The organism is uncultured Tateyamaria sp. (assembly GCF_947488715.1).
Lineage (GTDB): Bacteria > Pseudomonadota > Alphaproteobacteria > Rhodobacterales > Rhodobacteraceae > Tateyamaria.
The window spans coordinates 1-56468 of sequence record NZ_CANLAG010000014.1 but is presented as its reverse complement, the minus strand read 5'-3'; the positions used below and the strand labels follow the sequence as shown (position 1 = coordinate 56468).

Here is a 56468-nt window from a genome sequence, read left to right as displayed (position 1 = left end):
CTGGGCAACGACACCATGGTCGGCGACGCGGGCGACGACGTCATGTTCGGCCAGGGCGGCGCGGATGTGTTCAACGGCGGCGACGGCGAAGACTACATCCACGGCGGCGCGGGCAGCGACACGCTGTCGGGCGCAAATGGCGACGACACGCTGGTCGGTGGCGGCGGGGCGGACACGCTCACCGGCGGCGCGGGCGAGGACGTTTTCATGTTCCAGAGCTTTGCCCAGAGCCGGGCTGTGGGCGGCAATTTCGACACGATTTCGGACTTTGAGCTGGGCACCGACCTGATCGATCTGCGGTCGATCGTCGAGGGCACGATCAACTTTGGCGGCACCGGTGCGGCGTCGGCCAATGGCGAGGCCGAGTTGCTGCTGCGCACGCCGGGTGGCGGGCCGAACACGGTGGTGTTCGTGGATGTGAACGGCGACGGCACCCAGGATTTCCGCCTGGACATCGCAGGCGTCATCGGCCTCTCAGAGACCGATTTCCTGCTGTAACAAGCCCCCCCACCCCCCCCTGATCGGGGGGGTGGAAAACTGCCCTTATATATTGAAAACATTTGCAAATATATTCCGCGGACGCCCCCCCTTGCGATCCGCCCAAAACAATTGAGGGCAAAATGATATGACAACCACGATCATCACATCCGATATCCTGAACGGCACCACCAACATCACCGGCTTCAACGAGGTCGTCGTCGCCCCCGGCGTCCTGATCTTCGAAGACGGTACCCGCGCCTTTGACATGTCCGGCACCGGACGCCCCACGCTGGCCAATTACGGCACGATCATCAGCGGGGCGTCCAGCTCGACCATCAACGTCAATTCCGACAGCGCGATCATCCTCAACCACGGCACGATCAGCAACGTGTCCACGACCAGTTCCGTGACAGCGCTCTTTGATCTGTCGGGGGGCAATTCCCAAAGCGCCACCGCAGACGACCTGATCTTCATCAACCACGGCACGATGGAGGCACTGAATGACTTTTTCCATGACGAAAGCCCCAATGGCGCCTTCAACCTGATCATCGAGAACACCGACCTGATGCAGGCCGACCGCGAATCCGTCTTCACCTCGGATTCCCCGGATCTCAATGACGTGCGGATCAACAATTCCGGCACGATGATCGGCGGGCTCTTTGCCGTGGACGGGAACGGGACGGCCTTTATCGACAATTCCGGCACCATCGAGATGCGGGAAATCGACCTGAATGCTGCACAAGGCGGAATACTGGTCAATTCCGGCACGATCACCCTCAGAAACGCTTTCAACAACTCGGTCGGAGCCATCGAAGGGGGTGACGCGGTCGAAGAGATCACCAATTCCGGCACGCTCAACGGGGGCATGTTTCTGCTTAGCGAGAACGACATAGTCACCAACAGCGGCGATATAACCGGCTTCGTCAATCTTGGCACCGGCGCCGACACTCTGACCAACTCCGGCACGATCGCAAGCAGCGTGCTCAACCCCAACAGCAATGATGGCAATGACACGATTTACAACACCGGCCATATCGGCGGCGATGTCGGGCTTGGGGGTGGCGACGACCTGATCGACACCCGCGGCGGCACCATCGCGGGCGAGGTGAGCGGCGGGTTCGGCAACGACACGTTCTATATCGACGACGCGTCCATCGACCTTGATGACTTCTTCAACGGCGGCACCGACCACGTGTTCAGCGAGGCTGCCACCTATTCGCTGCAGGTGCATTTCGAAAACCTGACCCTGCTGGGCGGCGAGGACATCAACGGGTTCGGCAACAACGGGGCCAATTTCATAGCCGGCAACACCGGCGACAACCTGATCCAGGGATTTTTCGGCGAGGACACGATCAGCGGCAATTTCGGCGATGACACGCTTGGCGGCGGCTTCAGCGATGACAGCCTGGATGGCGGTGGCGGCAATGACTTTGTCCAGGGTGGACAGGGCAACGACACCGTGATTGGCAACCTGGGCGACGACACGCTGCGCGGTGCGGCGGGCAACGACCAGCTTTTGGGCGGCGACGGCGATGACAACATGGCCGGTGGCCTGGGCAACGATGTCCTGCTGGGGCAGGATGGCGACGACATGATGTTCGGCCAGGGCGGCGCGGACGCGTTCAACGGCGGCGAGGGCGAGGATTACATCCACGGCGGCGCAGGCGGCGACACCCTATCAGGTGCCAACGGCGACGACACGCTGGTGGGCGGCGGCGGGGCGGACCAGCTGACCGGGGGCAACGGCGCCGATGTGTTCGAATTCCAGAGCTTTGCCCAGAGCCGCCTGTCCGGCTTTGACACCATCACCGATTTCCAGATCGGGTCGGACCTGATTGACCTCACAGGCCTCGTGCCTGGCCAGATCAATTATCAGGGGTTCGGGGCCGTCTCGGCCAATGGCGCGGCCGAGCTGCTGATCCGCGAACCGGGCGGCGGGCCGAATTCCGTGGTGTTCGTGGACGTGAACGGCGACGGCACCCAGGATTTCCGCATCAACATCACCGGGGTGACGGGCCTCAGCGAGACCGACTTCCTGTTGTGATGTCGGCACCGCGCCTGTCAGGCTGACGCGGGCAATCCCGCCAACCCGCACGTGCATCGGCCCAGGCTTTGGGCGGGAATTCCAGACCAGCGCGGCAAAACACTTGTGTGGTAAAGACGGAGCACAGCATACTCACGCCAGACCGGCGCTTATTTTGCCGGCATGTTTTTTCATCACTAAATTCCAAGGGAGGAATTTCCAATGACATCCGAAACAGTCAACGGTCTGAACACGGCCGGCATCGATCTGATCCTAAACGAGGAACTGCACGTCACCCAGAATGGCGCGATCTCGGTATTGACCGGGGATGCAATCGACATCGGTGGCACCGGCAACCTCAATATCAGCATCTTCAACGAGGGCAGTGTCTTTGGGCTTTTCAATGCCATCGACATCAGCGGCGGTTCGGATGTCACGATTACCAACACCGGCACCCTCAGTGCGTCTGTCGAAGTGATTGATATCAGCACGATCGCGGATGCGAACACAGACGGCATTCACATCATCAATTCCGGCCGCATCCTCGGAGCAAGCCCGGGCGCGGACGGCATTCTGTCCCAAAGCCCCGGCATCACGATCAACAACAGCGGCGAGATCATGACGGTGGGCGACAACGCCATTCAGATCGCCAGCAACGGCGCCGGCACCCAAGACAACCACATCTTCAACAGCGGCCTGATTTCAACTGTCGCCACGAACACCACAGACAACAATGTCATCCTGACATCCATCGAACGCGACTTTGTCACCAACACCGGCACGATCAACGGCACCATTGACCTGGGCAGCAACGACGACGAACTGGTCACAAGCGGCACCATGACCGGGGACATCGACATGGGCGGGGGTGCGGACGATGTGATCAACTCTGGCACCATCACCGGTGATATCGACATGTCGCTGGGCGAGGATTTCGTCGGCAACACAGGTCTGATCGACGGCTCGCTTCTGCTGGGCAATGACAACGACACCTATGATGGGCGCGGCGGCACGATCACCGGGTCGGTGATCGGCGGGGCGGGTGATGATCGTTATGTCATCGACGACGGCAGCATCATCCTGTTCGAGACCATGGGCGCGGGCACCGACACCGTGGAATCCGAAGTCAGCTATACGCTGGCGCAAGAGATCGAAGTGCTCGAACTGCTGGGCGGCGAAGACATCAACGGCGCGGGCAATGGGCTGGCCAACACCATCACCGGCAACGACGGCGCGAACCTGCTGCAGGGCCGCGTGGGCGATGACACCATCACCGGGGGCGGCGGCGACGACACCATCGGCGGCGGAGCCAACCGCGACAGCCTCGAAGGTGGCGAGGGTGACGATTACCTCAACGGCGGCGCGCAGAACGACACCGTGCGCGGTGGCGAGGGCGACGACACCGTGCGCGGCGGTCTGGGCGAGGACATCCTGCGCGGCGATGACGGCAACGACCAGCTTGCGGGCAATGGCGGGGCCGACGACATCGCGGGCCAGAACGGCGACGACATGCTCTTTGGTCAGAGCGGCAATGACACCCTGTCGGGTGGCGACGGCGACGACACGCTGACGGGCGGCGCGGGCGCCGACAGGTTGACCGGCGGCGCAGGCGAAGACGTGTTCGCCTTCCAGAGCTTTGCCCAGAGCCGGGCCGTGGGCGGACAGTTCGACACTGTTACGGACTTTGAGCTGGGCACCGACCTGATTGATCTGCGCGCGATCGTCGAGGGCACGATCAACTTTGGCGGCACCGGGGCGGCGTCGGCCAATGGCGAGGCCGAGCTGCTGTTGCGCACGCCGGGTGGCGGGCCGAACACGGTGGTGTTCGTCGATGTGAACGGCGACGGCACCCAGGATTTCCGCCTGGACATCGCAGGCGTCATCGGCCTCTCAGAGACCGATTTCCTGCTGTAACGGCCCAAGGGGGCGGCCCGCTCTGACAGGCGTGCCGCCCCTGCACCCCATCCATCCGCCAAAGCGGGACATATCCCCCGTTTCGCAAAAATCTTGTATTTTGTTTGCTTAACGATCCGATCTGCGGATGAATAACAGAGCCCTATTTTGGGCAGGCTGCACCACAGCCCAACCGAAACCATAAAAACCACAAGCCATTTCCCCGGCGCTGCCGCGCACCAAAGGACCCGAAAATGGCGGATCAGAACGTCAGGAAGGTTCCCCCCATGACAGTCACGCTCATCACCACCGACGTCGTCGCCCCCACCGGCAACGGCGACGCCTTCGGCAATTCCGGGCTCGAAGAGGTCACCGTCGGTTTCGGCAGTTCGATCTTTGTCGCCGAGGATGTGAACGTCGCGGCCAATGGCAACCTCCTGGACATAAATGACATAGGCGGCTTTGAATTCCACATGAACGGGGACGCCTATGCCGAAAGCAGTGCGTTCCGGATGGTGACACCGACCTCGGGCGCGAGTTTTAACTTCATCCAGTACGAACTCTCTTTCGGGGAAACAGCGGATATCACGTCCGGACAGTCGCTGGGCTTCATCGGCATATTTTCAACTACACCCGATATCATAGCCGGTACGACCCGGCTGCGCTTCCAGAATGACGGGGTGCAAAGCGCGCTCCTGGCCGATGGCTACACCATCCAGAACATCGATGACGTGAATATCATAAACAACGGCACGATGACGGCCAGCGGCTCGCTGTTCGTCTTCAGCGTCGTCGAGGATGCCGACCTCATCAACACCGGCAGCCTGATCAATGGGCGTGCCGATGCGATCCGACCAACGGTCGATTACCGAAACAACACGGACAATGCCTATTTCTTCAATTCCGGCACCGTGACCGGACCGATTCAGGCGCTGCGCAGCGACGTGACCGGGACCGAAGAGATCATCAACGAAGGGGCGATCAGCGGGGATGTCCTGCTGTCCAACACCGTCGGCGGGACCATGACCAACACCGGCAGCATCACCGGCAACGTCGACACCCGCGGCGGCAACGACACGATCCTCAACACCGGGAACATCGTGGGCGAGGTCGACACAGGCGACAACAACGACAGCCTGACCAACATCGGTCTCATCACCGGCAATGTGGATCTGGGCGGGGGCGATGACACCGTGTCGGGCGCTGGCGCCTTCGACGGCAGCATCGACCTTGGCACGGGCAATGACACGTTCGACGGGCGGGGCAACACGTTTTACGGCACTGTGATCGGCGGATCGGGCTCCGACACCTACTTTGTCGACAACACCAGCCTCAGCATCATCGAAAGCACGCTTTCAACCGGCGGCACTGACACTGTCATCAGCTCTGTCAGCTTCACCATTGGTCTGGGCATTGAAAACCTGGCCTTGTTCGGGTCCGAAGACATCAACGGCGCGGGCAATTTTGTCGCCAACATCATCAACGGCAATGACGGCGCCAACCTGATCCAGGGCCGGGGCGACGATGACACCATCACCGGGGGCGGCGGCGATGACACCCTCGGCGGCGGCACGGGCAATGACAGTATTGAGGCCGGGGACAGCAACGACTTTGCCAACGGGGGTGCGGGCAACGACACAGTGCTCGGCGACGAAGGCAACGACACCCTGCGCGGCGGGTCGGGCAACGACCGGATCCTGGGCGGCGAGGACAATGACAACATCGCCGGGGGCCTCGGCAACGACACCCTGCTGGGCGAAGACGGCGACGACATGATGTTCGGTCAGGGCGGCGCGGACGCGTTCAACGGCGGCGAGGGCGAGGATTACATCCACGGCGGCGCAGGCGGCGACACGCTGTCGGGTGCCAATGGCGACGACACGCTGGTGGGCGGCGGCGGATCGGACCAGCTCACGGGCGGCAACGGCGCGGATGTGTTCGAATTCCAGAGCTTTGCCCAGAGCCGCGCGACGGGCGGCCAGTTCGATATCATCACCGACTTCCAGATCGGGTCGGACCTGATTGACCTGACCGCGCTGGTCGAGGGTACGATCAACTTTGGCGGCACGGGGGCGGCGTCGGCCAATGGCGAGGCCGAGCTGCTGTTGCGCACGCCGGGTGGCGGGCCGAACACGGTGGTGTTCGTGGACGTGAACGGCGACGGCACCCAGGATTTCCGCATCAACGTCACCGGGGTCACGGGCCTGAGCGAGACCGACTTCCTGCTCTGACAGACAGGGCCCGCCCTTGGGTGCAGGGGCGGGCCATCTGCTGACGCGGGTGCACCTGACCAAAAGGTCAGGAATTCCTTAATAACACCTGTTTTTCATTGCTTTGCACCGCCTCTTGGCCGCTAATGGCCCTATCCAAGGGGGGATGAGCCGGTCACCCGGTTGCACATTTCATGCCACGGTCAGGCCCTGCCTGCCCGTGTTTCATCCTTTTTCACAGCACCGATTGGCCCCGATGGGGCATCAAATGCAGGCCATCCGCACGCGCCCGCAGCATTTTGAAAGAAGGATAGAACCATGACTTTGATCCCCGTGACCAATGATGTGACCAATATCGCAACCGGTGGCGAAATCGTCGGCAATTCAGGAAACGAAAGCGTCACGGTCAGCACGGGCGACGAAGTTTTTGTGCACGCCGACGCCAGTCTGACCGCCAATGGCGCCATTGTGGATGTCAACGATCTGACGAGTTTTGATTTCGCCATGCAAGGCGACGGCTTTGCCAATGACACTGCGTTTCGCATGGATGTCGATACCAACAGCGGCATAACGAATTTCGGGTATTCGCTGTCCATTGGGAACGATGCAACCGTCACCGCAACCACCGCCCTGGGGTTCTTCGGTATCCTCAGCACGGCAACCGGGCTCTTGAATAGCGGCTCGCACATGGATTTCTTCAATGCCGGCACCATCAACAGCACGGACGGCCGCGGGTTCGAGTTTCAGAGCATTGCCATCGTGAACGCGGTGAACACAGGCATCGTCACCGCGGGCGGGGCGGGCACTTTTCTGTTCGAAAACGTCGCCGAGGCCCGCCTGGCCAACAGCGGCACCATCGTGAACGCCCGCGTGGGCGTCAATTTTTCCCCCGACCCCACCGATGCGGCCGTAGGTTTCAACAGTCAGGTCAGCGACGCCGTGTTTGCGAATTCCGGTAACATCAACAGTTTTGAACTGGCCATCTTCAGTGACGCCCAGGCGGAAGATTTCTCCAATACGGGCACCATCACCGGTGACGTGATCATGTCGCTCAATGCCGCCGGGCTGTTTACAAATGCAGGCGACCTGATCGGGGATCTGGAGACCCGCAACGGCGACGACCGGGTGATCAACACGGGGCTGATCGAAGGCGATGTCGACATGGGCCAGAACTTTGATCTTCTGACCAACTTAGGCACCATTGTCGGGGATATCGACCTCGGCGCGGGCGATGACACGCTGGATGCGCGCGGCGGCACAATCATCGGCAACGTGGACGGCGGGGCGGGTGACGATGTCTATTTTGTGGACGACAGCGACCTGATGATCACCGACAACACCGCGGCGGGGGGCTTTGACCTGGTCAACAGCAGCGTCAGCTTTGTGCTGAGCAACGGGCTGGAGGCCCTAACGCTGACGGGCAGCACAGACATCAATGGCGCAGGCAACAACGATGCCAATTTCCTGATCGGCAACGTGGGTGCAAACCTGCTGCAAGGCCGTGGAGGCAGTGACATCATCTCTGGCGAAGCGGGCGATGACACGATCGGCGGTGGTGTGGGCGACGACAATCTTGAGGCCGGCGAAGGCAACGACTTTGCCCAGGGTGCCTCCGGCAATGACACGCTCAACGGCGGGTCGGGCGACGACACCCTGCGCGGCGGGTCGGGCAACGACCGGATCCTGGGCGGCGAGGACAACGACAACATCGCCGGGGGCCTCGGCAACGACACGCTGCTGGGCGAAGACGGCGACGACATGATGTTCGGCCAGGGCGGCGCGGACGCGTTCAACGGCGGCGAGGGCGAGGATTATATCCACGGCGGCGCAGGCGGCGACACACTGTCGGGTGCCAATGGCGACGACACGCTGGTGGGCGGCGGCGGATCGGACCAGCTGACGGGCGGCAACGGCGCGGATGTGTTCGAGTTCCAGAGCTTTGCCCAGAGCCGCGCCACGGGCGGCCAGTTCGACATCATCACCGATTTCCAGATCGGGTCGGACCTGATTGACCTGACCGCGCTGGTCGAGGGCACGATCAACTTTGGCGGCACGGGGGCTGCGTCTGCCAATGGCGAGGCCGAGCTGCTGTTGCGCACGCCGGGTGGCGGGCCCAACACGGTGGTGTTCGTGGACGTGAACGGCGACGGCACCCAGGATTTCCGCATCAACATCACCGGGGTCACGGGCCTCAGCGAGACAGACTTCCTGCTCTGACAGCCCAAGACATCTCTGACCCATGGCCCGCACCACAGGCCATGATCTACCGACACGCCCATGACAAAGGACCACGCACATGCCATCACAGATCGTCAGCACCATCCTGACCAGCACCGTGTCATCACTCGGCTCCGGCCAGACCCTTGGCATCACGCCAGGGGGCGGGATCGCGGTGACCACCGGGCGCGCCGTGGACGTCGGCGCCTCGAGCCTTGTGCGGATCTCGAATGACGGCACGATATTTTCCGGCACGAATATCGGGATCATCGTGGGCCAGTTGTCCTACATCACCAACAACGGCACGATCACTGCGGCCAATATCCCGGTCGCATTCAGCGGCGCAGACGGCCATCTGATCAACACCGGGGTCATATCCACCCTCAACGCAGGCACCATCGGCGTCAGCTTTGGCGCGGGCGGGGCCACGCTGATCAACAGCGGCCAAATCCTGTCCAACAGCAACGCGGCCGTTGCCGTCGGCTCCCTTTCGGGCAGCACCAATGAGTTCTTCAACAGCGGCACCATCGCCGCCATCGACGCCATTGCGATCAGCACCCTGGGCGACATCGACCGGCTGACAAATGCGGGCACCATCCAGGGCGGCATCGTTCTGGGGGGCGAGGATGACCAGATCACCAACGCAGGCACCATCCAGGGCGACATCAACCTGGGCGACGACAGCGACCGCCTCGTCAATTCCGGCCTCATCCAGGGCGAGATCAACCTGGGCGCAGGCAGCGACAGCTTTGACGGGCGCGGCGGCACAATACTCGGATCTGTCTCTGGCGGCGCAGGCAGCGATTTCTACCTCATCGACAGCAGCGACATCGCACTGATCGAAAACGCGAACGAAGGCACCGACAGCGTCGTGTCCACGGTCAGCCACACGCTGAATTTGAATTTCGAGAACCTGATCCTGTTCGGCGGCGAAGACATCAACGGCGCGGGCAATGGCCTCGCCAACACCATCGTCGGCAACGACGGCGCCAACCTGATCCAGGGCCGCGTCGGCAATGACACCATCACCGGCGGTGGCGGCGACGACACCATCGGCGGCGGCGCCAATCGCGACAGCCTCGAAGGCGGCGACGGCGATGACTTTATCAACGGCGGCGCGCAAAACGACACCGTGCGCGGCGGCGAAGGCGACGACGTCCTGCGCGGCGGGCTCAACAACGACATCGTCGCGGGCGGCGAGGGCAACGACAACATCGCGGGCGGCCTGGGCAACGACACCATGGTCGGCGACGCGGGCGACGACGTCATGTTCGGCCAGGGCGGCGCGGATGTGTTCAACGGCGGCGACGGCGAAGACTACATCCACGGCGGCGCGGGCAGCGACACGCTGTCGGGCGCAAATGGCGACGACACGCTGGTGGGCGGCGGCGGGGCGGACACGCTCACCGGCGGCGCGGGCGAGGACGTGTTCATGTTCCAGAGCTTTGCCCAGAGCCGGGCCGTGGGCGGCAATTTCGACACGATTTCGGACTTTGAGCTGGGCACCGACCTGATCGATCTGCGGTCGATCGTCGAGGGCACGATCAACTTTGGTGGCACCGGTGCGGCGTCGGCCAATGGCGAGGCCGAGCTGCTGTTGCGCACGCCGGGTGGCGGGCCCAACACGGTGGTGTTCGTCGATGTGAACGGCGACGGCACCCAGGATTTCCGCCTAGACATCGCGGGCGTCATCGGCCTCTCAGAGACCGATTTCCTGCTGTAACGGCCAAAGGGGCGTGATAGTCAGATCCCCATGACCGACACGCCCCAACCCCTCAAGCCGTCCAAACAGCTGCGCGCCGTGTCCGGGCGGCTGCGGTTTGCGATGCCGCGCACCATTTCGGCGCTGATCCTGCGCGAGATGAGCGCCTCTTACGGCCGCTCTCCGGGGGGATATCTCTGGGCGCTGGCGGAACCCATTTTGGGCATCGCGCTGTTGTCGGCGATCTTTTCCATCGGCTTTCGGAGCCCACGGCTGGGCGACAACTTCCCGATCTTCTATGCCACGGGGCTGTTGCCGTTTTTCCTCTTTGTCGATGTCAGTTCAAAGACCGCGCAGGCGGTGAACTATTCCAAGCAGTTGCTGGCCTATCCGCGCGTGACCCTGATCGACGCGGTGCTGGCGCGGTTCATCCTGGCGCTGCTGACGCAACTCCTGATCAGTTACGTGCTGCTGACGGGCATCGTGATGGCCTTTGACACCCGCACCACGCTCGAGGTGGACCGCGTGCTGTTGGCCTATACCATGGCCGCCACCCTGGGGTTGGGTGTGGGCACGTTCAACTGTTTCCTGATGTCGATGTTCCCGATCTGGCAACGCGCCTACAGCATCATCACACGGCCGCTGCTGCTCGTGTCGGGGGTGATCTTTATCTACGAATCCGTGCCGCATCCCTATCAGGGCTGGCTATGGTGGAACCCGCTGATGCATGTGACCGGCGAACTGCGCGGCGCCTTCTACAAGAGTTACGACGCGGTCTATGTCTCGCCCACCTACGTCTTTATCTTTGCGGGCGTCTTTGGCGTCGTGGGCCTGCTGTTCCTGTGGCGCTACTACCGCGACATCATGGAACTTTAGCACCCTGTCGCCCCGTTGTGGTCCGGCAGGCCTTGTGAAATATAATCGACCCAGTTTCGATTGACCCAAAGGGCATTTACATGGTGACCAAGCCGCATCTGGACGACGGCCACCCCGATATTTTCGTGACCGACGACCGGATGATGGTCCTGACCGGGGGCGACCATTCGGTGCTGGACTATTGCCAGGGGCGTGCTGCACCCGGCGCCGACGACATCGCCCGGTTTTTCGACGCCATCCGCCAACGCAGCGACTGGTCCACCCGGCGCGGCATCCCCTATGGCTACTGGGTGTTCCCCGACAAGGTGATCGCACTGGGGGCCAAGCTGGCACAGCGGCTGGGACCGGTGCAGTCGCTCTTTGAAACCCATTACCGCCACGCCCCTGCATGGCGCGACACCTGCCCCGTGCACTATCCACTGGATCAGGTGGCCGGACAGGCCGACGCCTTTCCACGCACCGACACGCACTATTCCGACCGTGGGCTGGTCACGCTGACCGCCGAGGTGATCGACAGCGTGGCCCCCGGACAGGGTGCCGCCTTTCGCACTGCCGCCCAAGAAGCGCGCTGGGGCGACAAGAAGATCTCGGGTGATCTGGGCGTCAAGTTCGAGCCCCCCGTGCGCGAGCGTGTGGATGTGCTGCGCCTGCCGATCCAGCCCTCGGTGCTCAACAACGGGCTGTCGCGCAACAACGGGGTCATGTCGCTGGTCGAATGCTCGCAATCCCAGACCGACCGCACGCTGCTGATCTTTGGCGACAGCTTCTTTCGCCAGATGCTGCCGCTGCTGGCCTGGCAGTTCCGCCGCATCGTGTTCTGCCGGACCCAGTTCTTTCACTACGAACTGGTCGAGGCGCTGGCCCCCGACGTGATCCTGCAAGGCACCGCCGAACGCTACCTGGCCAGCTATGCAGGCGACGCGGGCCGGCCGCATTTCCTGAGCTATCCGTTCATCCGCGACAACCCGATGACCCCGCACAAGGGCTTTGGCCCCCGTTTCGCCGCCTGGTTCGACCAGAGCAAGCTGACCCTCGGAGTACCCGCCCCATGACCTCGCCCCGCCTGATCCTGCATGTGGGCGACCGCAAGACCGGGACCACCACGATCCAGCACGTGCTGGACGCCCGCGCGCGCAACCCCGAGGCCTATGGCGGCACCTTTGGCGTCCACTACCCCCTCGCCGGGCGCAACATCGAACAGCGGATCACCCATGTGAACCTCGCCCACGAGCTGCTCGAGGACAAACGGTTCACGCCCGATCTGGGCGGCTGGGCCGACCTGTCGGAGGAACTGCACAGCGCGCAGCCCCCCCTCACCGTGATCTCGAGCGAGGGGTTCGAAAGCGTGGCCCCCGGCGTGGTGGCACAGGCGCTCGACACCTACATCCCCAAGGGCACAGAGATCACGCTGGTGGCCTATATCCGCCCCCATGCGGACCGGATCGTGGCCAGCTATGCGCAGAACGTGAAGACGGGCAAATACGTGCTGCCGCTCGACACCTTTGCCCGCCGGTCGATGCGCGGGCGGCTGGGGGCGCTGCACAAACGGGCGGCGGCATGGAAATCCGTGTTCGGGGACCGCTACCATGTGCGCCCCTATGCGCGTGACCTGCTGATGGACCGCGACGTGGTGGCCGATTTCCTGGTGGGCCAGGTGGGGCTGGACGCGGCCGTGATGCAGAACCTGCCCCCGATCCCCGACGAAAACCCGACCCCCGGTGTGCGGGTGCTCGAGCTGATCCGCCAGCTGACACAGACCATGACCAAGGGCGGGACCGACCTGCCCCCCGGCGCGGACCAGCGGATGCTGGCCCCGCTGCGCGCCACGCTGATGGGCATGTACCCCGATGATCCCAAACTGCGGCTGACCCCGGACCTGGCCACCGCCTGCCGGGACGCCTGCATGGACGATGCCCAGGCGATGGACCGCGATTTCTGCGAGGGCACCGCGATCTTCGAAGGGGCGCTGCACCGGGCCGTGGACAACGCTCCCCTGGCCGCGGACCCCAACGCCCTGCCCCCGCGCGAAGAGGCGCTGCACGACGCCTACGCCACGGCGCTGGCCACCCTGCTCCGTGTGCGGGTCGACCCGACATGACCGCGCATCCCGCCACAGACGCGCTGGCCCGCATGATGGCCGCCCTGCCCGGCCACACCCACCTGTGGCAACGCGACGATGCCGCCGCCGCCACCCTGCCCGGCTATACGGTCGAGGTGCACCTGCGCGACCCCTCCCGCCTTGTCGTCTGTTTCGACAGCCGCGCCGAAAGCTATGACCCCTCACAGACCCGCCCCGCCTGGGCCTATGGGTTCCTCGAGAAACGCGGGCTCAGCGCGGTGCACGTCAAACCCGACCAGTCCTGCTGGTATCGCCAGAGCCAGGTGGCCGACCTGCTGAATGCGGCCCGCGATGCCGGGCTCTTTGCCGCCTTTGACACGGTGATGACCTATGGCGGGTCCATGGGCGGGTTCGGCGCGCTGTCCTTTGCGGCCACGGTGCAGGCCACCACCTGTCTGGCGCTGAACCCGCAGGCCAATCTGGGGCCCGACGTGCGCGACTGGGAAACCCGCTACCGCGAGGCGCTGGATCAGGACTGGACCGGGCCGCTGTGCGATTTGGGGACAACCACCGCGACCACGGCCAATGTGATCTGTGTGCTCGATCCGCGCTATATGCCCGACCGCAGACAGGTCGAGCTGATCAACAACCCGAACATGACGCGCCTGCACATCCCCTTTGTCCGGCACCGCATCCCGGCCCATATCAACGCGCTGCAAATGCTCAAACAGCTCTTTGCCGACAGCCTCGCAGGCCAGGTCGATCCGGTGTGGTTCCGCACGCAGGCCCGGCGGCGGCGCACGCTGCTGCGCTACCGCAACGAGATGCTGCGCCGCACCGAAGACCACCCGACCCGGCGCGCGCGGCTCGAACGCCTGTTGCCCCCCGAAGACGGGCTCTTGGGCGGGCCGTGATGCCCCGCACCTGTCATCTGCATATCGGTACGACCAAGACCGGCAGCACCTCGATCCAGCGGAGCTTTTGCGACTATGACGACGGGCGCACCCGCTATCTGCGCCTGCGCATCCCCAATCACAGCCGGGTGCTGGCGGCCCTCTGCGCACCCGGTGATGCCGAGGCGCTGCGTCAGGCCAAGCTGACGCCCGCCAAGGCCGACCACTGGCGCGCCGCGATGCAGGGTCAGATTGCAGAGTTCCCCGACCACGATCTGATTGTCTCGGGCGAGGGGCTGAGCATGTGGGCCGACCCGGACATGATCGCGCGGCTGGCCGCCGATCTGCGCGCCTTTGAAGCTGTGCGCGTGCTGGCCTATGTGCGCACGCCGGACCGGTGGATCGCCAGTTCGTTTCAGCAGCAGCTGCGCAACGCCGCCCGGCCCTATGACATTGCGGCGCTATTTCCCCTGTTCAGAGACTGGTTTGCCCCATGGGAGGCCGCGTTTGGCCCGGATAAGGTGACGCTGGTCCCGTTTGATCCCGCCGGCTTTCCCACAGGCGATGTGGTGGCCGATTTTGCCGCGCGCTGCGGGCTGGACATGCCCGCCACCCCGGCCCCGCGCGAAAAACCCGCCCTGCCTGCCGAAGCGGTTGCAGTGCTCTATGCCCACCGGGCCGCGCGGGGAGATCCCCCGCTGGCAGACCGCACGGACGCGCTGGTCAACCGGGCGCTGGTCGAGGGGGTGCGGGCCCTGGGCAACACGCCGTTCCGCGTCGATCCCGCGGCCCTCGCGCCTGTCATGGCCCGGCACGCGGACCAGATGGCGTGGCTGGCCGCGCGCGCAGGGGCGTTTCCCCCCGTGTCAGAGCCTGTTTCGCCTGTATTCGGCACCGCCCATGACCTGCTGACCTTTGCCGAGGATCAGCGCGGCGCGCTGGCGGGGTGGTTGCGTGATATTGGCGTGACCGGGGCTTTGCCGGATGATGTGGTGGGGATGGTCGATGCGGCCTATGCCCATCTGCGCGCCACGCTCTGACGCTTAGATGAAATCCAGATCGCCGTTCAGCACGTTCAGGCTGGTGATCCCGTTCAGGGTCAGGCTGTTGCCGCCCCCGAAATCCAGCACCAGATCGCCGTTCACCACCTCGGCAAACTGGCTCAGGGCATTCACGCTCATGCCACCACCGCCCCACAGGGCGCGGTCCAGGACCAGCGTGTCGATGTTGTTCTGGAAATCCGCGATCTCGTCATCGCCACTGTTGAAGATGAACGTATCCGCGCCGATACCGCCGAACAGGTAGTCGTCCGCCCCGCCGCCATCCAGCGTGTCGTGGCCCGCATTGCCTGCCAGCGTGTCGTTGCCGCCGTCCCCCATCAGGCTGTCGGCGCCATTATTACCATTCAGCCGGTCATTGCCCGACCCGCCGATCAGGGTGTCGTGGTTGATGCCGCCGTTCAGCGTGTCGTTGTTGTGACCCCCGTTCAGGATGTCGGCGCCCGCATTGCCGTCCAACTGGTCATTGCCCGCATTGCCGCGCAGATCATCGCTGCCTGCGCTGCCGGACAGCACGTCATTGCCGTTGCCCCCCGCCAGCGTGTCCGCGTTCAGCCCGCCGTTCAGCGTGTCGTTGCCATTGTCACCATAGAGCAGGTCAGCACCGTTGTTGCCCACCAGCAGGTCGTTGCCGTCACCACCACCGGCCACGTCGAACCCGTCGCCGCCCCAGATGCTGTCGTCTCCGGCCAAACCGTTGATCGTGTCGAACCCGGTGCCACCCCAGATGCTGTCGTCACCGTCACCGCCGGTGATCAGGTCGCCGCCCGCATTGCCGCGCAGCACGTCGTCGCCTGCACCGCCATCCAGCGTGTCATCACCGCCCATGCCCGACAGCTCGTCGTTCTGGTTCAACCCGGTCAGCGTGTCGTTGCCGGTGTCCCCCACCAGCGTGTCAGCGGCATTGGTGCCCATCAGGTTCTGCGAGGGCGCAGGGCCGGGCACGGGATCAGGATCAGGCGTCGGATCAGGATCGGGGTCCGGATCGGGCGTTGGATCGGGATCAGGGTCAGGCGTTGGATCGGGGTCCGGGTCAGGCGTTGGATCGGGGTCCGGGTCCGGCACGGGATCAGGGTCCGGATCCGGTGTGGGATCAGGATCAGGGTCAGGCGTCGGATCGGGATCAGGGTCCGGTGTGTCGTCATAGGGCAACTGCCAGTCCGGCAGAAACCGCGACTGCCCGATCAGGTCGAGGGCCAGAATGTCCTGCGCGCTCAGCGGCTGGCCATTGGCGGTGCGGATCACCAGCTCTTCGTCACCGAACCGAATGGTGATGCCGTCGCTGCGGGTGGAAAAAGTCAACTGGCTGGCATAGCGCAACAGCGGCCAGTCCGACAGATCGAGCGTGTCGCGGGTGATGTCAAAGTCGTTGATCACATCCCGCGCGCCATCCCCGGACAGCACAAACACATCCGCCCCGGCCCCGCCCCACAGCGTGTCGCTGCCTGCGCCATCAATCAGCACATCGTCGCCGCCCTCGCCGCGCAGCAGGTCATTGCCCGCGCCGCCATCAATCAGGTCATCGCCCGCCCCACCGGTCAGGGTCTGGGCATTCGCACCCCCGGTGATCGGGCTGGCCATGGCACCAATATCGACACTGAATATGGTCAAACCGGCCTCGCTGGCCGAACTCACCGCCACATGCAGCGCCCCGTTCACCACTGTCAGGCTCAGCGCGGACACCGCGTCCAGCGTGGTGTTCACCGCATCCTCGACCGTACCCATATGGCGCAACCGGCCATCAGGCATCATCTCGTAGAGGGTGATCCCGTCATCACTGCCCGCCGCCGCCACATAGGCGCGGCCCCCATGGGTCACGGTCGCAATGTCATGCACCCCGGCAAAGCGGGTGTGCAGCGTGTCCATCACGTGATCCGTCAGGGTCAGCGTGCCATTGTCCGCAATCGCCGCCACACTCAGGGTGCCACTGCCCGCAGCCCCCAGAATGGCATAGACTTGGCCCGCAACCGTGACGGTCTCGACCACGCTGGCCCCGCCGATGCCGACTTCGTCCTCGTTGGAAATCCGGTCCACCTCGATCGCCACACCGGCATTGTTCAGCCGGTAGGTGATCAGCGCATTGTCCGCCCCAGAGGCGGCCACAAGATAGGTGGTGTTGCCAACCGCGGCCTGTTCCAGCGATGTCAGGCCCACGACCCCCGCATTGCCGTTGCCGCCGTCGCGCACCATCGACACCGACCCGTTGCCGTTCACCGACCAGATGCCGATCTCGTCGCTGCCACGGTCGATGGAATAGATGTAGGTCGTGCCGTTCACCACCACTGCCGTGCTGTCCAGCAGGGTCGCGGGCATCGCCGCCCCCGTGATCGGCGCAGGCGCCGACATGCCGCCCGCCGCACTCAGTTCGACCCGGTACAGGCCGGTGTTGTTCACCCCCGTCACCAACAGGTCCTGGCCCCCTGCCCCGTCATCCACCAGCGCAAGGCTGTTGATGGCCCCGGCCTGGGCACCGCCGGGCAATGTCTGGGTGTCGATCTGGGTCAGCGATCCGTTGGCATTGATCCGGTAGGCAACAAGGTCGCCTCCGCCAAAGCGGGCCACGGTATATAGAACCGGCCCCTGCGACGTCTCCGCAACAATCATATCCGTGACGCCCGTCAGGAACATATTGTTCCCATCCTGCACCGTCGCCACGTGGTTGAACGCAACCTGCGTCATGTAAACTCACCATCACTCTACCCACGGACAGTCATGGCAGGCAGGTGTTAACGCGCGGCGTGGGCATTATGGCCATAGTAAGGAAATCCCTGAAAAATCTATAGGTTGTGGGCACATCGACCTAAAATAAAGCATTGAAAAATAACGATTTTTTCACAGGCATTGCGGGTTTCAGGGGGGAAGGACTGCGTCAAACGCCCCTGTGCATCAGCCCCCCGGATGCGTTAAGGTTTGGGCATGATGACACGACGTACCGTTCTCACACGGGCCATGGGCCTGCTTTCAATTGGCCCGCTCTGGGCGGCGACACCCAGCCTGGGCATGGGGGCCGGCACCGCCAGCCCCGTCACGGTGACATGCGAGGGGGCGGGGGATGCGGCCCTGCACGCCGCACTTTGCGACAGGCTGCACACGGCCCTGCGCCAACGCCACCCCGATCAGCAGTTTACCCTGTCCCCTGCCCCGGACGGCGCCCGGCGGCTGACCCTGCGCCTGTCACGGGTCACCGGCACAGCCCTGACCGGGGCGCTGGTCTGGACGCAAAATCTGGGGGGCGGGACACGCACGGACACGGGCACAAACACGGTCACCGGACCGTCTGTGACTGCCGGGACACGCGACAAAAAGATCGGGGGCCGCGAGCAGGATATGCTGCTAAAGGCCCTTTTGAAGACCACGGACTTGCCGCTATAAGTTGCATCACGCCCCCAAGAATGGATTTTTGTTATGTGTACTATTTGTTCCGCCACTCGCACCTTTGACCCTGCGCGACACCTGACGGACGCCAAAAATCCCACCCTGACAGACCTGGTCGAGGCCGGGGCGCCAACAGACGACGCCTCTGCGATCAACGCCACCATCACCGAAAGCATCGACGCCCCCGGCGATCTGAGCACCCCCTACATCATCAACGTGGGCGACACATTCCTGGGCAACCTGAACGGCGACTTTGACTTTGTCGGGCTGAACGTCGTGGCTGGCACCACCTACGAAGTGGCCCTGACAGGCAACGGCCCCAACGCAATCAACGACCCCTTCACGGGCCTGCTGGACAGCAACAACTCCGTCCTGCTGACCGATGATGACAGCGGTCCGGGCCTGTCGTCGCTGTTTGTGTGGACGGCCACCTATACCGGCGTGGCCTATGTGGTCGCGGACACGTACTCGGGCAACGAAACCGGTGGCTATGCGATCACCGTGTCGGCTGGCACCGCACCGCCCCCGCCCCCCGTCGGCACCTATGACGAGATGGCCGACTACCTGACCGACGGCCACTGGAACGAAGACGGCGAAAGCCGCCACGTGTTCTTCAACGCCGCCGTATCGGCCAGCAACGTGATCACCGTCAACATCACCAGCCTGACCGCCGAAGGCCAGCAGCTGGCCCGCTGGGCGTTCGAAGCCTGGGAAATGGTCGCCAATATCGAGTTTGTCGAAGTGACCTTTGGCGAGGATCTGGAATTCATCGACAGCGACAGCGGTGCCTATTCCAGCTACACCGCCTCGGGTGGCATCACCACCAGCTCGCTGGTGAACGTCTCGACCGCATGGCTGACCCAATACGGCACCACGCTCGACAGCTACAGCTTCTCCACCTACATCCACGAAATCGGCCACGCGCTGGGGCTCGGCCACCAGGGCGACTACAACGGCTCGGCGAATTACGCGAACGACGCCACCTTTGCCAATGACAGCCTGCAGCTGTCGATCATGTCCTATTTCCAGAACAGTGAGAACCCGACCACGGATGCCAGCGACGCAGAGAACCTGACCGCCCAGATGGTCGATATCCTCGCGGTCCAGAACCTCTATGGCGCGGCCGAGGGCGGGGCCACGGCGGGTGACACGACCTATGGCGCAAACAGCAACCTGGGCAACTACATGGACGAGGTGTTCGCCACCGCCGTCAGCGGCACGCCTTCGAGCGTCTACACCGGCAACCCCGGCGCCTTCACCATCTACGACGAGGGCGGCACTGACCTGCTCGACCTCAGCTATGACACCAACAACCAGGTGATCGACCTCAACCCCGGCACCTTCTCGAATGTGGGTGGCCTGATCAGCAACGTGGCCATCGCGCTCGGCGCCGAGATCGAGAACCTGATCACCGGCAGCGGCAATGACGCAGTCACCACCAACGCGGCCGACAACGACGTGCAGACTGGCGGCGGCAACGACACCGTGAACGCCTCCGAAGGCAACGACACGCTCAACGGCGGCGCAGGCAGCGACAACCTGGTCTTCGACTTCAACTTCAACCAGATCACCTCCGGGTCGGTCGTGGGCACCCTGGCCACGCTCACCGGTGCCTTTGGCACCGTGCTGGCCAGCGCCTTCGAAATCTTCACCTTCGCGGATCAGAGCTTCAGCCTGACGCAACTGGCCGCAAACGTGCCCACAGCACCGCCCACACCCGGCGACGTGATCGACGGCACCCCCGAGGATGACGGCACCCTGACCGGCACCGCCGGGGATGACACGATCTCGGGCTTTGGTGGCAGCGACGACATCGCAGCAGGCGGCGGCAATGACACCGTGCTGGGCGGCATCGGGTTCGACACCGTGGACGGCGGCGACGGCAACGACAGCATCACAGGCGCGGACGGGTTCGACGAACTGTCGGGCGGCGCTGGCAACGACACCCTGAACGGCAACAACGGCTTTGACCTGCTCAATGGCGGCGACAACGACGACCTGCTGAACGGTGGCCTGGGCCTCGACACGCTCAACGGCGACGCGGGCAATGACACGCTCAACGGCCAGTCGGGCTTTGACACGCTGGACGGCGGCACCGGCAACGACCTGCTGAACGGCAACGCGGGCGCCGACAACATGCTGGGCGGCGCGGGCAACGACACGCTCAACGGTGGGATCAACAACGACACCCTGGATGGCGGCAGCAACAACGACCAGCTCAACGGCGGCAATGGCCGCGACAGCCTCGAGGGCGGCAGCGGCGCGGACGTGCTGCGCGGCAATGCCGGCAACGACACGCTGCATGGCGGCAGCGGCAACGACATCCTGAACGGTGGGATCGGGGCTGATACGTTTGTCTATACCGGCGGCAACGACATCATCCAGGACTTCCAGAACAACGTCGATGCGCTGATCGTCGATCAGGCCCTGCTGCAGGGCAACGACCCCAACGATGTCGACCTGCTGGACTTTGTGACCGTGGTGAACGGGAACCTCGTGGTGACACTCGACGCCGGCACCAGCCTGCAGATCAATGGCTACACAGACGGCGAGCAACTGCTGGACGACCTCACCTTCACCTTCCTCTAAGCGGGTCCAAAGACATATGGCGTGCCCCCCTCTTGCCGGGGGGCATCCCGCCTCCGGGCGCGCTCAGTCGTAGCGCCCACCGCCGTCCAAAGTCCCCACCACATCGCCGGGAAAGTAATTGGCCCCGCCGCCATTGGTGGTGATGACCGCATTGTCCGACGCCAGATACCGCCGCCCCGTGGCCGTGCCCACAAAGGTCAGCGACGACATCTGCGCCACGCTGCACCGCGCACAGATGATAAAGGACGACGCAAAATGCGGGGTCCCCGTCAGGGTCACGGTCTGCAACCGCATCCGGGCGGACCCGCCCTCGGTCACCTTGACGAAATACTTGGCGTTGCCCGACAGCGTACAGGGCCCCTCCAGCACCAGCGATCCGTTCTCGACCGCGCTCAGATGGCCACCCGCCACACCGAAATCCACCGTATCCAGCACCACACTGCCCCGGTCCGACGCCGCCACCGTGGGCCGCCCGCCGCTGGTGTTCTGCAACCGCATACCGCGCAGGGCAACCACACCGCGCGTCACCTCGAACACCTCGTCATCCCCGGCCATGACCACCTGATCGGGGTTGGCCATGTTGCCCTGGATCACCAGGCGCGGCGCGCCCACCACCGCCGCATCCAGCACCAGAGGCGTGCCAAAGCTATAGGTGCCGTCCGCAAGCTGGATCGTCACCGCATGACCGCCTGCATCCACTGTCTGCGCCTGCGCAACCGCATGGGCGAGGCTGGCAAAGGCCCCGGCCCCCGCCGACAGCCCGTCACCGGCGTCACTGCCTTGTGCGGGGTCCACGTAATAGGTGCGGGGGCCGGACAGCATCTCGCGCCAGGCCGATTGGGGCAGGGTGACCGTGCCGCTGGCCGCATCGATGCGCAGCGCCTCGGTCCAGCCGCTGCCATTGGCGCTGACCTTGATGGAAAAATCGTCATTCCCCGAGATCCCCATTTCCGCCCGGCCTGAAAACCCGGTCTGGAACAGCAGGCTGCCGGTGTCCGTGGCGGCGGCCTTGTTGATCTTGAGCTGGTGATTGCCGCCCGCATGGTTCAGCAGGACAGCATCCGATGACACAGACAGGCGGTTGAACAGGTCCGAACTGGCATTGATGCCCAGGCTGTCGACCGCCGTCACATCGCGCGCCAACCAGTTGGTGCCGTCATAGACCACCTGCGCGCCATCGGCGGTGACATAGGCGCTCCAGCCTTCCTGCGGGGTCACGAATGTCCAGGTGGTGCCATCATAGACGGCGATCTCATTGTCATGGCCCGCCCATGCGCCCTGTCCCGGTGACGCCACCAGGAACCGTTCGGCCGCCTCCACGCCCGCCGGGGGCAGGGACAGGTCACGTGCCGCAACGACCAGCTGCACCAGCGCGTCCAGCACCCGCAGGGCCTCGTTGTGGGTCACATGCTTTTGGGCCTGCGACGGCTGGATATAGGGCAGGCCAAGGATGAGCGAGGATTGGGTCATGGAACGGGCTCCGACAGGGCAAAAGGCAAGCCGGGACGCTAGGTCAAACCGGTTACCGATGCCTTAGGCGGGCGGGCGCTCCGTTAGGGGTTTGTTCACAAACCTTTCGCACGCGAAAGGTCTTTCTTGCGAACTCAGCATAGGTCTAAATGGGGGTCATTCCCCCCGGCGCAGCGTCGCCTCCAGCCGTTTGATAAAGGTCTCGGTCACCCCGGCCCCTTCCAGCACCACACGCCCGTTGCGCGACGACATCCGGATGTCCCAGGCCACGTCCGTGACCACGGGGGCAGGGGGCGCATCGTCCTTTTTAGGCTCTGCTTTTGACAGTTTGATCGCCTGCTCGATCAGGTCCGCCTCTTCTGTGGCGGTGGTGGGCACCGATTGCGCCAGCACATCGCGCAACTGTCCTTCCAGCTGCGGAAAGTCCGCTAGCGCCTTGGCCAGCGCCAGACCCTGACGCTCGCTCAGCTGTGCGGGGAACCGCAGCACCGCATCCAGGGGCGGGACCAGCGCCATGAACGTCTTGATCTTGGACCGCTTCGAGAAACTGACCCCTGCAAACAGACCCTGCAAAGCCGCTTTGGGACTGTCAAAGGCGCCGGCCTCCACCGCTTTGAACGCAATCCGCGCGCGCTCGTAATAGGACAGGTCGGCCCGGATCTCGTTTTCCTCGATCATGGCGATATAGGTGTCGGCCCGGTCCGCAGGCGACCGGATCAGAGCCTGTACAAGGCCAAAACGCGCCTCACCCGTCTCGATCTGCAATTGCTCCAGCGCCTTCAGACGCCGCGCGCCCGAGATCAGCCCGTAGTGACCGCCGCCCAGATCCACCACCTCGATCGGGGTTTGCTGGCCGCGCCGCGCCAGGCTGTGCTTGAGGCTTTCCATGTCGTCAGGGGCCATCTCGATCCGGTCGCGGATCAGATAGGCGGGGTCAATCGCCTCCAGCGGCAGCTGCATGACCAACCGGCCCGACTGCTGCGCGTCCTCCAATTCGCCGCGCACCGCATCAAAGGCCGCCGCCGTCGCCGCATCCCCGGCAATGCGAGCAATCGGGGGGCGGGCGCCCGTGTCGGCCGCGCCGGATGGTTCCGCACCCAGACCCACCGCAGGGCTCAATCTCTTGCGCTTTGCCATGTCATTCCCCCTTGTTTGTCTCTATTTCTTCGCGCCGCCAGACCCCCACCAGCAGCCGCTTGAACGCGGCATAGGTCTGGTCGAACGTGTCACGCCCCCGCACATAGGTCTCGCGGTTGAAATCGCGGTAATCGGCCTCGTAGATGCCATTCACCTGCTCACCGGCCTGCCCGATCAGCGCGGTAAAATCCTGCCGGTGCGGCGACAGCGCGTCGCCCAGATAGGCCTGCATCAACGCACCCAGTTCCGCCTGCTGGCTGGCGTCATAGCGGGTCAGCACCGCCCGCACCGCGTCCCACTCAAACGACACGCCCGCCCGTCCCAGCGCCCGCGCGGCCATGTTCTCTGCCTCTTCGATGCTGGCAAATGTCGAATGCAGCATATCGAAAAACCGCCCCGTAGAGTCGAATTCCAGGAACGACGCCCCCAAAGGCACCAGCAGAATATCCGCCGCCGACAGCCCGTTGATCGTCAGATACCCCAGCGCCGGCGGCGTATCGAGGAACACCAGATCATAGTCCTCCAGCACCCCATCCGCCGCCAGCGTCTCCGACAGCGCATCCCACAGCTTCCACGACCGCCCCTGCATCCGCCAGACGGGGATCTGAAACTCGGCCCAATAGAGGTTCAGCTGCGCGCCCAGCAGGTCAATGTTGGGCCAATGCGTCTTTTGCACCAGATCCTGCGCCCGCAGCCCCATCGCCTCGCTCAGCGTATCGTCCAGCGGCACAGGGTCCTCGCCGCGGGCCTGCCGTGCCTGGTTCTCGGCCTGCATATGCGTCCCGTAGTGCCGCGCCAGCAGCGGGAACACCGTCTGCCATTCATCCGCAACCTGCCCGCCAAAGATCGACGTCATCGACCCCTGACTGTCCAGATCAATCACCAGCACCTTGTAGCCATCCAGTGCCGCCGACATCGCCAGATGCGCCGCCGTGCTGGTCTTGCCCACACCACCTTTGAAATTCGCCACCGCCACCATCTTGGCCGCCAGCCCCTCGGGCCGGTAGGGGCGGTACTCCTTGGCCTTGGACCCCGCATCGCTGAAATGCGCCCGCAGCCGCAGCACCTCATCCAGGGTGAACCACTTGGCCCCCCCGGCGGTCTCTGACGTCCCCTGGGGCAGGTCGGGGTTCTGACGCAGCACACGGCGGAAATGCGCAGGCGCCACTGGGATCAGATAGCGGGTGATCTCCCACGTGGAAAACAGGCGCAGGGTCCGGTCGCCCCCTTCGTTCAATCCCCGGCTCGCCAGATCGGTGCGCCCACGTCCGCAGGCCTCGGCCAGGGCCGCAAACCCACCCACATCCGTGGCAGGCCCCAGAGCGGCCAAGGCCTGATCTGGGTCGATGTTGAAATAAGGGGGCAGGGGGGGCGCTTCACTGCTCATGCCGGATATGCCTTCATGTGACGCTTTTTCGGCATCATACCTAAAAACATGTGACATGGAATGATTTTGAGGAGATCGCCCCGGATTTTCCCCCATATTCTCAGGAAATCCTTGGGCTCTGACGCTGTAGCCTGCCAGTGAGGCGGCCTTTTATCCAGTTAATTGGTGTTATTATACGTTAAGGTATCCGGGCGCGTCCTGAAAATCGCGGCTTTGCAAAGGCTTGCGCGGTTTTTCACGAGGGGAGGCGACTCTGAAACCACGTGCAGGCGACTCTGCTCCCCCGAAAGACCGACTCTGAACCCCCGATGGGGCGCGCCACCGTGATGGACGCAGCCTGTGGATAACTTTAGGGTGGGCGTCAACGAAACCACGAACCCGATTCTTCGACAAACCACCGGCGCCAAGACCGGGGTGAATGGATCACGAGGGCAGGCACATGGCAGTGACATCTGGGGCAGGCGGGCTTTTGCCCGATCACCATCCCACTGGGGATTTCTTTCTGTGCGACGTGTTCGACGCGCCGCCCAAGGATGATCTGGGCAGCATGGAACACCCGATGTTCTCGCTGTCGACCCGGCCCGACCGGCGCATCCTGACCTATGACCACAATGGCACCCATGTCACCGTGACCCCAAGCGTGCGGGGCCGCGCCACGATCCATGACAAGGACATCCTGATCTATTGCATCAGCCAGTTGATGGTGGCGGTGAACGCCGGGCGCGACGTGGCCCGTGTGCTGCACCTGCGCGCCCATGACCTGATGGTGGCGACCAACCGCGAGACCTCGGGCGATGGCTATGCCCGCCTGCGAGAGGCGTTCGAGCGGCTGGCGGGCACCCGCATCACCACCAATCTCGAGACCGGGGGCGAAGAGGTCACAACCGGTTTTGGCCTGATCGACAGTTGGCAGATCGTGCGCCGGTCCAAGGGGGGGCGGATGATGTCGGTGCGGGTGACGCTGTCGGACTGGCTTTATCGGGCGGTGCTGTCGAAATCGGTTTTGACCCTGAACAGAGACTACTTTCGCCTGCGCAAACCGCTGGAACGGCGGGTCTATGAACTGGCGCGCAAACATTGCGGGCGTCAGGCGACCTGGCGGGTCAGTGTCGACACGCTGCTCAAGAAATCCGGCTCGGCCAGCCCGCGCCGGGTGTTCCGCAAGATGCTGCGCGACATGATCGCGGCGGATCATCTGCCTGACTATCACATGTCCGAAGACCCCGGCGACATGATCCGCTTCACCCTGCGGGCCGGGGCCATGGCCAGCGCGCCGCCGCCCGTTCTGGCGCCCGACACGCTCGAGGCTGCCCGCGCATTGGTGCCCGGCGCGGATGTCTATGCGCTGCAGGCCGATTGGCACGCCATGTGGCGCGCCTCCGGCAGCCCGCGCCTGACCGCGCCTGACCGTGCGTTCCTGGGCTGGCTGCGCAAACGCGGATGATCGGGCCTGGGGTGCGCGTGATTTGAGCATCGGCTTGCCTGCGACCGTGCGGCACCCGGCCCCGTGGTGGACAGGGCAGGGGCCGCTTGTTAAGCACCGCGTGATTTCAGACGTGTGATTAAGGACGACATTCATGCAGATCGAACAGACGCCGCTGCCCGGTGTGGTGATCATCACCCCGGCCCGTTTCGGTGATGCGCGCGGGTTCTTCTCCGAAAGCTACAGCGCCAAGGGCCTGGCAGGCCACGGCATCGACATCCCCTTTGTGCAGGACAACCATTCGCTGTCCAGCGCCGTGGGCACAATCCGGGGTCTGCATTTTCAGGCCCCGCCCCACGCCCAGGACAAGCTGGTGCGCTGCGGCAAGGGTGCGCTCTTTGATGTGGCCGTCGACATCCGCCGCGGCTCGCCCACCTATGGGCAGTGGTTCGGGGCGGAACTCAGCTTTGAGAATGGCAAGCAGCTCTTGGTGCCTGCGGGCTTTGCCCATGGGTTTGTGACCCGTGCGCCCGATACCGAAATCATTTATAAATGTTCCGACTATTACGCCCGCGAGACCGAGGGCGCGATCCGCTGGGACGATCCGCAGATCGGCATCGACTGGGGCGGGGTCAGCGACCCCATCCTGTCCGAAAAGGACGCGGTGGCCCCGCTTCTGGCCGATCTCGACACGCCATTCACATACGAAGGATAAGCCATGAAACTTCTGGTCACAGGGGGCGCGGGCTTTATCGGCTCCGCCGTGGTGCGGCAGGCCGTGGAGCAGGGGCACGAGGTCATCAACGTGGATGCCCTCACCTATGCCGCGTGTCTCGACAACGTGGCGTCGGTGGCGTCCTCGAACCTTTATTCGTTTGAACATGCCGATATCTGCGACTGGGATGCAATGGTGCGCATCTTTGACACGCATCAGCCCGACGCGGTCATGCACCTCGCAGCCGAGAGCCACGTGGACCGGTCCATCGACGGCCCCGGCGCGTTTGTGCAGACCAACGTGACCGGCACCTATACCCTGCTCGAGGCCGCGCGCCGCTATTGGCAGGGCCGCGACCAGTTCGAGGCGTTCCGCTTCCATCACATCTCGACCGACGAGGTGTTCGGATCTTTGGGGGCTGAGGGGCAGTTCACCGAATCCACGCCCTACGATCCGCGCAGCCCCTATTCGGCGTCCAAGGCGGCCAGCGACCACCTGGTGCGCGCCTGGGGCGAGACCTACGGCCTGCCCATCGTGCTGACCAACTGTTCGAACAACTACGGTCCCTTTCACTTCCCGGAAAAGCTGGTGCCGGTGATCATCCTGAACGCGCTGGCGGGCAAGGACCTGCCGATCTATGGCGACGGGTCGAACGTGCGTGACTGGCTTTATGTCGAGGACCACGCCAACGCCCTGCTGACCGTGCTGCAAAAAGGCGAGCTGGGCCGGTCCTACAACATCGGTGGCGAGAACGAGCGCACCAATCTGGAACTGGTGCAGACGCTTTGCGCGATCCTCGATGACAAGCGCCCGCGCGCCGATGGCAAATCCTACGCCGATCAGATCACATTTGTGACCGACCGTCCGGGTCATGACGCGCGTTATGCGATTGATCCCACGCGGATGCAGACCGAACTCAACTGGCGGCCTTCGGTCACGGTCGAGGAAGGGCTGGCGCTGACGGTGGAATGGTATCTGAACAACGAAGCCTGGTGGCGCGCCCTGCAGGACCGCGACGGGGTTGGCACGCGTTTGGGCACAGGCTGAGTTCCCGGCGCAAACCTTTCGCATGCGAAAGGTTTCGGGACAGAGGGGCGAAAGGACGATGATGGATATTCTGGTTTTCGGACATAACGGACAGGTCGCGACCGAGCTGCGCGCGCGCAGTGGTATCGGGGCGGGGCGGGGGGTGCAGATCACTGCGCTGGACCGGGCCGCCGCCGACCTGACCGACCCCGCCGCCTGCGCGCAGGCCATCGCGGGTCACAAGCCCGATGCGGTCATCAACGCCGCCGCCTACACCGCCGTCGACAAGGCCGAGGACGACGAGGCCACCGCCCACGCGATCAACGCCGATGCCCCTGCCGCCATGGCGCGGGCCTGTGCCGATTTGGGTGTGCCATTCGTCTCTATTTCGACGGATTACGTGTTTTCGGGCGACGGCACGACCCCTTGGCAACCCACCGATCCGACCGATCCCAAAGGCGCTTATGGGCGCACCAAGCTGGCCGGTGAACAGGCGATCATGGCTGCAGGCGGCACGGCGGCGATCCTGCGCACGTCCTGGGTCGTGTCGGCCCATGGCAACAATTTCGTCAAGACGATGCTGCGCCTTGGCGCGGAACGGGACGCGCTGACCATCGTGGCGGACCAGATCGGCGGACCCACCGGTGCCGCCGAGATTGCAGAGGCCTGCCTGACCATCGCGCAGACCCTCAAAACAGAGCCTAACAAGGCGGGTGTCTACCATTTTGCCGGTGGCCCCGACACCAGTTGGGCCGATTTTGCCCGCGCCATTTTCGAGCAGGCGGGCCTGAGCTGTGCGGTGACGGACATCCCGTCGTCAGACTATCCGACACCCGCAACACGGCCTCTGAACTCGCGCATGGATTGCAGCGCGACCACAACCACATTCGGCATCGCGCGCCCCGACTGGCAGGCGAGCCTCAAGGATATTTTGAAGGATTTGAACACATGACACAGCGCAAGGGCATTATCCTCGCGGGCGGCTCTGGCACGCGGCTTTATCCGATCACGGTTTCGGTCTCGAAGCAGCTTCTGCCGGTCTATGACAAGCCGATGATCTACTACCCGCTCAGCGTTCTGATGCTGGCCGGGATCCGCGAGATCGCGATGATCACCACGCCGCAGGATCAGGACCAGTTCAAACGCGCCCTGGGCGATGGCAGCCAGTGGGGCGTGTCGCTGACCTATATCGTCCAGCCCAGCCCCGACGGGCTGGCGCAGGCCTATCTGTTGGCCGAGGAGTTCCTGGATGGTGCGCCGTCGGCCATGGTGCTGGGCGACAACATCTTCTTTGGGCACGGGTTGCCTGACCTGCTGGCCGAGGCGGATGCGCAGGAGACGGGCGGCACGGTCTTTGGCTACCGGGTGGCGGATCCCGAACGCTATGGCGTGGTGGATTTCGACGCCGAGGGCAATGCCCGCCAGATTATCGAAAAGCCCGCTGTGCCGCCGTCGAACTATGCGGTGACGGGGCTTTATTTCCTCGATGGGGATGCGCCCGAACGCGCGCGCAAGGTCACGCCGTCCGACCGGGGCGAGCTGGAGATCACCACCCTGCTCGAAGGGTATCTGCACGAAGGCATGTTGAAGGTGAAGCAGATGGGCCGCGGCTATGCCTGGCTGGACACCGGCACCCATGCCAGCCTGCTGGATGCGGGCAATTTCGTGCGCACCCTGCAATCGCGTCAGGGTCTGCAGACCGGCAGCCCGGACGAGATCGCCTATGACCAGGGATGGATCGACCGCGCGGGCCTCGAAGAGCGCGGCAAGCTCTTTGCCAAGAACGATTACGGTGCCTACCTGTTGAGCCTGCTGAAATAGGCGGTTTTTGCATCGCAGACATGAAAACGGGGCGCAGTGATCTGCGCCCCGTTTTGGTTTTGGTGTCTGCTGTCCGGTGGGATCAGAAGGGAAGATCGCCGATCAGCACAACGTCATCCAGCAGCAGGCTGGCATCGGTGATGTTGTTGATGCGGATCGAGTTGTTTTCGTCCAGCACCGCCACCAGGTTGCCGTTGACCACCTGAAAGGCGTCCAGCAGGTCCTGTTGGGTCGGGGGTTCGTCAAAGAACGACGCCGCGATTTCGATCGTGTCGATGTTGTCCTGGAAGTCGAGGATCACATCGTTGCCGAAGCTGAGCACGAAGGTGTCCGCGCCGATGCCGCCCACGAGGATGTCGTTGCCGTCCTGACCATCGAGCCGGTCACCGCCTGCGTTGCCACGGATCACGTCATCGCCGGAGCCACCGAGGATGGTGTCGCCGCCGTTGTTGCCGTTGAGCTCGTCGTCATCCGCGCCCCCGTCGATGAAGTCAAAGCCCACGCCGCCATTGGCCGTGTCCTCGCCCGCGCCACCCAGCAGGGTGTCGGAGCCGAAGTTGCCGTTGAGGTCGTCGTTGCCGGTGCCACCGTCGAGCGTGTCCTGACCTTCCTGGCCAAACAACGAGTCGTTGCCGCTGTCGCCCATGATCAGGTCAAAGTTGATGCCCCCGATCAGGAAGTCGTCGCCCGACCCGCCGGAGATTTCATCCGCGCCCGCATTGCCGTTGATGGTGTCGTTGTCGCCACCGCCGTTCAGGGTGTCAAAGCCGTTGTTGCCGAGGATCGAGTCGTTGCCCGCGCCCCCGTCAGCCACGTCGGCGCCGATGCCTGCGGTGATTTCGTCATTGCCGTCATTGCCCAAGAGCGTGTCATTGCCCGCCAGGCCAAAGATGTCGTCATTGCCGCCCAGCCCGAGGATGTTGTCATCGAGCGATGTGCCGGTGAGGTTGTCGGCGCCGTCGGTCGCCTCCAGGTCTGTGGCGTCGGTGACGGTTGCGGCCACGTCCGAGACGGGGGTGATGTCGCCGTTTTCCGCGACGGTGCCAAAGGTCAGCATGCCGCCATTGGCATCGCCGCCGCCATCGCCGATCAGGCCCAGGTCGATGCCGATCAGGTTGAGCATGCCCTGGAAGCCCAAAGTGGCAAAGTCGAAGTTGGTAACCGTGCCATCCGTCAGGACGCTGTCAAAGCCGCCGCCCGGCACGCTTTCGCCAAAGATCGCCACGTGGTCGCCGCCCAGCGTGGGCAGCACAAAGCCTGCGCCGCTGTCGGTGATGTTGCCCAGCGGGATTGTGGACAGGATCAGGTTGCCGCCGTCTTCTGCGGGGACGAACAGGACCGCCACGGCGTTGAAGATGGTGACGTCGGGCGACACGGAGAAGTTGAAGAAGTTCAGGAACGCGTCAAAGAAGCTTTCGCTTTCGACCAGCGGGGCCGCGCCGTCGAGGCCCACGTTGCGCACCAGTTCCTCAAAGCTGTTCTGGGTGCCGCCAACGGCTTCGACGACGTCGTCATCGTTGATTTCGGCCAGGGGCTGGTCTTCGTCGTCGATGTTTGTCGCCTCGGGGTCGGCAAAGGGATACATCAGCGCGTCTTCGTCATCCACGTGGCGCAGGCCCAGCAGGTGTCCGGCCTCGTGGGCGATCACCTGCACCAGTTGGGCGATGTCGTCGAAATCGAACAGCCCGGTCAGGATCTCGTCCGCCAGCACAAAGGCGTCGTCATTGAGGTCGCCGTTGCCATAGTCGATCTGGCTGGCCAGACCAAAGAGGTTGGCAGGCGCGCCCAGATCCGTGGGCAGGTCCGAGACCGATCCGCCCACATGCACGGTCGAGAAGTCGCCGCTTTCCGGTTCTTCGCCAACGAACTCGATGTTGAAGTCTTCGTAGATGGCGTTGACCGCATCCAGCACCTGCTGGCGCTGTGCTGCGCTGAGGCCCGAGGCGGGCAGGTCGATGGAGAAGGCGTAGGTGAGGTTGCCCTCTTCGTCTTCGATCACATAGGGGATGTTGACCGCGCCCGCGTCGAATTGCAGGAACACGATCTGCGGGGTCGACAGGGTGAAGTCGCCGATGAAGGCCGCACTGTCATAGATGCCATCGCCCACGTCGCCGAGGCTGAGCACCAGGTTGACCTCTGCGCCGGCCTCGACCTCGGTGGTGATCTGCAGGGGCGGGGTCTGGCCGTCAAAGAACGTGCCTGTGGGTGTCAGCGTATCCGAGAAGAAGTCGTTGTTGACCGAGATTGGGTTGCCGTTGGTGTCGATCGCCACCTCTGTCCCGTCCACGGTCACCGAGAAGAAGTCGTTGAACTGCGAGCCCACGAATTCGGGGAATTCTTCGGACAAGAACGAGAAGGAGAACGAAAAGCTGGTGAAGCCTTCGGGCACGGTAAAGGAGAACGACACGGTCACGGTGTCGTCGGTCACGCCGCTTGCGCCAATGTCTGTGCCCTGGCTGCCGCCGGTGTTGGGCTGGGTGACGTCACCGGCGATGCCGCTCGACAGGACGAGGAAGGCGGGGGAGATTTCGGTCGAGAACCCGGCCAGAGCGCTGTCGGACAGGACCAGCATTTCCGGCGATCCGGTCAGAGAGACCGTGGCATTCGCCGGCAGGCCGATCAGGCCGGGCAAGCTGGGGAGGTCAACGGGGATCAGGGTCATGGGATATACCTCTTTGGTTTATGCGTCTTGTGGGGGGCTGAAATGTGAGTGGTGGCAATCGGGAACAGAACGGGTGGGGTGAAAACGGGAGGATGCGCCTGTTACCAGGCGCCGCGCAATCGGGCCTTGGCGCAGGTGGACAGGGTGGGGTGATCGGCAAGCGGCACTGTCACCTGCACCGTGGTGCGGGGGGCCAGCGGGGCGGCAAGTGCCAGGGTGTAATCGGGAGGCGTGGGCAGGCGCGCGGCGCGGTCGGCCGCAGGCCCGTCGGTGCGCAGCAGGACCGTCAGCGTGGTTGCGCCATCCGCGCCCTCACACTTCATGCGCAGGTAGATCCCCTCGAACGCGGTGCTGCGTGTCGGGTTCCTGAGGCGTAGGGTGATCATGGGTGGCGTGCCGGGTGTCAGGGTGGTTTCGCGCACCTGTGGCCCGGCAAGAGACGACGCCAGCACGGCGCCAGACGCGGTTTCAGTGGTGGGAGAGAGGGCGGCGAGGGCCGCGAAAACATATGAAACCATGGCCTGAACGATACGATTCGATGAAAATGTGCAGCACTTAATAAAGTGAGATTAACACAGATCACGCAGATTGCACGCCCGCGTGATCACTCACGCACATCGTATACCCGCATGATCGGGGTCAGGTGCGGGCATAGATGTCTTCGTAACGGGTGATGTCGTCCTCGCCCAGATAGGCGCCGGTCTGGACCTCGATCAGGGTGATCGCCAGCTTGCCCGGATTTTCCAGCCGGTGCCGCGCGCCCACGGGCACATAGATCGATTGGTTTTCGCTGACCAGTTGCACGCTGTCGTCGACGGTCACGCGGGCGGTGCCTTCGACCACAACCCAATGTTCGGCGCGGTGCAGGTGGCTTTGCAGGCTGAGGGTGCCGCCGGGGTGAACACGGATGCGTTTGACCTGAAACCGGTCGCCCATCACCAGGGTTTCGTACCAGCCCCAGGGCCGGTAGGCGCGGCGGTGCCGGGTGGCCTGTGCGGTGTCGCGGGCGCGCAGGCTGTCGACGGCGCGCCGCACCTCCTGGGCGCGGGATTTGTCGGCCACCAGCACCGCGTCATCCGTGGCCACGGCGATGATCCCGTCAAGGCCCAGCCCCACCAGTTCGATCCCGTCGCTTTCGCTGCGCAGCAGGGTGTCGGCGCAGTCCAGCGCGGTGGAGCGGTCCGAACAGACATTGCCATCTGCGTCGGGGTTGCTGCTGCGCCAGACCGCGTCCCAGTCGCCCAGATCGGTCCAGGCCCCGTCAAAGGGCATGACCGCCAGGTTGGTGCAGCGTTCCATGATCGCATAGTCGATCGAGATGTCGTCGATCCCGTCCCATGGCGCTGCCGCCAGCCGGGTAAAGCCGAGGTCGGGCGTGGCCTCATCCATGGCCTGTGTTACGGCGTCGAGCATGGCGGGGGCGTGGGTGCGGTAGGCGTTGAGGATCGCGGGGGCAGAGAACAGGAACAGGCCCGCATTCCACAAATAGCGCCCGGCGGCGAGCATGTCGCGCGCGGCTTCTGGGCCCGGTTTTTCGACAAAGCGGGCAAGGGGTTGTGGCCGGGCGGTTTGGGGGTCTGCGGTGGCGGCCAGTTCGAGGTAGCCATAGGCGGTTTCGGCCCGGTCAGGTGTGATGCCGAATGTGACCAGCGTCCCGTCACGCGCGGCCGGGGTGGCGGCGGTGACAGCGGCGGCAAAGGCGTCCGCGTCGGGGATCAGGTGATCGGAGGGCGCCACGAGCATCAGCGCCTCGGGGTCGGTGCGCGCGCACCACAGGGCCGCGGCCAGCACGGCGGGGGCGGTGTTGCGGGGGTTTGGCTCGATCAGCACGGCGCCCGGCGCCTGTGCGACCTGGGCCAGTTGTTCGGTGACGACAAAGCGGAACGGGTCGCCCGTGACCACCACGGGGGCTGCAAAGTCTGGTCCCGACAGCCGCCGGGCAGCGGCCTGAAACAGGCTCTGATCCCCGGTGAGGCGGGCGAATTGCTTGGGGTAGGACTGGCGCGAGAGCGGCCACAGCCGGGTCCCGGATCCGCCGCACAGAAGGATGGGGTATATCATGGGTCTGGGCCCTTTGCCTGCCACTGTGCCGTGCATGATCCGGCACGATCACTATAGCAAGGCGCGGGCCGGGGTCATCACCGAAGTGGTCCGCATATGCGGTTTCGCCGGCGGATTATTTGCGTTGGAAAAAGCGTCTGATAATCTGTGTTATGGTATCTTTTTGAGGTTGCATGGAGGGGGCTGCGGCGATGGCTTCGGCGTCCCAATCCTGCCGCGCGCGGTCCCAGGTGATGCCGGTGCGCTGGACGCGGGCAGGCGCGCCGATGGCCAGGGCCTGTGCGGGGACGTCGCCCGCCACCAGCGCGCGGGCGCCGATCACGCAGTCATCGCCGATCGTGGCCCCCTTGAGCACCTGCACCCCCTGCGCCAGCCAGACGTGGTTGCCGATGGTGATGTCCTGGGGCGGGTTGATGCGGGCGCCGGTGGTGGCGTCAAGGATCGAGTGCATGTCGCTCACGTCCATGGTGATTCCGCCCGACAGCATACAATCGGCGCCCATGGTGATGCGCCCGACCTCGTGCAGGGTGATCTGGGCGGACATGATCGTGGTCTGGTCGCCCACGGTGATATGGGTGTCGCGCGCCCGGCAGCGCAGGTCGCCGCCGATCACGCAGCCTGCGCCGATGGTGACGCTGCTGTCGTGGTTGCGCAGTTCGATCAGGCAATTGGCCAGTTTCGTGCCCGGCCCGATGCGCAGGTGGTGGCCGGTTCCGGCCAGCGTGATCGAGGCCTTGCCCGTGATCTCGACCGTGGGGTCGATGTCCACAGTGTTGCTGTGGCCTGTGTCGGTGATGATCGCGCGGATGTGGTCCGGAATCGTGTCCGTCGCTGTCATGGGGGTCCTGCCTTGCATCGTCGGCGCAGGATAGGGCCACACCTCGCGGGGTCAATCACTTGCCTGCCCTTGCCACCCTGAACCTGATGTGATGAATGTCCCGCCACGTCGGGCGGTCCCATCAGGGCATCGGTCGGCGCGCCACCCGATGACCGGAACCCAGGAAGAAGACCCAACGCCTTGCGCCAACAGCTTGCTGCCCTTCTGTCCCGGTACACGTCCCAGCATCTGCGCGTCACGGGCCGGCCCATGCTGTTGCATGATGCGGACGGTCGACAGGTCGGTGCCGTGGATGTGGTCAGCGTCGAGGCTGGTCACCTGCGGCTGGCCGGTTGGGCCGAGGCCGGCACGGGCATGTTGCATATCGACGGTCAGTCCACCCCCTTTGCCATTGGTCTGCGCCGCGAGGACGTGGCCCAGGCGCGCGGCATTGCGCCGGATGTGGGGTTTGACCTGACGGTGCCGCTGGGCCAGATCCACCCCGATCAGCTGCGCCGTGTGGGGGTCGAGATCCACGATATTGCAGGCACCGACCAGTCGGTCGCGCGGCCCCTGCCCCTGCCGGGTCTGCGCCGCGCCCGCGCCCGGATTGTCGCCCGCTTTGCCCTGACGCTGGCCCGTCTGAGCCCCGCTGGCCTGGGCTGGATGCTGACGCGCGCGCCGCGGTTTCGGGCGCAGATCAAGCGCGGCCTGAACCTGCACACACACACGGTGGCGCAGGCGCTGGACAAGAGCCTGTTCACCCCCGCCCCCACACCGATCGCCCCGCCTGCAGGCCGGGTCACAATCGTGATGCCGATCTACAACGCGTTCGAGCTGCTGGACGAGGCCCTGGCCCGCGTCGAGACCCACACCGACATGCCCTGGCGGATGGTGCTGATCGAGGACGGATCGACCGACGTGCGCGTGCGCCCCTTTCTGCGCGATTGGGCCGCCGCCACGAAGACGCGCGCGGACCGCGTCACCCTGCTGGAAAACGACGGCAACAAGGGGTTCATCCGCAGCGTCAACCGTGGCTTTGAACAGGCTCTGACCTGGGGCGATCCGGTGATCCTGCTCAACTCCGACGCCTTTGTGCCGCAGGGCTGGGCCAGCCGCCTGATGCGCCCGCTGCTGGGGGCGCGCGACGTGGCAACCACCACGCCGATGTCCAATGACGCCGAGATTTTCACCACCCCGGTGATCTGCGCGCGTGCCGACATTCCGCCGCGCACGGTGGATGCCATCGACGCCACCGCCCGCCGCCTGAACGGGGCGGTTGATCTGGCGGACGCGCCCACGGGCGTGGGGTTCTGCATGGGGATGAGCATCGCCTACCTCAAAAAGCTGACGGCGCTGGATACCGCCTTTGGCCGGGGGTACGGCGAAGAGGTCGACTGGTGCCAGCGCGCCCGCGCAATCGGGGGCCGGCATCTGGGCGTGCCGAACCTGTTTGTCGAACACCGGGGCGGGCAGAGTTTCGGGTCAGAGGAAAAGCTGGCGCTGGTGGCGGCCAACAATGCCATCATCTCGCGCCGTTATCCGGGCTATGACGCCGAGGTCCAGCGGTTCATCGCCGCCGATCCGATGCGGTCGGCGCGTATGGCGCTGGGGATGGCATGGGCCGCAGCCGTCACGCCCGAGGGCACATCCGTGCCGGTCTATCTGGCCCATTCCATGGGCGGCGGGGCCGAACATTACCTGCATGACCGCATTGCGCGCGATCACCTGAACCATGGGCTGCCAGCCGTGGTGCTGCGTGTGGGCGGGCCGGTGCGCTGGCAGGTCGAGCTGATCACGCCGCAGGGCATCAGTGCGGCCACGATGCCCGATCTGGATACGGTGCAGGACCTGCTGGCGCCGCTGACCCGGCGCCGCCTGATCTATTCCTGTGGGGTGGGCGATCCGGACCCGCTGGGCCTGCCGGGCGCGCTGTTGCGGCTGAGTGCGGGCGGGCGGCATCCGGTCGAGATCCTGTTCCACGACTTTTACCCGGTTTCGCCAGCCTATACGCTGCTGGGGGCCGATGGGCAGTATCGCGGCACGCCCACGCCCGACACGGTGCAGGCGGACGCCGCGCACAGCCAGCGCGGCGCGGATGGCCGGATGCGCAGTCTGGCGGATTGGCAGGCAGCCTGGGGCGCGCTGATTGCGCAGGCCGACCGGCTGGTGACCTTTTCGCAGGACAGCGCCGCCCATGTGCGCACCGCCTATCCGCAGGCCGCAGACCGGGTCGTGGTGGCCCCGCATGGCCTGCTGGCGCAAGTGCCCGCCCTGCCCGTTCCCGGTGCCGACCGCCCGCGCGTTGTGGGTGTGCTGGGCAATATCGGCTATCAGAAGGGCGCGGCCCTGCTGGATGATCTGGGCCAGACACTGCGTCTGCGGCAGGGGGTCGAGCTGGTGGTGCTGGGCAATGTGGACCCGTCCTATATGCCGCTGCGCCATGTCACGGTGCACGGGTCCTATGCGCTGGCCGATCTGCCGGATCTGGCGGCGCGCTATGGCATCACCGACTGGCTGATCCCGTCGATCTGGCCCGAGACGTTTTCCTATACCACCCATGAGGCGCTGGCGACGGGCCTGCCGGTCCACGCCTTTGGCATCGGCGCACAGGGCGAGGCAGTGGCAAAGGCCGCTCATGGCCACAGCGTTGGCTTTGCACCGGATGCGAATCTGGTAAACGCTCTGGCACAGCATTTCAGAACGCATTTTGAGCAATCGGACACGTCCAGCACATGAAGCCCCATTCCATTTCCCTGCGCGCCCTCAAATCCCGCGGCATCGAGGTCCTGCCCCGTGGCGGGTCCAGCGTCACCCTGCCGCATCACACGGTGCTGGAGGCGCCGGGCAGCCTGAAGTGGACGCAATACGAGCATTCGATCGAGTTGGGCGCCTTTTCCTATCAGGTGTCGGGCTACTGCTTTGCCGCGCGCATCGGGCGCTATTGTTCGATGGGTGAGAACATCCAGATTGGCCGCCAGAACCACCCGACCACATGGGTGTCGACCAGCCCGGCGTTCTATCTGGGTGACCGGCTGTTTGATCTGGACAAGGGTTTTGCGGGCGGGTCCGAGTACCACGGCTACAAGTTCGATTTTCAGGGTCCGGCGACCAAGGCAAAAATCACCACCATCGGCAATGACGTCTGGATCGGGCATGGCGCCTATATCGGTGCAGGGGTCAACATCGGTGACGGGGCCATCGTGGCGGCCCATGCGGTTGTGACCCGTGACGTGCCACCCTATGCGGTGGTGGCGGGCAACCCGGCGGTCATCAAGAAGATGCGCGTGCCGCCCAAGCTGATCTCGCCGCTGCTGCGCAGCCGGTGGTGGCGCTATGCACCCTGGCAGATCGACCATCTGGATCCATCGGATCTGGCCAAGTTCGTACACGGCGTCAACGAGATGGTGCGGGACGGGATCGAGGGCTTTGCCTTTGACAAGATCGACCTGCGCGAGGGGCTGTGAGGCCCATGGCGCCCCGCACGGTTGTTTTCCTGCACATCCCCAAGACCGCCGGTCAGACCGTCCACACCGAGTTGACGCGCGTCATCGGTGAGGCGCAGACCAGCCCGGTGCGTGTCCACACCCAGGCCCCGCGCGATGCGCAGTTTCCGCCGGGATATCGGCTCTATTCCGGGCATCTGGACTGGACCGACCTGGAAACGCTGCCTGCGGACCGGTTCACGTTTTCGGTGCTGCGCGACCCCTATGAGCGGATTGCGTCGTTCTATTTTTACCTGCTGAAAAAGGCCGAAGGCACCGATGCGGATGCCTTGCAGCGGCCCGAACATACCGGTCTGCGCACCATCCTGGAGCGGTCGGCGGATGACTATTTCTTTGGTGGCAACCGGGGGTGGCGCACGTTTATCCGGGACCATTACGACAACTTTTACTGCACCTATTTTGCCACCCGGCGGATGCGCGGCTGGGCCGAGGTGTCCAAGCTGAAGAAATCCGATCTGATGGCCCGCGCGCTGGCGGGCTGTGAGGCGGTGAATGCGTTTTACGGCATGGATGGGCTGGACCGTCTCGAGACGGATCTGGGCGATGTGCTGGGTGCGCCGGTCAACCTGGTGGGCACGCGTGTGAATGCGGGGCCGCAGCGGGCGGGCACACGGCGCTGGCCTGCGTTGACAGAACGGCTGGAGCGCGACGACAGCCTGCACCGGTTGGAACGGATGGGTGCGCTGGATGCCAAGCTGATGGGCCGGGTGCTGGCAGGCTAGAGCCTGCGCAACCTGGCCAGCGTGCGCAGGATGCGGTCGCCATTTGCGCTTTGACGGTAGAGGCCGAGGGCCTGGGGGGACACGCGCCGCCCGCTTTGGGTGCGCCAGCCGCGCACGGTCTCTGTCAGTGCTGCGGCCTCGGGGGTCAGGTGCCCTGCGATCCCCGACAGCGCGGCGATGTTGGCGTCGATCCAGCGCGCATAGGTCCCGTTCCACAAGAGGGCGGCGCGGCCCATGCGCTGCCGCCCGCCCGCGCCCAGCAGGTTGCCACGGTGCTGACGGTAGAGCACGCCCGGCTCAGCATCGTTGATCACCGGAATGCCCGCGCCCGTGGCCACCAGATAGACCCACCAGTCGTGAAACGGCACATCCTGTGCAGCATCCAGCGTGGCGCGCAGCAGGTCGGTGGCGCCGGGTGTCAGCACCAGCGTGTTGCCCGCCAGCACGTTCTGGACCAGCGCATTGCCGAACCCCAGGGCGCGCGCGTGCCGGGGGGACGGTCCCAGCACCGCGCCCTGCGCATCGGTGTGCAGGCTGCGGCTGGCATAGACGGCGGGGCCTATCGCCCCCTCCTGCCCCAGCTGGTCCACCGCGCGGGCCAGTTTGTGCGGCAGCCACACGTCGTCCTGATCGGCAAAGGCCACCCACTGCCCCGCCATCTCGGGACGTGCCAGCAGTGACAGGAAATGCGCCGCCGCCCCCCGCCCCGGCCCGGTCAGCGGCGGCATCACCCGGTCGGGATGGGCCGCGGCAAAACCGGTCAGTTGGGAAACGGTGTCATCCTCCGAGCCGTCATCGCTGGACCACAGCCGCCAGTCGGCATGATCCTGCGCCAGCAGCGATTGCAGCTGTGGCTCCAGATACGCGCCGCCATTATATGTGCACATCAGGATGTTCAGTGTCGGCACGCGGGCTTTTCCAATCTGGGTGCTGGCGATTTGCACGGCCCTTATGTAGAACAGATCGAGATTTATCAATTTATCACACAAGGCGCGCCACTTGACCCGCTCCGGCCCCACATCGAACCGGCCCCGGCCCGTGCCAGACGCGGCGCAGGACCCCAAGGCCGAGACCTCGCAACAGCCCACCACCGACGCCCCCAAGGACACCGCCGAGACCCCGGCGGAGGCCCAGGGCGCTGACACGCCCGCCGCGCCGCTGTCCATGGCAGAACGCAAGGCGATCAAGATCCGCGAACGCGAAGAGGCCATCGCCCGTGTCGAGGCCGCCCGCGCCGCCAAGATGGCCGCCATGGTGGAAAACGTCGAAAAGCTGGACGAGGACGACCCCGTTCCCGCAGCCGAGACCGCCACCACCCCCGTGGCCCCCCCGGCCGAACCCGAACGGGTCCGGGGCCGGCATGTGATGGTGATCACCAGCTTTCTGATCTTTGTCGTTGGCATCACCGCGCTGGCGGCCTGGTATCTGTGGGAACGCGCTGCGGACCGCTATGTGTCCACCGCCGGGTTCTCGGTCCGCACCGAAGAGGTGGGATCGGCGATCGAGCTTTTGGGCGGTGTCGCCGAACTGTCCGGGTCGTCCTCGTCGGACACGGATATCCTGTACAAGTTCATCCAGAGCCAGGAGCTGGTGCGCACCATCGACAACGCGCTGGACCTGCGCACGCTGTGGTCCAAGGGCGACCCGGACCGCGACCCGATCTTTAGCTATCACCCGCCCGGTTCCATCGAAGAGCTGACCGATTACTGGGCCGGCATGGTCAAGGTCTATAATGACAGCGGCACGGGTCTGATCGACCTGGAGGTGCAGGCATTCACCGCGCAGGACGCGCAGGACATTGCGCAGATGATCTATGACGAGAGTTCGTTGATGATCAACCGGCTGTCGGCCATCGCCCGCGAGGATGCCACCCGCTATGCCCGCGAAGAGCTGGAGGGCGCGGTGGAGCGTCTGACCGAAGCGCGTCAGGCGCTGACCCGGTTCCGCAACGAGAACCAGATCGTGTCACCGGATTCGACCCTGCAGATCCAGACCGGCCTGTTGTCATCGCTGGAACAGCAGCTGGCCCAGGCCCTGATCGACGCCGACATCCTGCGCCAGACCAGCAGCGCAAACGACCCGCGCCTGCAACAGGCCGAGCGTCGCCGCGACGTCATCGAGGACCGCATCCAGGAAGAGCGCAACAAGCTGGGTCTGGGGGCGGATGGCCAGACGGATGGCAACACCGCCTTTGTCGATCTGGTGGGCGAGTTCGAACGCCTGTCGGTGGACCGCGAGTTTGCCGAACAGTCCTATACCGCTGCGCTGGCCGCCTTTGATGCGGCGGTGGCGGAATCGCGCCGCCAGAGCCGGTACATCGCCGCCCACGTCCAGCCGACGCTGGCCGAAACCGCCGTGCGCCCCGACCGGCCCGCGACGCTGGGCCTTGTGGCGCTGTTCAGTTTCCTGGTGTGGTCCGTCGTGGTGCTGATCGGCTATTCCCTGCGGGACCGTCGCTGAGGGCCTCCGCATGATCGTGCTGCGCAACCTGACCAAGATCTACCGGCTGCATGGCAGTCGCAAGGTGGTGATGAACCGCATCAACGCCACCTTTCCCACCAATGTCTCCGTGGGTCTTTTGGGGCGCAATGGCGCGGGCAAGTCGACGCTGCTCAAGATGATCGCAGGCACCGCCGACGTCACCTCGGGCGAGATCCTGAGCGATGGCAACATCTCGTTCCCGGTGGGCTTTGCCGGGTCGTTCCACCCCGACATGACCGGCGCGCAGAACACCCGGTTCGTGGCCCGTATCTATGGCGTCGATACCACCGCGCTGAGCGACTACGTGCAGGAGTTCGCCGAGTTGGGGTCGCATTTCCATCTGCCGATCCGCTCCTATTCGTCGGGCATGCGGTCGCGGCTGGCCTTTGGCGTCTCCATGGGGCTGACCTTTGACACCTACCTGATCGACGAGATCACCGCGGTGGGCGATGCCACGTTCAAGCGCAAGAGCCGGGCGGTGTTTCTCGACCGGATGGAGCGGGCGGGCGCGGTGTTTGTCAGCCACTCGATCGGGATGCTGCGCGAGATGTGCCAGGCCGGTGCGGTGCTGGAGAACGGGCAGCTGCACTATTACGACGACGTCAATGACGCGATCAAACACCACGCCTACAACATGCGGGTCCAGTGACCCGCCCTGCCCCCCCTTTCAAGACACCGAACGGATCCGCAATGCCCAAACCCTCTGCCCGCTTTCCCGAGGCCGCCACGATGTTCTATTGCATCGGGGCGCAAAAGGCCGGGACCACGTGGCTTTATGAGGCGTTGCGCGCCAGCCCGCAGGTGCATTTCTGTGCCAACAAGGAGCTGCACTATTTCGATGTGATCGCGGGCCGGGCCGATATGGCCATTGCCAACCGGGTCAAGATGGCCGCCGCCCTGTCGGCCAAGCTGAAGGCGGCGCCGGGGCCGGGCAACGTCAAGGTGCTGCGGCAGTTGCGCGAGGTCACGGACCTGTTGACCATCTACACCGGCAAGCGGGGGGACCACCGGCCCTATCTGAAATACCTGCTGCGCGGTTACCGCGATCAGCCGGTGGTCTGCGACATCACCCCGTCCTATGCCATTCTGGACAGCGATCATTTCGCCGACATGGGCCAGATCGGACAGGCGCGGTTCCTGTTCATCCTGCGCGACCCGGTCGAGCGGATGTGGTCGCAGATCCGCATGGCCGTCGCGGTTGAGGCGCCCGATCTGGAAAAGGGCCCCGATTTCGATGCGGCCTGTGCGGCGCGCGCCCAGACCCTGATCACCGCCAACCGGCTGTCGCGGATCGAACGGTCCGACTATGCCCGCACGGTGCAGGCGCTTGAGGCGGCGGTGCCGGCGGAGCGGATCAAATACGTCTTTTACGACCACCTCTTTGATCCCGCCACGCTGGACGACATCTGTGGGTTTCTGGGCATCGACGCGATCCCTGCCGACGGGTCCACCCGCAGCAACGAGGGCCGCGCGGCAGCGATCCCCGACACCATCCGCCACGCATTCGAGCGCGCCTTTGCCCGGCAATACGCCTTTGTCCGGGAGCGGTTCGGGGCGGACGTGCCAGCGGCGTGGGAGGCCCATGACCGGGCGCGGCTGGGCGATCCGTCCTGAGTGCGCAGGCGTCATGCCGCGCCGCAGCATCAGCGCCGCGATTCCGGGGTCAACCTTGCCGAAAAAACAGGCAGAACCGCCCATCCATCGGCACAAGCATGCCACTGCCCGTGCGGCCCCCCGGCCCGGTGCAACGCGCCAAAGCCCAGCATATACAGCGCCTTGGCCCACCACGGGCGGGGATCGACCAACCACAGCCCGGCATTTAGGCACGGCTTGCACTTTGACGCGTGCTTGACTAGTGCTGCACCCATAGTTTGAGCAATTATCCGGTCTCTTTTCATAACCCGAGGGTAAGATGACATCCCGCAAGACGACCTCGCCCGTGGCACAGCCCCGGATCGCATTGACCGTCCTGGGCATGCACCGTTCCGGCACCAGCCTTTTGACACGTGTGTTGAGCCTGATGGGCGCGGACCTGCCCGACACCCTGATCGGACCGAGCCCAAACAACCCCACCGGATACTGGGAATCGCGCGCCCTGCGGGATTTCAACGACCGGCTGCTGGCCCTGACGGGGTCGCAGTGGGATGACTGGCGCCCCCTGCCCGAGGGCTGGGAACGCTCGCCCAAGGTGGCGGAATTCGCCGAAGAGGCCGCCGCCCTGCTGGAGAGCGAATTCGGGTCCTCGCGCCTGATCGTGCTCAAGGATCCGCGCATGTCGCGCCTGATGCCGTTCTGGTCCGGGGTGCTGGACGCCGCGGACCTGACGCTGCGCCCGGTGCTGGCGCTGCGCAACCCGACCGAGGTCGCCGCCTCGCTGGCGCGGCGCAACGGCTTTGCCGCCGAGCTGTCGCAACTGTTGTGGCTGCGCCATATGCTCGAGGCCGAGCTGGCCACGCGCGGCACCGCCCGTGTGGTGACCCGCTATGACGACATGATGCAGAACTGGGCCGGGGCGATGGACCGGATCACCAAGGGGCTGGACCTTGTCTGGCCGCGCAGCCCGGCGCAGATCAGCGCCGAGGTCGGCACCCTGATTTCGCCCGAGCACCGCCACCACACAAGTGATGCGTCGCTGCTGGACAGCCCGCTGGTGTCGAGCTGGCTGCGCGACGCCTATGCGATCTTTGATCACTGGGCCGACAAGCAGGAGCGCAAGGGCGACTATGCCCGTCTTGATGCGATCCGCGCCGATCTGGACGCGGCCGCCCCCGCCTTTGCCCCGCTGGTCGACGAGATGCGCGGCACCAAGGCCGAACTGGCCAAGCGCATCCAGGTGATCGCGGACAACCAGGCCCGGATCAAGGAACTGGCTGGTGAGCGGCAGAAGGCCGAAGAGGCGCTGGCCCGCACCGAGCGCCGCGCCCGCGACGCGCTGGCCGCCCAGACCGACCGCGCCACGCAAGAGCGCAACGCGCTGGAGGCCGCCCGCCACGAGATCCAGGCCGAGGCCAAGGCCGCCCGCACCGAGGCGCAGACCGAACGCCAGCTCAAGGAGCAGGCCATCGCACAGCTTGAGACGCAGGCCGCCAGCCAGGCGGATGCCGCCACGCTGCAGGCCCGCGTGATGCACAAGCTGCAACAGGAGATCGCGCTGGAGGCCGAACGCGCCGACGCCGCCGAAGAAGATTTCAAGACCCGCCTGAGCACCCGGACCAAGGCCCAGACCAAGAACCTGCGGCTCAAGGTCGAGGCGCAGGCCGCCGAGCTGGAGACCGCCCGCACCGCGCTGGACGACCAGGAGGCGGCGCTGACCGCGTTGCAGGCCGACAGTGCCGAAAAGGCGGCAGCCCTGGCCGCGTTGCAGAATGCGTCGACGGCCCGTGACATGGCGCTGGCCGAACAGGAGGCCGCATTGGAGGCCGCCCGTCAGAGCCTTGCGGACCGGGATGCCGCCCTCGCCGCCGTGCAGGATCAGATGGCGACCCAAGAGGGGGATCTGTCGGCGCAGGCAGAAAAGCTGACCGCGTTGCAGGAGGCGCTGGAGGCGGCAGAGGCCGAGGCCCGCGCGCAACAGGACGCCCTGGCCGAGACCCGGAGCGCGCTGGCCCAGAAAGACGCGGAACTGGCCGACACCCGCCGCACCCTGACCCAGGCCGAGGACGCCCAGCAGGAGGCCGAGCAGCACGCCCAGACGCTGGAGCGGATCAACCAGAGCCTCAAGCGTGAGGCGGATCTGGAACACGCCCATGTGCAGACCCTGACCCAGCAGGTGGCGCAGCTGACGCAATCGCTGGCCCAGAACGACGATGCCGCCGCGCGGATGCGCGCGGAACATGATCAGGCGCTTGGCGCGGCGCGCGGGCAACTGGCCGCCGCGCAGGCCGCCACCGAGACGCGCCATTCCGAGCTGGCCCAGTTGACCAACCTGCTGATGCAGACCGAGGCGCAGGTCCACGAGGCCACCGCCGCCCGCGCCGCCGCAGAGGCAGCCCGCGCCGAGATGGAACAGGCCCTCGCCGCCCTGCGCACCCAGCAAGAGCAGGACCGTGCCGCACAGGCCGCCGAACAGGAAGCCGCCCGCCTTGCCGCCCAGGAGGCCGAGACGGCCCGGACCAACACCCAGGGCGCTCTGGCCCAGTCGCAGTCGGATGTGGCCGTGCTGCGCGCGGGTCAGGCCGACATTGCCGCCGTGCTGGCCGTTCTGATGCCCCTGCGCCACCCGCGGTTCTGGCGGTTGGGCACGGGCCAGTTGCGCCGCGAGATGGCCGCCGTGCGCCGCACCGGCCTGTTCGATGCCGACTGGTATCAGCGCACCAACCCCGATGTCAGCGAGACCGGGATGGACGCGTTGACCCACTTTATCCTTTATGGGCTGGGCGAGGGCCGCGCCCCGCGCGCGCCGCAACCGGACACGCAACCCGATACACCGTCCGATGACACGGGAGCGCCGCAATGACCCTTCGCACCAAACCCGTCCCGCTGGCCCCTGCCACCACGCCCGAAGACATGGATCTGATCCGCAATTCGGACCTGTTCGACCCGGTCTGGTATCTGACCGAATATCCCGATGTTGCCCTGCTCAAGGTTGACCCGGTGCAGCATTACCTGTGGCTGGGCGCGCGGCTGGGGCGCAACCCGTCGCCGTCCTTTGACGGGATGAGTTATCTGGCGGCCAATGTGGATGTGGCCGAGGCGGGCGTGAACCCGCTGTTGCATTTCCTGCGCTCGGGCCAGGCCGAGGGCCGTTGGGCGATCCCCACGACCCAGCAGTTGAACGAGGCGCTGATGCCGGGCGGCGTGCCGCCCACCGCACAGTCCAAGCCCACGATGAACTGGGTGATGAACCCCGACAATGTCGGCTGGGCCTATGGCAACAACGCCAAGATGCTGGCCCGCCAGTTGCCCGAGTTCGAGCACATCATCGACGGCCACGACGTCGAGACGGATGTGGCGCTCTATTTCGACATCAAGATCTTCAAGATGCGCGGCCGGTCGGCGCGGCGCAACATCCTGCGGGTGGGCGGCCCCCGGCCCGTCAATCTGACCTATGGCGATGATCACGAGAAGCTGCGGGCGGATGTGGCCGAGTTCGACGGCATCATCGTGCTGAACCAATACCTCTATGACATCTTTGCGCCGCTGCACCCCAATGTGCACCTGATCCCCAACGCGCTGGACCTGGCCGAATGGCACCCCGGCGCGGCACCGGACGCCGAGCGCCCCTTTACCGTGGGGTTCGCGGGCAACCTGTCGACCACCAAAGAGGCCCATATCAAGGGCTTCCGCTTTGTGAACGAGGCCTGCGAAAAGATGGGGCTGCCGCTGGTCAAGTTGAGCAAGGGCAAGGACCAGATCGCGCGCGAGGACATGAAGGAAAAGTTCTACGGCGCCATCGACTGCCTGGTGCATCCGGTTGCGCCGGGCAAGGAAGGCTGTTCCAACGTGGTGATGGAGGCGCTGTCGATGGGCGTGCCGGTCCTGACCACCAAGGCCGCCGGGTTCCACGCCGAAAAGATCAAGGATGGCGACGGCATCCTCTATATCGAGCGCGACACCAAGAAGCTGATCAAGCGCATCGAGAAACTGCAGAAGGACCCCGCCCTTCAGGCCCGTATGCGGCGCGAGGCGGTGGCCTTTGCCCAGGCCAACCACGATGTGACCCGCACCGCGCGCGACTACTACAAGGTGCTGGCCCTGCCCGGTATGCAGCGCGACAGCTGCCCGCGTGTGGCCTTTGTCCCGTTCTGGGAACCGGCGGCGAATTTCGCCTCGTCGCGTTTGCGCTGTGCGCAGCCTGCTGAACTGCTGGCCGACAGCCACGCGATGCAGGCCACCTGCCAGGGGCTTGGCCCCGACACCGAGATCGCCGTGGTCTCGCAACTGGCCTCGGACGCGACCATGCAGATCCTGCGCGACAACCCGCAGATCGCGCTGATCTATGACGTCTGCGACCGCTATTTCGAAGATGACCGCCAGGTCGGCGGTGTGCATGCCAAAACGCGGTTCTTTGAACTGGCCGAGCGCGCCGACATCATCGTCGCCTCGACCGTGGCGCTGAAAAAGGCCATCGTGAAGCTGGGCCTGCAAAAGGCGGTGACCTACCTGCCCGACGGTATCGATTACCGCGCGCACCGGGACGCGGGCCTGACCGATCCCAAGGGGCCGGTGCTGTGGTACGGCAACCCCGGCCGCAGCAATTTCGACAGCGCCCGCTGGATGATCGACCACGTGATGCAAAACACCACGCGCGGCATGAAGCTGATCTCGCGCAAGCGGTCCTTCAACCACATCGCCAAGACCGAAGACCCCTCCTTTGGCCCCTATGTGGACATCTGTTCTGACTGGGCGTTCGACAGTTTCGTGGCCGAGATGCGCGACTGTTCAGTCTGCGTGCTGGCCCATGGCGCCGAAGAGCAATCCAAGAGCCCCAACCGCCTGATCACCGCCATCGCCAATGGTGTGCCGGTCATCGTGTCCACCGCCCCCAGCTGTGCCGCACTGTTACAGGCCGGTGGCATGGGCTGGGCCGTGGTGCGGGACGCGGCGGGCCTGCAAGAGGCGCTCGAGCGGTTGGACGACCCGAGCACGCGCGCCGACTACATGCGCGCCATGCAGCGGGTGATCGAGGACCGGTTCGGTGACGTCGCGATCCGCCGCAAATACGAGGCCCTGGTCCAGACCTGTGTCCCCAAACGCCGTGCGCCGGTGGATGCCGCGCCGCGCCGGGTCATGTTCGTGTCCCACAACCTGAATGTCGGCGAAGGCGCCCCCACCAGCCTCATGCAGACGGTGCTGGGCCTGCAAAAGGCCTATAACATCAAACCCACCGTCTTTGCCGTGATCGACGGCGCGCTGCGCAAGACCTACGAAGAGGCGGGGATCGAAGTGCTGGTGCCGGATCTGGGTGTGACCAGCCGCCTTGCAACCAAGATCATCTCGCGCACCTACGAGGAAATGGCCGATGCCTTCCGCGAGGCGCTGGAAGTCTGCAAGATCGACGTGACCGTGGCCAACACCGCCACCAGCCTGTGGTTTGCCAGCATCTCGGAAAGCGCGGGCGTGCCTGCCGTGTCGATGATCCGCGAAAGCTCGGACGAGCACGTGGCGTTCAACTTTGGCCCCGAGCCGGTGATGGAAACCTGCCGCGCGGGCCTGTCCCAGGTGCAGGCGACGATCTTTGTGTCCGACTATACCCGCAAGCTGTGGCAGGCGAGCCATGACATCGTCGATGCGCGGCTGATCTCGAACGGGATCGACCTGTCGCATTTCGACACCGTCCGCCAGATGGACAAGGCCCCCCTGCGCAAGGAACTGGGCATCCCGGCCAGCGGCGTGATGATGGTGTCCGTGGGGTCGATCAACGCCCGCAAGTCGCAACGCGATATCGTCGAGGCGATCGCGGGCCTGCCCAAGAAGATACAGGCCAAGATGCGTCTGGTGCTGGTGGGGGCGAAACCCTCGGCCTATCTGGACGACCTCAAGGCGCGGATCGCGGAACTGGACAAGGAATTGGCGAACCGCATCCACATCATCGGCGAGACCGACAATGTGGCCCTGTGGTACCGCGCGGCGGACATGTTCGTCTTTGCCTCGCACAACGAAAGCTATCCGCGCGTCATCGTCGAGGCGATGTCGTTCGGCCTGCCGGTGGTGTCCTCGGCGGTGTTTGGCACCCAGGAACAGGTGGTCGATGGGGAAAGCGGATTGCTGTTTCCCATTGGTGACATCGACAGCCTTCGGTCATGTCTGCGCTGGATGCTGGAGAACGGCGACGACCGCGCCCGGTTCGGGGTTCAGGCCGAAACCCGGTTCTGGGAATTGCTGACCTATTGGGAAATGGTTCACAATTACGCGGTGGTCATTGCAAACACAGCCCGCCAAAGTTAACGATGCAACCCGGCGTGGAACCACTCTTCCCGTCGCTCTAAAAAAGAAGATGATCAGAACGTGATGAAGACGCTCTATCTGCATATCGGGTTGCAAAAAACAGGCACCTCGACCGTCCAGATGTATTTTATGCATCCCAAGGGGCCGTTTCAGGCCGCTGGTATCGACTGTTTGCCGCAGGCCATTGCCCCCAATCAGGCGCACCACAACGCCGCCTGGGATGTCGGGAAACACAAACGGTTCCGTCCGGACCTGCCGGGATTTGATGCGCTGGTCGAGGCCGCGCGCGCCTCGGACAAGGACCGGATTTTTGTCAGTTCCGAGGATTTCAGCCTGATTTCAGCAGCACAGGTGCGCGATGTCGCCGCCCGGCTGACCGACTTCGACGTGCGCCCGATCCTGTGCCTGCGCAACCAGCTGACCTGGTCGGAATCGATCTTTGCCCAGGCCTGCAAGCGCGGCTACGTCAAACCCTTCGGCAGCTTTATCAAGACGCTGGCCAAGAACGGCCGCACCGATTTCGAAGGCATCTATTCCGCCTGGGCCGAACAGTTCGGCCACGACAAGATGACCGTGCTGATCTACGAGAATCACAGCGACATCAGCGACGCCTTTGCCGCGCTGATGGGGGTCGAGGTCGAAGCCCGCCCCGCGCGCAAGAACCAGTCGTTGAACGAACGTTTCGTCAAGGCGAGCCAGACCGTGACCGAGATGTGCACCAAGGGCGAGTTGTCCCATGCGGGCCAGACCATTCCCGCGTCGATGATGAACCAGGTGTCCAAGGTCATGTTGGCGGTGGGCACGCATCATCCGCAATTCACCGGCAGCCCGGTGTTCCTCAAGCGGGACCCGGCGCAGGGCTATCTGGACCGGTTCACCGAGATGAACCGCAAGATCGCTGACCATGTGGATCTGCCCGACAGCTATTTCAGCGTGCCGGACACCCGCCGCAATCCGCGCCAGCACTATCAGCTGGATGTCGAATTCCTGGTCGAGTGTATCTTTGAGGACAAGACGATCCGCGCAGCGCTGGCGCAGTCAGCCTAAATCCGGGGGGTCAGCGCCCCCAGGTGCGGGCCATGTCTCCGAACAGCTGCGTACAGTCGCGCAATTCGTCAGCAAAGAGCGTGCGCAGCGCGGCGGCGATCTGAGGCGATTGCGCCAGTCGGAACCGTCCGGCCTTGGTGTTTTCCGCGGCATCCGTGTCCATCGGCAGACCCGCACGCCCCCCCAGATAGGTCACGATCTCGTCGCGCAGGGCGCGGGGGCGCTGCAGGATGTCCGCAAAGTCAAACACCGCCACGTCGAAATGCCGGGACCAGCGGCGGTAGCTGGCCGCCGGAAAGGATGTGCGCGCAAAGGCCGGGTGGGTCTGGACCACATCGCGCAGCGCATCCGCATCGCGCAGGCACATGCCGTCGATCCGGCCCTCGTTTGCGGCGTCATTCAGCGCGGACCACACCCGCGCCACCGGGTCGCGGACAATCATCATCACCTTGGTGTCCGGCAGCGCCTGTTTGATCGCTGCAATCGCGGTGTCATCGAGGCTGGAATAGAACGGGGTGATGTCGCCGCTGAGCCTGTCGCCAGTGAACTGGAACAGCGACCGGTAGACCGACACCGGGTGATCGCGCCGCCGTTCCAGCCCCATGAACAGATCGGTAAAGGCCTGATCGGCGGGGGTAAACGTGCCCTCGGCCAGCCATGCGTCGCGCTTGGCCATCAGCTTGGCCTGCACCTTGGGCGAGGGAAAGGCGCGCCCGAAGAACTGCAGTTCCTTGCGCGGCAACATGCAGAAATCCGGATGCGCCCGCAGCCGGTGATAAAGCCAGTGCGTGCCCGATTTCTGCATCCCGATGCAGAGGAAATCAGGCCCGCACTCAGACATCATCAGACACCGTAATAGTCACGATACCAGGCCACGAAATTGGCCACGCCGTCCGGCACAGAGGTCTGCGGCCCGTAGCCCGTCAGCGTATTCAAGAGCGTGCCATCCGCCCATGTGGCCGGCACGTCGCCCGGCTGCATGTCCATGAAGTTCTTCTTGGCCTCCTGGCCCAGAGCCGCCTCGATCGCCTCGATGAACGCCATCAGCTGCACCGGTTCGGAATTGCCGATATTGACCACGCGGAACGGGGCCACGGGCGACAGGCTGTCGCCTTCGGGCACGGCCTCGCCCGGTGCGGGGCGCACGGGGGCGGCGTCGATCAGCATCGCAATGCCTGCCACCAGATCGTCGATATAGGTGAAGTCCCGACGCATGTCGCCGTGGTTGTACACATCGATCGCATCGCCGTTCAGGATCGCCTTGGTGAACTTGAACAGCGCCATGTCGGGACGCCCCCAGGGGCCATAGACGGTAAAGAACCGGAACATGGTGATCGGCAGATCATAGAGGTGGGCATAGGAATGGCCCATCGCCTCGTTCGCCTTTTTGGTGGCGGCATAGAACGACATCTGGCTGTCGGCCTTGTGCGTCTCTGCATAGGGCATTTCGGTGTTGGCCCCGTAGACCGACGAGGTCGACGCCATCAACAGGTGGCTGCACGGGTTGGCGCGCACGGCCTCCAGCAGGTTGAAGGTGCCGATCAGGTTCGCCTCGACATACGACTTGGGATTGTCGATGGAATAGCGCACCCCGGCCTGGGCGGCGAGGTGGACAATCACGTCGGGTTTCTCGTCGGTGATCAGGTCCATCAGCACGCCATCCGCTTCGAGCCGGTCATTGACGGCCTTGAAGGCGCTGTTCTGCAACAGCATCTGCTGGCGGCGTTCCTTGAGGGCGACCTCGTAGTAATCGGTCATTGCGTCAAAACCGATGACCTCGTAGCCGTCAGCCAACAGGCGTTTGGACAGGTGATAACCGATGAAGCCAGCGGCTCCGGTGATAAGGGCCTTGGGCATGGGAAATGTCCGTCTGGAAAAAGGGGAGAAAGGCGGCCGGAATGGCCGCCCCGTTATGTCGCGTCAGCGGCCGATGGACACATATCCGGCAAAGCCCGCCTTGGTCGCGTCCGCCTGCGAGTAGATGTTGCGCAGGTCGGCCATGTTGGGCGTGTTCATGCCCTTGGCCAGACGGCCCAGATCGAGGGCGCGGAATTCGTTCCACTCGGTCAGCAGCACCACCAGATCGGCATCCTTGGCCGCACCATAAGCGTCATCGGCCCATGTCACACCGGGCAACAGCTCTTCGCCCTCGCGGCGACCTTCGGGGTCGGTCACACGCACGGTGGCGCCACCCCCCACAAGGGCAGGCACGATTGTCAGGCTGGGCGCGTCGCGCATGTCATCGGTGTTGGGCTTGAAGGTCACGCCGAGCACGGCAACCGTCTTGCCGTTGAACGACCCGCCACACAGATCAAGCAGCTTGTCGACCATGCGGCGCTTGACCTCTTCGTTGATCTTGATGACCGCCTCGGTGATCTGCATGGGGATCGCGTGTTCCTGGCCGATGCGGGCCAGCGCCTTGGTGTCCTTGGGGAAACAGGACCCGCCATAGCCGGGACCGGCATGCAGGAACTTGTTGCCGATGCGCCCGTCCAGACCCATGCCGCGCGACACTTCCTTGACGTTGGCACCGGTCTTTTCGCACAGCGCCGCGATCTCGTTGATAAAGGTGATCTTGGTCGCCAGAAACGCGTTGGCGGCGTATTTGATCATCTCCGCACTTTCCAGATCGGTGGTCACGATGGGGAAGTCACGCAGGTAGAGCGGGCGGTAGATGTCCGACATCACCTTGGCGGCGCGCTCGGTCTCGACACCCACAACCACGCGGTCGGGTTTCATGAAATCGTCGATGGCCGCACCTTCGCGCAGGAACTCGGGGTTCGAGGCCACGTCAAAGTCCAGGTTCGGGTTCGCCTCGGCGACAACGGCGGCGACCTTGGCGTTGGTGCCCACGGGCACGGTCGATTTGGTCACAACGACGATGTAATCCTTGGCCGTCTGCGCGATCTCTGCGGCGGCTGCCATCACATAGGTCAGGTCGGCATGGCCGTCGCCCCGGCGCGTCGGCGTGCCCACGGCGATGAACACCGCCTCGGCCCCGTCCAGCGCAGTGGGCAGATCAAGCGTGAACGACAAACGCCCTGCCTCGACATTGCGCGCCATCAGCGCATCCAGGCCCGGCTCGAAAATCGGCACTTCGCCGCGCTCGAGCTTTTCGATCTTGGAGGCATCCTTGTCGACGCACACGACGTCATGGCCGAAATCAGAGAAACAAACCCCAGACACCAGACCCACATAGCCCGTGCCGATCACTGCAATCTTCATGCTTAAAAAGCTCCTTGGCTTAAAACTGCCGCCGTTTTGTGCAGAAATCGCCGGACACGCAAGGCCGTTTGATCCCCCATGTCAGGATGCCGCGCGTAATCCCGCCAACCCACGCGTGCATTGGCCCAAGTTTTGGGCAGGAATTCCGTACCCTCGCGCCAAAACACTTTTGTGGTAAAGAGATGGCACACATTGATACGCCGACACCCGGTGCCAGCATCCAGGCTCCGGGCACAACACTAGATTTAAAGACATACGGGCGCGCCCGTTTTCCGCCGAAAAGCACGTTTTGAGTAAGACAGCGCGATTCACACAAATTAACTGAAGGACAAAGACATGACTGATTTCATTCGCACCTCTATTACAACCACCCCTCAGACGCTTGATGGCAGCGAGTCCGGGCTGATCACACACACCGGGGGTATCCGGTCTGACGGGACAGCTGCGCTCACAGTGACGGCCGGCACCAACCAGCTGGTCACGGACGGCTATATCTTCACATTCGACAGCGGCAACCCGGCGATCGACGTTGGCGGTTCCATATTCGAAATGGTGAATGGCGCGGATGGGATCATCACCGCTGAAAACCCGTCAACCGGGGTCATTGATGCCGACGTGACCGGTATTCTGGACATCGTCAATCACGGGCTGATCCATTCGTTCAACGGGGATGCCATCAACTTCAACGACAGCGACGGCGTGGCAAACTTCTTTCTGACCAACACCGGATCTATCACCGCCAATGGCTCCGAAACCATCGATGCCGAAATGGGCGGCGGCTATACCTATATCACCAACTCCGGCCTGATCGAAGGACGCACCCAGGTCATTGAACTGTCAACTGATGCTGTGAATTTCTCATTTCACACGATCATCAATACCGGTCAGATCCTTTCGTCCGAGTCTACCGGCATTGTGCTCACTCTTGGCGACGGGGGCGAAGCCCTGATCACGAACACGGGGGATATCATCACACACTCCATCGCGATTTCCTCAAGCGGCTCGCGCACTACGGATGTGACGCTCAACAACAGCGGGCTGATCGAAGCCAGCAACGCCAGTGCAACCGTGGATCTGGGCGGTGGCGATGACATCGTGACCAACACGGGGAGCATAATAGGCAATGTGGATCTGGGCGCAGGCAGCGATACCTTCGACGGGCTCGGTGGGACCGTGGTGGGCAGTGTGTCAGGCGAAGATGGCGATGATTTCTATGTCATCGACGACGGTGCGATTGAGCTGGTCGAAGACATGGGCCAGGGCAATGATACGGTGGCCAGCACGGTCAGCTATACGCTTGAGACGAACTTCGAGGTGCTCGAACTGCTGGGCGGCGAAGACATCAACGGCGCGGGCAATGGCCTCGCCAACACCATCGTCGGCAACGACGGCGCCAACCTCCTGCAGGGCCGCGTCGGCAATGACACCATCACCGGCGGTGGCGGCGATGACACCATCGGCGGCGGCGCCAACCGCGACAGCCTCGAGGGCGGCGACGGCGACGACTTTATCAACGGCGGCGCGCAGAACGACACCGTGCGCGGCGGCGAGGGCGACGACGTCCTGCGCGGGGGGCTCAACAACGACATCGTCGCGGGCGGCGAGGGCAACGACAACATCGCGGGCGGGCTGGGCAACGACACCATGGTCGGCGACGCGGGCGACGACGTCATGTTCGGCCAGGGCGGCGCGGATGTGTTCAACGG

At 64.5% G+C, this 56468-nt stretch carries 40 protein-coding genes; 28 read left to right on the top strand and 12 right to left on the bottom strand.

All coding sequences use genetic code 11. The features are described from left to right. From Q0936_RS19970 to Q0936_RS19920, 11 genes are all read left to right on the top strand, one after another. Positions 1-498 (top strand): M10 family metallopeptidase C-terminal domain-containing protein (locus Q0936_RS19970; protein ID WP_299378417.1); only part of this gene is annotated, 498 nt, incomplete at its 5' end. A 127-nt stretch (positions 499-625) separates the two neighbouring features. Then, positions 626-2524 carry a calcium-binding protein gene (locus Q0936_RS19965; protein ID WP_299378414.1) on the top strand — a complete coding sequence of 633 codons (1899 nt, stop codon included), beginning with the start codon at positions 626-628 and terminating at the stop codon, positions 2522-2524. A 201-nt stretch (positions 2525-2725) separates the two neighbouring features. Further along, positions 2726-4417: a calcium-binding protein gene (locus Q0936_RS19960; protein ID WP_299378411.1), complete on the top strand. Its 1692-nt coding sequence runs from the start codon at positions 2726-2728 to the stop codon at positions 4415-4417. A gap of 266 nt (positions 4418-4683) precedes the next feature. Continuing rightward, on the top strand, positions 4684-6627 hold the full coding sequence (locus Q0936_RS19955; RefSeq protein WP_299378408.1) for a calcium-binding protein: 1944 nt from the start codon (positions 4684-4686) through the stop codon (positions 6625-6627). Positions 6628-6924: 297 nt separating this feature from the next. Then, entirely contained in the window at positions 6925-8823 is a 1899-nt protein-coding gene (locus Q0936_RS19950; protein ID WP_299378406.1) for a calcium-binding protein, read from the top strand. Between the two features lie 79 nt (positions 8824-8902). Continuing rightward, positions 8903-10546, top strand: a complete 1644-nt coding sequence (locus Q0936_RS19945; RefSeq protein ID WP_299378403.1) for a calcium-binding protein — start codon at positions 8903-8905, stop codon at positions 10544-10546. A 30-nt stretch (positions 10547-10576) separates the two neighbouring features. Then, positions 10577-11401 carry an ABC transporter permease gene (locus Q0936_RS19940; RefSeq protein ID WP_299146554.1) on the top strand — a complete coding sequence of 275 codons (825 nt, stop codon included), beginning with the start codon at positions 10577-10579 and terminating at the stop codon, positions 11399-11401. An 80-nt stretch (positions 11402-11481) separates the two neighbouring features. Beyond that, entirely contained in the window at positions 11482-12453 is a 972-nt protein-coding gene (locus Q0936_RS19935; RefSeq protein WP_299378400.1) for a hypothetical protein, read from the top strand. Beyond that, on the top strand, positions 12450-13499 hold the full coding sequence (locus Q0936_RS19930) for a hypothetical protein (RefSeq protein WP_299378398.1): 1050 nt from the start codon (positions 12450-12452) through the stop codon (positions 13497-13499). The genes Q0936_RS19935 and Q0936_RS19930 overlap by 4 nt, the downstream gene beginning before the upstream one ends. After that, a complete protein-coding gene (locus Q0936_RS19925; protein WP_299378395.1) occupies positions 13496-14374 on the top strand; it encodes a hypothetical protein in 879 nt (292 codons plus the stop codon). The genes Q0936_RS19930 and Q0936_RS19925 overlap by 4 nt, the downstream gene beginning before the upstream one ends. Beyond that, a complete protein-coding gene (locus Q0936_RS19920) occupies positions 14374-15393 on the top strand; it encodes a hypothetical protein (protein WP_299378392.1) in 1020 nt (339 codons plus the stop codon). Before Q0936_RS19925 ends, Q0936_RS19920 begins: the two co-directional genes overlap by 1 nt. Before the next feature lie 3 nt (positions 15394-15396). On the opposite strand, the gene Q0936_RS19915 is transcribed toward Q0936_RS19920, so the two are convergent. Continuing rightward, on the bottom strand, positions 15397-18090 hold the full coding sequence (locus Q0936_RS19915) for a calcium-binding protein (protein WP_299378390.1): 2694 nt from the start codon (positions 18088-18090) through the stop codon (positions 15397-15399). A 237-nt stretch (positions 18091-18327) separates the two neighbouring features. Between Q0936_RS19915 and Q0936_RS19910 the strand changes: the two genes are divergently transcribed. Together Q0936_RS19910 and Q0936_RS19905 are read left to right on the top strand one after the other, a co-directional pair. Then, a complete protein-coding gene (locus tag Q0936_RS19910; RefSeq protein WP_299378387.1) occupies positions 18328-18783 on the top strand; it encodes a hypothetical protein in 456 nt (151 codons plus the stop codon). 33 nt (positions 18784-18816) lie between these two features. Next, entirely contained in the window at positions 18817-21375 is a 2559-nt protein-coding gene (locus Q0936_RS19905; protein ID WP_299378384.1) for a M10 family metallopeptidase, read from the top strand. 63 nt (positions 21376-21438) lie between these two features. Here Q0936_RS19905 and Q0936_RS19900 read toward each other — a convergent pair whose 3' ends face one another. From Q0936_RS19900 to Q0936_RS19890, 3 genes are all read right to left on the bottom strand, one after another. Continuing rightward, on the bottom strand, positions 21439-22845 hold the full coding sequence (locus Q0936_RS19900) for a DUF2793 domain-containing protein (RefSeq protein ID WP_299146562.1): 1407 nt from the start codon (positions 22843-22845) through the stop codon (positions 21439-21441). Positions 22846-23001: 156 nt separating this feature from the next. Next, on the bottom strand, positions 23002-23982 hold the full coding sequence (locus Q0936_RS19895; RefSeq protein ID WP_299378382.1) for a ParB N-terminal domain-containing protein: 981 nt from the start codon (positions 23980-23982) through the stop codon (positions 23002-23004). 1 nt (position 23983) lies between these two features. Continuing rightward, positions 23984-25369, bottom strand: a complete 1386-nt coding sequence (locus tag Q0936_RS19890; RefSeq protein ID WP_299146564.1) for an AAA family ATPase — start codon at positions 25367-25369, stop codon at positions 23984-23986. Between the two features lie 439 nt (positions 25370-25808). On the opposite strand from Q0936_RS19890, the gene Q0936_RS19885 reads away from it, so the two are divergent. From Q0936_RS19885 to rfbA, 5 genes are all read left to right on the top strand, one after another. Then, positions 25809-26813 (top strand): replication initiator protein A, encoded by a 1005-nt coding sequence (locus Q0936_RS19885; protein WP_299146565.1) that lies wholly within the window; start codon positions 25809-25811, stop codon positions 26811-26813. A 133-nt stretch (positions 26814-26946) separates the two neighbouring features. Continuing rightward, positions 26947-27507 carry a dTDP-4-dehydrorhamnose 3,5-epimerase gene (gene rfbC / locus Q0936_RS19880; protein WP_299146566.1) on the top strand — a complete coding sequence of 187 codons (561 nt, stop codon included), beginning with the start codon at positions 26947-26949 and terminating at the stop codon, positions 27505-27507. A gap of 3 nt (positions 27508-27510) precedes the next feature. Then, positions 27511-28554, top strand: coding sequence for a dTDP-glucose 4,6-dehydratase (gene rfbB, locus Q0936_RS19875; RefSeq protein ID WP_299378380.1), 1044 nt, complete (start codon positions 27511-27513; stop codon positions 28552-28554). A 61-nt stretch (positions 28555-28615) separates the two neighbouring features. Beyond that, entirely contained in the window at positions 28616-29485 is an 870-nt protein-coding gene (gene rfbD, locus Q0936_RS19870; protein WP_299378420.1) for a dTDP-4-dehydrorhamnose reductase, read from the top strand. After that, positions 29482-30354 (top strand): glucose-1-phosphate thymidylyltransferase RfbA, encoded by an 873-nt coding sequence (rfbA, locus tag Q0936_RS19865; RefSeq protein WP_299146568.1) that lies wholly within the window; start codon positions 29482-29484, stop codon positions 30352-30354. The genes rfbD and rfbA overlap by 4 nt, the downstream gene beginning before the upstream one ends. Before the next feature lie 82 nt (positions 30355-30436). On the opposite strand, the gene Q0936_RS19860 is transcribed toward rfbA, so the two are convergent. The 4 genes from Q0936_RS19860 to Q0936_RS19845 all read right to left on the bottom strand — a co-directional run bounded on the left by Q0936_RS19860 (position 30437) and on the right by Q0936_RS19845 (position 35915). Continuing rightward, entirely contained in the window at positions 30437-33016 is a 2580-nt protein-coding gene (locus tag Q0936_RS19860) for a choice-of-anchor L domain-containing protein (RefSeq protein ID WP_299296453.1), read from the bottom strand. A gap of 101 nt (positions 33017-33117) precedes the next feature. After that, positions 33118-33534: a hypothetical protein gene (locus tag Q0936_RS19855; RefSeq protein WP_299296450.1), complete on the bottom strand. Its 417-nt coding sequence runs from the start codon at positions 33532-33534 to the stop codon at positions 33118-33120. A gap of 121 nt (positions 33535-33655) precedes the next feature. Further along, complete coding sequence (locus Q0936_RS19850) at positions 33656-35077, bottom strand: mannose-1-phosphate guanylyltransferase/mannose-6-phosphate isomerase (RefSeq protein ID WP_299296448.1); 1422 nt, start codon at positions 35075-35077, stop codon at positions 33656-33658. 115 nt (positions 35078-35192) lie between these two features. Further along, positions 35193-35915: an acyltransferase gene (locus Q0936_RS19845; RefSeq protein ID WP_299296446.1), complete on the bottom strand. Its 723-nt coding sequence runs from the start codon at positions 35913-35915 to the stop codon at positions 35193-35195. 249 nt (positions 35916-36164) lie between these two features. Between Q0936_RS19845 and Q0936_RS19840 the strand changes: the two genes are divergently transcribed. Genes Q0936_RS19840 through Q0936_RS19830 form a run of 3 tightly spaced genes read left to right on the top strand, consistent with a single transcriptional unit; the run spans position 36165 to position 40122 of the window. Continuing rightward, positions 36165-38633, top strand: a complete 2469-nt coding sequence (locus Q0936_RS19840; protein WP_299296445.1) for a glycosyltransferase — start codon at positions 36165-36167, stop codon at positions 38631-38633. Beyond that, positions 38630-39361 carry a CatB-related O-acetyltransferase gene (locus Q0936_RS19835; RefSeq protein ID WP_299296443.1) on the top strand — a complete coding sequence of 244 codons (732 nt, stop codon included), beginning with the start codon at positions 38630-38632 and terminating at the stop codon, positions 39359-39361. Before Q0936_RS19840 ends, Q0936_RS19835 begins: the two co-directional genes overlap by 4 nt. 5 nt (positions 39362-39366) lie before the next feature. Continuing rightward, positions 39367-40122: a sulfotransferase family 2 domain-containing protein gene (locus tag Q0936_RS19830; protein ID WP_299146575.1), complete on the top strand. Its 756-nt coding sequence runs from the start codon at positions 39367-39369 to the stop codon at positions 40120-40122. Here Q0936_RS19830 and Q0936_RS19825 read toward each other — a convergent pair. Continuing rightward, on the bottom strand, positions 40119-41111 hold the full coding sequence (locus tag Q0936_RS19825) for a glycosyltransferase (RefSeq protein WP_299378378.1): 993 nt from the start codon (positions 41109-41111) through the stop codon (positions 40119-40121). The two genes, Q0936_RS19830 and Q0936_RS19825, sit on opposite strands and share 4 nt — an antisense overlap. Before the next feature lie 10 nt (positions 41112-41121). Between Q0936_RS19825 and Q0936_RS19820 the strand changes: the two genes are divergently transcribed. The 6 genes from Q0936_RS19820 to Q0936_RS19795 all read left to right on the top strand — a co-directional run bounded on the left by Q0936_RS19820 (position 41122) and on the right by Q0936_RS19795 (position 51537). Then, the gene (locus Q0936_RS19820) at positions 41122-42582 is read left to right on the top strand and encodes a capsule biosynthesis protein (RefSeq protein ID WP_299296439.1); all 1461 of its coding nucleotides are present in this window, start codon (positions 41122-41124) and stop codon (positions 42580-42582) included. A 10-nt stretch (positions 42583-42592) separates the two neighbouring features. Beyond that, complete coding sequence (locus tag Q0936_RS19815; protein ID WP_299146578.1) at positions 42593-43252, top strand: ABC transporter ATP-binding protein; 660 nt, start codon at positions 42593-42595, stop codon at positions 43250-43252. 41 nt (positions 43253-43293) lie between these two features. Beyond that, positions 43294-44217, top strand: coding sequence for a sulfotransferase (locus Q0936_RS19810; protein ID WP_299296437.1), 924 nt, complete (start codon positions 43294-43296; stop codon positions 44215-44217). Between the two features lie 298 nt (positions 44218-44515). Then, a complete protein-coding gene (locus Q0936_RS19805) occupies positions 44516-47059 on the top strand; it encodes a hypothetical protein (RefSeq protein WP_299378376.1) in 2544 nt (847 codons plus the stop codon). Then, positions 47056-50490: a glycosyltransferase gene (locus Q0936_RS19800; RefSeq protein ID WP_299378374.1), complete on the top strand. Its 3435-nt coding sequence runs from the start codon at positions 47056-47058 to the stop codon at positions 50488-50490. Before Q0936_RS19805 ends, Q0936_RS19800 begins: the two co-directional genes overlap by 4 nt. Positions 50491-50553: 63 nt before the next feature. Then, the gene (locus Q0936_RS19795; RefSeq protein WP_299378373.1) at positions 50554-51537 is read left to right on the top strand and encodes a hypothetical protein; all 984 of its coding nucleotides are present in this window, start codon (positions 50554-50556) and stop codon (positions 51535-51537) included. Between the two features lie 10 nt (positions 51538-51547). Here Q0936_RS19795 and Q0936_RS19790 read toward each other — a convergent pair whose 3' ends face one another. From Q0936_RS19790 to Q0936_RS19780, 3 genes are all read right to left on the bottom strand, one after another. Continuing rightward, the gene (locus tag Q0936_RS19790) at positions 51548-52381 is read right to left on the bottom strand and encodes a sulfotransferase (protein WP_299378371.1); all 834 of its coding nucleotides are present in this window, start codon (positions 52379-52381) and stop codon (positions 51548-51550) included. After that, positions 52381-53394 (bottom strand): NAD-dependent epimerase/dehydratase family protein, encoded by a 1014-nt coding sequence (locus Q0936_RS19785; RefSeq protein ID WP_299146584.1) that lies wholly within the window; start codon positions 53392-53394, stop codon positions 52381-52383. Before Q0936_RS19785 ends, Q0936_RS19790 begins: the two co-directional genes overlap by 1 nt. A gap of 63 nt (positions 53395-53457) precedes the next feature. Beyond that, complete coding sequence (locus tag Q0936_RS19780; protein WP_299146585.1) at positions 53458-54762, bottom strand: UDP-glucose/GDP-mannose dehydrogenase family protein; 1305 nt, start codon at positions 54760-54762, stop codon at positions 53458-53460. Positions 54763-55098: 336 nt separating this feature from the next. On the opposite strand from Q0936_RS19780, the gene Q0936_RS19775 reads away from it, so the two are divergent. Beyond that, positions 55099-56468 (top strand): calcium-binding protein (locus Q0936_RS19775; RefSeq protein ID WP_299378369.1); only part of this gene is annotated, 1370 nt, incomplete at its 3' end.

Coding starts and splice junctions, on each gene's coding strand:
- Q0936_RS19965 (WP_299378414.1), top strand. CDS start 626: ATGACAACCACGATCATCACATCCGATATCCTGAACGGCACCACCAAC.
- Q0936_RS19960 (WP_299378411.1), top strand. CDS start 2,726: ATGACATCCGAAACAGTCAACGGTCTGAACACGGCCGGCATCGATCTG.
- Q0936_RS19955 (WP_299378408.1), top strand. CDS start 4,684: ATGACAGTCACGCTCATCACCACCGACGTCGTCGCCCCCACCGGCAAC.
- Q0936_RS19950 (WP_299378406.1), top strand. CDS start 6,925: ATGACTTTGATCCCCGTGACCAATGATGTGACCAATATCGCAACCGGT.
- Q0936_RS19945 (WP_299378403.1), top strand. CDS start 8,903: ATGCCATCACAGATCGTCAGCACCATCCTGACCAGCACCGTGTCATCA.
- Q0936_RS19940 (WP_299146554.1), top strand. CDS start 10,577: ATGACCGACACGCCCCAACCCCTCAAGCCGTCCAAACAGCTGCGCGCC.
- Q0936_RS19935 (WP_299378400.1), top strand. CDS start 11,482: ATGGTGACCAAGCCGCATCTGGACGACGGCCACCCCGATATTTTCGTG.
- Q0936_RS19930 (WP_299378398.1), top strand. CDS start 12,450: ATGACCTCGCCCCGCCTGATCCTGCATGTGGGCGACCGCAAGACCGGG.
- Q0936_RS19925 (WP_299378395.1), top strand. CDS start 13,496: ATGACCGCGCATCCCGCCACAGACGCGCTGGCCCGCATGATGGCCGCC.
- Q0936_RS19920 (WP_299378392.1), top strand. CDS start 14,374: ATGCCCCGCACCTGTCATCTGCATATCGGTACGACCAAGACCGGCAGC.
- Q0936_RS19915 (WP_299378390.1), bottom strand. CDS start 18,090: ATGACGCAGGTTGCGTTCAACCACGTGGCGACGGTGCAGGATGGGAAC.
- Q0936_RS19910 (WP_299378387.1), top strand. CDS start 18,328: ATGATGACACGACGTACCGTTCTCACACGGGCCATGGGCCTGCTTTCA.
- Q0936_RS19905 (WP_299378384.1), top strand. CDS start 18,817: ATGTGTACTATTTGTTCCGCCACTCGCACCTTTGACCCTGCGCGACAC.
- Q0936_RS19900 (WP_299146562.1), bottom strand. CDS start 22,845: ATGACCCAATCCTCGCTCATCCTTGGCCTGCCCTATATCCAGCCGTCG.
- Q0936_RS19895 (WP_299378382.1), bottom strand. CDS start 23,982: ATGGCAAAGCGCAAGAGATTGAGCCCTGCGGTGGGTCTGGGTGCGGAA.
- Q0936_RS19890 (WP_299146564.1), bottom strand. CDS start 25,369: ATGAGCAGTGAAGCGCCCCCCCTGCCCCCTTATTTCAACATCGACCCA.
- Q0936_RS19885 (WP_299146565.1), top strand. CDS start 25,809: ATGGCAGTGACATCTGGGGCAGGCGGGCTTTTGCCCGATCACCATCCC.
- rfbC (WP_299146566.1), top strand. CDS start 26,947: ATGCAGATCGAACAGACGCCGCTGCCCGGTGTGGTGATCATCACCCCG.
- rfbB (WP_299378380.1), top strand. CDS start 27,511: ATGAAACTTCTGGTCACAGGGGGCGCGGGCTTTATCGGCTCCGCCGTG.
- rfbD (WP_299378420.1), top strand. CDS start 28,616: ATGGATATTCTGGTTTTCGGACATAACGGACAGGTCGCGACCGAGCTG.
- rfbA (WP_299146568.1), top strand. CDS start 29,482: ATGACACAGCGCAAGGGCATTATCCTCGCGGGCGGCTCTGGCACGCGG.
- Q0936_RS19860 (WP_299296453.1), bottom strand. CDS start 33,016: ATGACCCTGATCCCCGTTGACCTCCCCAGCTTGCCCGGCCTGATCGGC.
- Q0936_RS19855 (WP_299296450.1), bottom strand. CDS start 33,534: ATGGTTTCATATGTTTTCGCGGCCCTCGCCGCCCTCTCTCCCACCACT.
- Q0936_RS19850 (WP_299296448.1), bottom strand. CDS start 35,077: ATGATATACCCCATCCTTCTGTGCGGCGGATCCGGGACCCGGCTGTGG.
- Q0936_RS19845 (WP_299296446.1), bottom strand. CDS start 35,915: ATGACAGCGACGGACACGATTCCGGACCACATCCGCGCGATCATCACC.
- Q0936_RS19840 (WP_299296445.1), top strand. CDS start 36,165: ATGCTGTTGCATGATGCGGACGGTCGACAGGTCGGTGCCGTGGATGTG.
- Q0936_RS19835 (WP_299296443.1), top strand. CDS start 38,630: ATGAAGCCCCATTCCATTTCCCTGCGCGCCCTCAAATCCCGCGGCATC.
- Q0936_RS19830 (WP_299146575.1), top strand. CDS start 39,367: ATGGCGCCCCGCACGGTTGTTTTCCTGCACATCCCCAAGACCGCCGGT.
- Q0936_RS19815 (WP_299146578.1), top strand. CDS start 42,593: ATGATCGTGCTGCGCAACCTGACCAAGATCTACCGGCTGCATGGCAGT.
- Q0936_RS19810 (WP_299296437.1), top strand. CDS start 43,294: ATGCCCAAACCCTCTGCCCGCTTTCCCGAGGCCGCCACGATGTTCTAT.
- Q0936_RS19805 (WP_299378376.1), top strand. CDS start 44,516: ATGACATCCCGCAAGACGACCTCGCCCGTGGCACAGCCCCGGATCGCA.
- Q0936_RS19800 (WP_299378374.1), top strand. CDS start 47,056: ATGACCCTTCGCACCAAACCCGTCCCGCTGGCCCCTGCCACCACGCCC.
- Q0936_RS19795 (WP_299378373.1), top strand. CDS start 50,554: ATGAAGACGCTCTATCTGCATATCGGGTTGCAAAAAACAGGCACCTCG.
- Q0936_RS19790 (WP_299378371.1), bottom strand. CDS start 52,381: ATGATGTCTGAGTGCGGGCCTGATTTCCTCTGCATCGGGATGCAGAAA.
- Q0936_RS19785 (WP_299146584.1), bottom strand. CDS start 53,394: ATGCCCAAGGCCCTTATCACCGGAGCCGCTGGCTTCATCGGTTATCAC.
- Q0936_RS19780 (WP_299146585.1), bottom strand. CDS start 54,762: ATGAAGATTGCAGTGATCGGCACGGGCTATGTGGGTCTGGTGTCTGGG.